Genomic DNA, 57,671 nt, shown 5'->3' with positions numbered 1-57,671 from the left:
CGCTCCTGTTCCAGCTGAACCCATTTGGCATGCGTGCCGGGCATCACACACAGCGCTACCGACTGCAGCGTTAGCGCACCCAGCAGCTGCGTCTCTTCACCGCGCATCACGTTGTAGTTATCATCACGTTCAACGCTCAGTCCCGGCACAATCCACGCTTTTTGCTCCACATGCGTCAGGTGAGCGTGCAGCGCATTCAGGCTGGCCGGACAGGGCAGATAGGGAACCGACAGCCAGCCGGCATTGCTGCCGACCATGCCGGCCATGATCACCGGTACCTCATCCACGGGCCAGCCAGCGGTGATGCTGGCAAAGACCTGCGCTGGTGTCTGTCCGCCGAGGCGCGTAATGCCGGCGGGGGAACGGCGTTGATCAACGCAGACGCCCTGCTGATAATGCCAGGCGCGTAAATTCGTTGAGCCCCAGTCAATAGCGATATAGCTGGTCACAAAATCTCTCTCAGTCGGGCCGTGGAGCTGGCAATCATCGCTTTTGCTGCACGTTCCGCAGCGTCACCATCCTGATGACGAATAGCGTCGTACAGCGCTTTATGTTCAGCTAATGTGCGCGGCATATTGCCGGCGTCCGCCATGTACGTCTGCGCAAATACCGCTTTCTGGAGCTGGCTTATCGCCACGTTAAGCTGCTGCAGCACCGGATTATGTACTGAGCCCATCACCGCTTCGTGATAGCGAATATCCGCGTCGTTAAACGCTTCGCGATCGAGATGGTTTGCCACCATATCGTTATAGGCCTGTTCGATAGCGGCCAGATCGGTTGAGGTCGCCCGCTCGGCTGACCAGCGCGCAATCTGCGGCTCAACCAGCACGCGTACTTCGTTCATGGCGGCAATCAGGCGCGGATCCTGATCGTGCGCCAGCGCCCACTGCAGTACATCGCTATCGAGATAATTCCACTGATTGCGCGGGGTCACGAACGCACCGCGGTAACGCTTCATCTCCATCAGGCGCTTTGCGATCAGCGCACGATAAACCTCGCGGATGATGTTGCGGGAGGTCCCGAACTGTTCGCACAGCTCTGCTTCTGCGGGCAGCGCCGCACCCGGCACATATTTACCGGCGACAATCTCTTCACCCAGCGTATGGATAATGCGCTCTGTTTTGCTCAGCTGTTGTTGTGTCATGGGAGTCCGGTATATGAAGGGCATCAGCCCGTCAGATTACTGTGTTCCTGGCTTGAAACCTAACGGCTGCCTGATCCATTGCGGACGATTGTAGTACTACATGTGCATCTCGTACTACAATTCAGATCACAAAACAGACAATCAATGCGGATTTTACCGATTAGCAGGCTCTGCCGGCTCGTTATGACGCGCACAGCGTTAGCTTTTAACCACGGCAATGAGGAAGCCTGAAAAGCGCGGCGGTTCTAAGAAGGAGGTTGTGCCGGTGCGGCAGGCCATACGACCTTCCACAACCGGCACAGAGATATCGCGGTGAGGGGGATTATCTGCGGGGATCCCGTAGCATGCCGGGAATCATATAAACGGGCTGAGGTTACAGCACCAGCTCTTCTATAGCGTGCGCTACGCCATCTTCCATATTGGTTTTAGTCACGAACTGAGCGATCTTTTTCACTGAGTCAATGGCGTTGCCCATCGCCACGCCGGTGCCGGCATACTCAATCATCGCCAGATCGTTCTCCTGATCGCCAATCGCCATCACTTCTGACTGCTGCAGGCCGAGTTTTTCCGCCAGCATCTTCACGCCATAGCCTTTGTTCACCAGCGGGTTGAGGATCTCCAGAAAATAAGGCGCGCTTTTCAGGACGGTGTAGCTCTCCTGCATGCGTGCTGGCAGCCCGGCGATCGCTTTATCCAGTAGCGCCGGCTTATCGATCATCATAATTTTCGGGAAGCGCGTCGCCGGATCCATCTCTTCAACCGCACGATAGCGCACCGGAATACCGGTCAGGCTGGCTTCATGGATGGTGTATTCGCTGATGTCTTTATTGGGGGTATAGAGGGACGATTTGTCGAACGCCTGAAAATGCACGCCGAGTTCGCGCGCCAGCTGCTCAAGATAGAGGTAATCATCAAAGCTCAGCGTTTTCTCAGCCACCACGTCACCGCTGTCGGCCTTGTGCGCCAGCGCGCCGTTATTGCTGATGCAGTACTGACCCGGCTGGCGCAGATCCAGCTCCATCAGATAGCGCTCAACGCCGACAAACGGGCGGCCGGTCGCCAGCACAATCGACACGCCCTTGTCGCGCGCGCGCCCAATCGCTGTTTTTACCGCCGGAGTGATTTCGTGCTGCGGATTGAGCAGCGTGCCGTCCATATCGATCGCAATCAGTTTTATCGCCATAACGTCCTCGGTTAATTCAGGGTCTGACTTTCATGCTAGCGCGATTCAGCTCGCATTGACCAGTTTATCGATGCAGCGGATCGCAGATGCGGTGGGCGGCAGATTCCGGATCGCTATGCTGACTATATGCAGGGGGCTGAATAGTTGACCATATAAGTGATTGCTTATAAATTTATATAAGCAATCACTTATAGGACGATTGCAGTATGTGGGAAATTATATTTTCCAGTCACTTTAAAGACTGGTTGCTATCACAGGAAATAAACCTGAAAAAGCGTCTTGCCGCAGCGCTTCTGAACCTTGAGCACTACGGGCCCCTGCTGCCCAGGCCTTATGCCGATACCGTTAACGGTTCCAGTTATCACAATATGAAGGAACTCAGAATTCAGTATGCAGGCCGGTCAATAAGAGTTTTCTATGCTTTTGATCCTGAGAGAAAAGCGATTGTACTCTGTGCTGGCAATAAGCGTGGAGATAAGCAGTTTTATCAGCGCATGATTGCCCTTGCAGACCAGATTTTCACCAACCACCTCGAACACACTGAGGACCGGAACACATGAGCGACCTGAAGAAATTTCTCGATACGACATTTTCTGCCGCTGAGAGAGTGGAAATTCAGCAGCAAGCTGATGAATTAATACTGGAAACCGGCCTGCAGCTATTAAGAGAAGAATTGCAGTTGTCGCAACGGAAAGTGGCTGAAGCCATGGGTGTGAAGCAGCCGCGGATCGCACAGATTGAGCAGGGCGGAGCCGATCAGCGGTTAATCACGATTAAACGTTATATCGAAGCGATGGGCGGCAGGCTGAGTCTGGTGATTGAGATGCCGGATGGTTCAGGAGAAAGGACGCTGCGGATATAAAAAACCCCTCCCGGGCGGGAGGGGTCAGAGCGTATCAGATATCGATATTCGCGGCTTTCAGCGCGTTCTCTTCGATAAAGGCGCGACGCGGCTCCACCGCATCGCCCATCAGCGTGGTAAAGAGCTGATCGGCGGCAATCGCATCCTTGATGGTAACGCGCAGCATACGGCGGCTATCCGGATCCATCGTGGTTTCCCACAGCTGCTCCGGGTTCATCTCGCCCAGCCCTTTATAGCGCTGAATAGAGAGACCACGACGCGACTCTTTCACCAGCCACTCAATCGCCTGCTCGAAGCTGGCAACCGGCTGACGACGTTCGCCGCGCTCAATGTAGGCGTCTTCTTCAATCAGGCCGCGCAGCTGCTCGCCCAGTGCACAGATTTTGCGATACTCCGGACCACCAATAAATTCGCTATCCAGCGGATAGTCGGTGTCCACGCCGTGGGTGCGCACACGCAGCACCGGCTCAGCCAGCTGCAGCTCACGGTTTTCGCGCACCTGTGCCACATAGGTGCTGCCGTGCGCTTCACGCTCATTGAGATACGCCACCAGCGTCTCCAGCCAGCTGCTGACGACAGCGGTATCTTCCAGCCCCGCCAGCGTGGGATGGTAAACCAGCGCGTTCAGCAATGCCGCCGGGAAGCGACGCTCCATGCGTTTGATCATCTTCTGCGTACTGTTGTACTCCGCCACCAGGCTCTCCAGCGGCTCGCCGCCCAGGGCAGGTGCGCTGGCGTTGGTATGCAGCGTAGCGCCATCCAGCGCGATGGCAATCTGGTACTGATCCATCGCGTCGGTGTCTTTAATGTACTGCTCCTGCTTGCCTTTTTTCACTTTGAACAGCGGAGGCTGCGCAATATAGACGTGGCCGCGCTCAATGATTTCCGGCATCTGACGGTAGAAGAAAGTCAGCAGCAGCGTGCGGATGTGTGAACCATCAACGTCCGCATCGGTCATGATAATGATGCTGTGATAGCGCAGTTTGTCCGGATTGTACTCATCGCGACCGATGCCGCAGCCCAGCGCGGTGATCAGCGTGGCGACCTCCTGCGAAGAGAGCATTTTATCGAAACGCGCTTTCTCTACGTTGAGGATTTTACCCTTCAGCGGCAGAATCGCCTGGTTTTTACGGTTACGTCCCTGCTTCGCCGATCCGCCTGCAGAGTCACCCTCCACCAGGTAGATTTCAGAGAGCGCCGGATCGCGCTCCTGACAGTCTGCCAGCTTGCCCGGCAGGCCGGCCAGATCCAGCGCGCCTTTACGGCGGGTCATCTCACGCGCACGGCGTGCTGCTTCGCGCGCGCGCGCCGCATCGATGATTTTGCCTACCACAATTTTTGCATCCGCCGGGTTTTCCAGCAGATATTCGCTCAGCAGTTCGTTCATCTGCTGCTCTACCGCTGATTTCACCTCGGAGGAGACCAGCTTATCTTTGGTCTGCGAGGAGAACTTCGGATCCGGCACTTTCACGGAAACCACGGCAATCAGGCCTTCACGCGCATCGTCACCGGTGGCGCTGACTTTGGCTTTTTTGCTGTAGCCCTCTTTATCCATATAGGCATTGAGCGTACGCGTCATCGCCGCACGGAAACCGGCGAGATGCGTCCCGCCGTCGCGCTGCGGAATGTTATTGGTAAAGCAGTAGATGTTTTCCTGGAAACCATCATTCCACTGCAGCGCCACTTCCACACCGATGCCATCTTTCTCAGTAGAGAAATAGAACACGTTAGGGTGAATCGGATTTTTGTTGCGGTTCAGATATTCCACAAACGCCCGGATGCCGCCTTCATAGTGGTAGTGATCGCTCTTGTCATCACGCTTATCCTGCAGGCGAATAGAGACGCCGGAGTTCAGGAACGACAGCTCACGCAGGCGCTTGGCAAGAATGTCATACTCAAAATCGGTGACGTTGGTAAAGGTCTCGTGGCTTGGCCAGAAGCGCACGCGCGTACCGGTTGTCTCTGTGTCGCCGGTAACCGCCAGCGGCGCCTGCGGCACGCCGTGCACGTAGGTCTGCTGATGCACTTTGCCGTCGCGACGAATGGTCAGCTCCAGCTTCTGCGACAGGGCATTGACCACGGAAACGCCAACGCCGTGCAGGCCGCCCGACACTTTGTAAGAGTTGTCATCAAACTTACCGCCGGCGTGCAGCACGGTCATTATCACTTCCGCCGCTGAGACACCCTCTTCCGGGTGAATACCGGTCGGAATACCGCGCCCGTCATCCTGCACCGACACGGAGTTATCCGCGTGGATAGTGACCACAATGTCACTGCAGTGTCCGGCGAGCGCTTCGTCGATGGCGTTATCCACGACCTCGAATACCATGTGATGCAGACCGGTGCCGTCATCCGTATCGCCGATATACATACCCGGGCGTTTGCGTACCGCATCAAGCCCTTTCAGGACTTTGATACTTGAGGAGTCATAAGAATTCGACATCAACGTTTCTCGCTCATTTAATCTTCAGGTTGAACCGCTATTTTACCCTGTTCCACGCGGAACATCTTGCCCTTTTCGTCGCTCATATCGATTACATGCTCTGTGCCAATAGCACTGACAAACACCTGAGCCTGCGTGGCTTTCAGCCGCTCAGCCAGCAGTCGCCGGCGCGTGTCATCCAGCTCGGAGGCGAAGTCATCAATCAGGTATAAACAGCGACGTCCGCTGCTGCGCGTCAGGTACTCACCCTGCGCTAAACGCAGGGCGCACATCAGCAGCTTCAGCTGTCCGCGTGAGAGTAAATCTTCTACCGGCGTCCCTTCAGCACGAATGCGGAAATCCGCTTTGTGCGGGCCGCTGGCGGTGTAGGTAAGCGCGCGATCGCGCTCAAAATTGCGCTCCAGCAGATCGCCATAGTCGCTCTCTTTATCCCAGCCGCGCTGGAAAGAGAACGACAGGACAAACTCAGGCAAAAACTGGCTGCAGGTCGCGGTAATCTCACTGGCGATGGCCGCGCTGTACTCCGCGCGCCAGGCGCTGATCTGCGCGGCCAGCGGCACCAGCTCCTGATCCCACGGACGAATCTGGCTGTAGCGTGAGGCCTGACGCAGCGCCGCGTTACGCTGCTTCAGCAGGCGACGCAGATTGCTCCAGGCGATAAAAAAACCGGGATAAGCATGAAAACAGCCCCAGTCGATATAGGCTCTGCGGTATTTGGGGCCGCCGTTGAGCAATGTAAACCCCTCAGGCGTAATCAGCTGCATCGGCAGCAGCTGCGCCAGCTCGGCCACTTTATGCCCGTCGCTGCCGTCAATCCGCACCTTGCTGTCGCCGGCACGGTTTTTGGTCAGCCCCACCGCCAGCGCGCGTTCACTGCCGCCATCAATACGCCCGTGCAGGACAAACGCCTCCTGCTCGTGACGGATCACCCGCCCCGCCTGCAGGCTGCGAAACGCCCGTCCGTGACCCAGCGTATAAATCGCCTCCAGCACGCTGGTTTTACCGCTGCCGTTGGCGCCGACAAGAAAGTTAAAGCCGGGTGCGAGGTCCAGGTCAGCCTGCTCAATATTACGAAAATCTTTAATCAGAAGGCGGGTTAAAGCCATGACGTGTTCCGGGGATCAACGTAGGGGAGCCATTAATGGCTCCCGAAGTGGTGCAAAAATCCGTCAGGTCGGCATAAATGCCGCCCCTACAATCTCATCGGCATGACGACGTAGGCCGCAGCAGGGCTCGCTACGTCTTCAATCTGTACGCTGGAAACAGAGTCGGTAAGCAGCAGACGGACGTTCTCGCACTTCAGCGCATTCAGCACATCCAGTACGTAGCTGACGTTAAAACCAATCTCCAGCTCGGTGCCGCTATAAGAGACATCGAGCATCTCTTCCGCCTCTTCCTGCTCCGGGTTGTTTGCCGTAATTTTCAGCTGATTTTCAGTAATGTAGATGCGTACGCCGCGGAATTTTTCATTGGACAAGATAGCCGCACGGGCAAACGCCTGCTTGAGCAGATCGCAGCCCGCCTCCAGCGCCTTGTCCGGATTTTTGGGCAGAACGCGCCGGTAGTCAGGAAAACGACCATCCACCAGCTTAGAGGTGAAGATGAAATCGCCTACGTGCGCCCGGATGTTGCTGCTGCCAATCTGCACGCGCAGCGGGTTCTCACCGCCGTCCAGCAGGCGCACCAGCTCAATGACGCCTTTACGCGGTACGATCACAGAATGGTTTGGCAGCGCCTGACCAATCGGCATGGCGCAGACCGCCAGACGATGACCGTCGGTTGCAACGGTACGCAGCTCTTCACCTTCGGTCTCAAACAGCATACCGTTAAGGTAGTAACGTACATCCTGATGCGCCATTGAGAACTGCGTGGCTTCAATCAGCCGCTTCAGCGTGGCCTGCGGCAGCGTAAATTCGACCTCGCTTTGCCAGTCATCCAGGTTGGGAAAATCGCTGGCAGGCAGCGTTGACAGTGAAAAACGACTGCGCCCGGAACGCACCAGCATGCGATCGCCTTCCAGCGTAACGCTGATTTCAGCACCTTCCGGCAGACCGCGGCAGATATCGAGGAATTTACGCGCCGGCACCGTGGTGGCGCCAGGCTCGTGGGCCTGATTCAGCGCCACGCGCGCGACCATTTCCATTTCCAGATCGGTTCCGGTCAGCAACAACGACCCTTCATTTACCTGTAGCAGCAAATTTCCGAGGATCGGCAGCGTCGGACGTCCGCCAAGCGGACCACTTACCTGTTGCAGGGGTTTCAGCAACTGCTCACGTTCAACAATAAATTTCATATGCGTCAGGAAGATAATGTTCGGATAAGGTTAGAGAAATCTTCTTTGATGTCGTGGCTCTCTTCACGCAGCTGCTCAATTTTCCGGCAGGCGTGCAGCACGGTGGTATGGTCCCGGCCACCAAACGCATCGCCAATTTCTGGCAGACTGTGGTTGGTCAGCTCTTTTGCCATCGCCATCGCCATTTGACGCGGTCGCGCCACAGAGCGCGACCGGCGTTTCGACAGCAAATCCGCCACTTTGATTTTGTAATATTCCGCTACGGTTTTCTGAATGTTGTCGATGGTAACCAGCTTCTCCTGCAGCGCCAGCAAATCGCGCAGCGCTTCACGCACGAAATCGATGGTAATGGCGCGTCCGGTAAAGTTGGCATTCGCGATCACGCGGTTCAGCGCCCCTTCAAGCTCACGCACGTTGGAACGCAGACGTTTGGCAATGAAGAAAGCGACTTCACCCGGCAGGCGGATATCGTTCTCATCTGCTTTTTTCATCAGAATGGCCACGCGCGTTTCCAGTTCAGGCGGCTCAATGGCTACGGTCAGACCCCAGCCAAAGCGTGACTTGAGACGATCTTCCACGCCGTTAATCTCTTTGGGATAACGGTCAGAAGTGAGAATGATCTGCTGATTGCCTTCCAGCAGCGCGTTGAAGGTGTGAAAAAACTCCTCCTGCGAGCGCTCTTTATTGGCAAAGAACTGAATATCATCGATCAGCAGCGCGTCCACGGAACGGTAGTAGCGTTTGAACTCTTCAATTGCATTGTTCTGCAGCGCTTTTACCATGTCCTGCACAAACCGCTCTGAGTGCATGTAGACCACTTTAGCGTTGGGTTTGCGGGCAATAATGCCATTGCCGACCGCATGCAGCAGGTGCGTTTTACCCAGACCCGTGCCGCCATAAAGGAACAGCGGGTTATAGGCGCCGCCGGGATTATCTGCCACCTGGCGTGCCGCCGCGCGCGCCAGCTGGTTTGATTTACCCTCAACAAAGTTGTCGAAGTTATGACGGTTGTTCACGTTCGAACGATAGGTCACATCCGCAGGTGCCGGTACGGAATCCCAGCTTGGACGCAGCAGCTGCGCCGGTGCGGGACGGGTTTCCACCGGTGCCGGCGCGCTGACGGTGCTGGCCAGAACCGGCTGTGCAGCAGCAACCTGCGCCACAGGACGCGTACCCACTTCAAATCGCAGCAACGGCACATTTGCACCGCAGAATTCGTTCAGCAGCGCATTAATACTGTTGAGGTATTTATCCCGAACCCAGTCGAGTACAAACCGATTTGGTGCATACAAGGCCAGCGTATTGTCGTTTAATTCAGCCTGCAGTGGACGGATCCACATGCTGAATTCGGTGGCAGGTAATTCATCCTGCAAACGGGCAAGACACTGTTGCCAAAGCGTAAGTGACACGGCGGACTCCACTCGTACAAAATCGATAAGAATTTCAGGCGCTAATAATAGAAACTGTCTTTTTTGACACAGGCGGTCAGAAAGCGCCTGCGACCGCTGTCTGCGGTAGTCATCCCCGGCGATCGCAGTGAGGATCGTCAGCGGAAGGGCGGATCATAGCGCAAAGCGCACCAGAGATCTTCCCTTTCTACACAGTTTTGATCCAATTTATCCACAGGGTGTAAAACCTTTGAACAGTTTATCCGTTCTGGCAAAAAAGCAAGCGAAGATCGCGCAGCAGACGCGAATTTTTCAGCCGCCGTCGCGTTTTTTTCCTGTGGATAGCGTGTGCGATCGCAAGAAGATCCTGGACGATCCTTGCGCTTTCCTTTACAGGCCGTATAATTCCCCACCCGGCATTGGCACGTGGTGCATTAATGCCCGGAATCGCGGTGTTTCCGGGTATTCAGGTCCCGCGACCAGCGAAGTAAATTGACTCCGGACTGTACAATTATTACAATCCCGCCTCTTTATTAAAGACACATTGAGGCGTCGGTCGCTTTACTGCCCCGAAAACGCGTCACCCAGTGAAATTTTTCAAGTTTAGGTAGAAATCGCCATGAAACGCACTTTTCAACCGTCCGTACTGAAGCGCAACCGTTCACACGGCTTCCGTGCTCGTATGGCAACCAAAAATGGTCGTCAGGTTCTGGCACGTCGTCGTGCTAAAGGCCGTTCTCGTCTGACCGTTTCTAAGTAATAAAAGCTAACCCTCGTGGTTCAGCTCGCATTTCCCAGGGAGTTACGTTTGTTAACTCCCGCTCATTTCACTTTCGTCTTCCAGCAACCTCTTCGGGCTGGCACGCCGCAAATCACCATCCTCGGCCGCCGCAATTCGCTGGGGCATCCCCGCATCGGTCTTACCGTCGCTAAAAAGCATGTAAAGCGCGCGCATGAACGCAACCGGATCAAGCGATTGACCCGGGAAAGTTTTCGTCTGCGTCAGCATGAACTGCCTGCGATGGATTTTGTTATTGTTGCGAAAAAGGGGATTGCTGACCTCGATAACCGGGCACTGATGGAAGCGTTGGAGAAACTATGGCGTCGTCACTGTCGCCTGGCTCGCGGCTCCTGATCGCACTGATACGCGTTTATCAACGCGCTATCAGCCCTCTGCTGGGACCTCATTGTCGGTTCCATCCCACCTGTTCGCAGTACGGGATTGAGGCCCTGCGCCGTTTCGGCGTGATAAAAGGCAGTTGGTTGACGATTAAACGCGTATTAAAATGCCACCCGCTAAACCCGGGTGGCGACGATCCTGTGCCGCCAAAAACCTTTGATACCAGAGAACATTAACGATGGATTCGCAACGCAATCTCTTTCTCATCGCTTTTCTGTTCGTGTCTTTTATGATCTGGCAAGCCTGGCAGACGGACCACGCTCCGCAGCCACAGCAGACCCAGACCACGCAGAACACAAGCAGCGCAGCGGGTGATGCCGCCACTTCCGGCGTGCCGGCCAGCGGTCAGGGCAAAACGATCACCGTTAAAACTGACGTCCTGTCACTCAATATCAACACGCGCGGTGGTGATATTGAACAGGCTCAGCTGCTGACCTACCCGGATAAACTCGGCTCCGACGCGCCATTCCAGCTGCTGGAAACCACGCCGGCATTTGTTTATCAGGCGCAGAGCGGCCTGACCGGTCGTAACGGCCCGGATAACCCGAACAATGGCGCGCGTCCACTCTATACTGCCGCACAGGATAGCTTCAATATGGCCGATGGCCAGACTGAGCTGCGTGTGCCGCTGAGCTGGACTGGCGAAAACGGTGTGGTTTATACCAAAACCTTCATCTTCAAGCGTGGCGAGTTCGCGGTTAACGTTGACTACAACATCAATAACACCTCACAGCAGCCGCTGGAAGTGGCGATGTTTGGCCAGCTGAAGCAGACCATCGACCTGCCCAAGCATCGCGACACGGGCAGCAACAACTTTGCGCTCCACACCTTCCGCGGTGCCGCCTACTCCACCAGCGAGGCGAAATATGAAAAATATAAGTTCGACACCATCGCTGATAACGAGAATCTGAGCACCACCACCAGCAACGGCTGGGTTGCGATGCTGCAGCAATATTTCGCCACGGCGTGGGTGCCGCGTACCCAGGGTAATAACACCCTGTATACCAGCAACCTCGGCAACGGCGTAGCGGCGATCGGCTATAAGTCAGCGCCGGTTACCGTTGGTGCAGGTGCACAGCAGACGCTGGGCGCAACGCTGTGGGTCGGCCCGGAAATTCAGGATAAGATGGCTGCGATTGCGCCGCACCTTGACCTGACTGTGGATTACGGCTGGCTGTGGTTTATCTCTCAGCCGCTGTTTAAACTGCTGAAGTTCCTGCACAGCTTTATCGGTAACTGGGGCTTCTCCATTATCGTCATCACCTTCATCGTGCGCGGCATCATGTACCCGCTGACCAAAGCGCAGTACACCTCGATGGCTAAGATGCGCATGCTGCAGCCGAAGATTCAGGCGATGCGTGAGCGTCTGGGCGATGACAAGCAGAAGCAGAGCCAGGAAATGATGGCGCTCTACAAAGCGGAGAAAGTGAATCCGCTGGGTGGCTGTCTGCCGCTGGTGATTCAGATGCCAATCTTCCTGGCACTCTACTACATGCTCTCCGGCTCGGTAGAACTGCGTCACGCACCGTTTGTACTGTGGATCCATGACCTCTCTGCACAGGACCCGTACTACATTCTGCCGGTGCTGATGGGTATCACCATGTTCTTCATCCAGAAGATGTCACCGACCACCGTGACCGATCCGATGCAGCAGAAGATCATGACCTACATGCCGGTAATCTTTACCGTCTTCTTCCTGTGGTTCCCGGCAGGTCTGGTGCTGTACTACATCGTCAGCAACCTGGTCACCATTCTCCAGCAGCAGCTGATTTACCGCGGCCTGGAAAAACGGGGCCTGCACAGCCGCGATAAGAAGAAAGCGTAACCTTCAGCCCGGCTGAGCAACAGGTATAATCAAGGGGCGGCATTTATGTCGCCCTGTTTTTTTTCTATTTTTCAGCCCGGCACAGCGCGGGCAAGAGGACGATCATGAGCCACAGCGATACTATCGTTGCGCAGGCAACCCCACCGGGCCGCGGCGGCGTCGGTATACTGCGTATCTCAGGCACCCGGGCAGCAGATGTTGCGCAGGCGCTGCTGGGTAAACTGCCAAAGCCGCGCTATGCCGATTATCTGCCCTTTACCGATGCAGATGGCAGCGTGCTGGATCAGGGCATTGCGCTGTGGTTTCCGGGTCCGAACTCCTTTACCGGCGAAGATGTGCTGGAGCTGCAGGGGCACGGCGGACCAGTTATACTGGACCTGCTGCTGAAACGTATTGTCGCCCTGCCCGGCCTGCGTATTGCGCAGCCAGGTGAGTTTTCTGAGCGCGCGTTTCTGAATGACAAGCTCGATCTGGCGCAGGCTGAGGCGATTGCCGATCTGATTGATGCCAGCTCGGAACAGGCGGCGCGCTCGGCAGTGAACTCGCTGCAGGGCGTGTTTTCACAGCGCGTAAATGCGCTGGTGGAGGCGCTGACCCACCTGCGCATCTATGTCGAGGCCGCTATCGATTTCCCGGATGAGGAGATCGACTTTCTTTCCGACGGTAAGATTGAAGCGCAGCTTAATGCGGTGATCGGCGACCTGAATGGCGTACGCGCCGAAGCGCGTCAGGGCAGCCTGCTGCGTGAGGGCATGAAGGTAGTGATTGCCGGACGCCCGAATGCAGGTAAGTCGAGCCTGCTGAATGCGCTGGCGGGACGCGAAGCGGCTATCGTCACCGACATTGCCGGCACCACGCGCGATGTCCTGCGCGAACATATCCATATTGATGGAATGCCGCTGCATATCATCGATACCGCCGGACTGCGCGAAGCCAGTGATGAAGTCGAGCGCATTGGCATCGAGCGCGCCTGGCAGGAGATTGAACAGGCCGATCGGGTGCTGTTTATGGTCGATGGCACCACAACGGACGCCACTGAAGCGGCGGCTATCTGGCCCGACTTTGTGGCGCGCTTACCGGCGGCGCTGCCCATTACCGTGGTGCGTAACAAAGCGGATATGACCGGTGAGACGCTGGGACTGAGTGAGATGAACGGTCATGCTCTGATCCGCCTGTCAGCCCGGACCGGCGACGGCGTGGAAACGCTGCGCGATCATCTGAAGCAGAGCATGGGCTTTGCCGGCAACATAGAAGGCGGATTCCTTGCGCGCCGCCGCCACTTGCAGGCGCTGGAGAGCGCCGCCACGCATCTGCAGCAGGGGAAAGCGCAGCTGCTGGGCGCGTGGGCGGGTGAGCTGCTTGCGGAAGAGCTGCGGCTGGCACAGCAGGCGCTGAGCGAAATTACCGGCGAGTTTACCTCTGACGATCTGCTGGGCCGTATCTTCTCCAGCTTCTGTATCGGGAAATAAGCGCGTACCGCTCTTTGCCAGTCAATCATACATCTTTGTTATTTGGCTCCCTTTCTCCTTTACAGTATAACGATAGAGGCTGCGTTAAGCGCAGCCTCTATTATTCATGCTAAAAATCGGGCCTGCACCGCAGCCTGAACAGGAGAGAAACATGAGTACACCGCTCGACAGCGCGGCGCTTGATGCGCTGTTTACTGACGCCCGCACCCACAGCCACTGGCAGGATAAGCCGGTTTCACAGGCGCTGCTGCAGGAGCTTTATACCCTGACGGCTCTGGGCCCGACCTCCGCTAACTGTTCACCAGGCCGCTTTGTATTTGTGACCTCCGCGGAGGGCAAAGCCCGGCTGAAACCTGCCCTCTCCTCAGGCAACGTGGATAAAACCATGTCGGCGCCGGTAACGGTGATTGTCGCGTGGGATCCGGAGTTTTTTGAGCAGCTGCCAAAACTGTTTCCGTTTGGTGACGCGCGCAACTGGTTTACCAGCAGCCCGGAGCTGACGAAAGAGACCGCGTTTCGTAACAGCAGCCTGCAGGCAGGCTACCTTATCCTCGCTGCGCGTTCGCTCGGTCTGGATGCCGGTCCGATGTCCGGCTTTGATCCCGCCAAAGTCAATGCCGCTTTCTTCAGCGAAAGCAAATGGCAGGTGAACATGCTGATCAATCTTGGCTACGGCGACGCAGGTAAACTGCATCCGCGCCTGACGCGACTCGGTTTTGATGAAGCCACCACCTTTGCCTGAAAGCTGGCAACCAGTCTGCGCTCTGCCGGTCGAGCCGGCAGAGTCTCTTTTCCGCCTTATCCCGCGCTGATTTTCAGTCTTATCTGAATTTATCGCTCTGCCGGGAAAGCCGGATGCAAACACCTAAGAAAATTCTTACAATGCCGCTGATGATTATTCGCCCATTTTCACGGAGCGACAGATGGCTGGTCATTTTGTGCGCTGGACAGGCACCACACCCCTGCCGGTAACGGTTTCACGCATCACTCAGGATGTACTGGATAACGCTGCCCGTCTGCCCGATCGGCGGCGCGCGCGTTTTCTTGCTGCCCGCGAACTGCTGGCGCAGCTGATGCTGCGGATCTACGGAATCGATCGGCTGCCACCGCTGAGCGTCAGCAGCAGCGGACGCCCCTGCTTTGCCGATCCGAACCTGCCTGACTTCAGCATCTCCTACACAGGCCATATCATTGGCGTACTGCTGGCGGAAGAAGGCGGACGTGCCGGACTGGATATGGAGATTGTCCGCGCGCACAGCCGGCAGACGCAGGAAGCGCTGATGCAGGAACTCTCCTCTGGTGAAAAGGCGTGGATCAATGCACAGCAGGATTTTATGGAGGCGGCCACGCAAATCTGGACGCTACGTCAGAGCGTGCTCAAGCTGACCGGTGAAGCGGATCGGGGCCTCTCTTCGCTGCGTCTGCATCCGGCATCAGGCCGGTTGCGCTCCACGCTATTTCCCGATATTCAGGCGGTCTGTGACGCCGAGCCGACGCTGGTCTGGTCATGCGCACTTTCACCCGGAACCGGGCATCTGCGACTTTGGGAGATTGACGCGCAGCAGCAGTGGGTTGCGCTGCGGGATATTGAAATGAATAAGCCAAACCTGGATCCACATACGCTGCGCCTGACCAGTCTGCCCGGCGAACGCATAGCCGGGCAGCAGGAGATGCGGCAGCTTTGAATCGGGTGGCCGCACAGGCCACCTGAAGCGTCAGTGCGCGTCGATAAACGCGATTTTCAGTGCAAACAGCAGCGCAACCACCACCACGCAGGGGCTGATTTCACGCCAGCGTCCGGTGCCCAGCTTCATCACGCAGTAGGCGATAAAGCCCAGCGCGATCCCTTCTGTAATTGAGAAACTAAACGGCATCATCGCCGCGGTGACAAAGGCCGGCACCGCTTCGGTGAGATCGTCCCAGCGTACGCGCGACAGCGATGCCGTCATCAGTACTCCGACATAGATCAGCGCGCCCGCCGCCGCATAGCCCGGCACCATCGCCGCCAGCGGCGACAGAAATATTGCCAGCAGGAACAGCAGCCCGGTGATGACCGCCATCAGCCCGGTGCGGCCACCAATGGCAACGCCTGACGAACTCTCAATATAGGCCGTCACCGATGACGTCCCCGCCAGCGCACCCGTGACGGAGCTGATGCTGTCCACATACAGCGCCTGCTTCATACGGGGAAAGGTGCCCTTTTCATCGGTCAGACCCGCTTTATCCGTTACGCCAATCAGCGTACCGGAGGAGTCAAACAGATTGACCAGCATAAAGGAGAAGATCACGCCTGCCATGCCGATATTGAATGCGCCTTTGATATCCACCGCGCCCGCCACCGCAGAGATTGACGGCGGTGGCGCAAAGAAACCGGTAAACCTGACATCTCCCAGCGCAAGCCCGATGCTGGTCGTGACCACAATTGAGACCAGCACCGCCGCGTGAATATTACGCGATGCCAGAATGGCAATAATGAAGAAGCCGAGCGCGCCCAGCAGAACACTGTGCGACGTCAGATCGCCGACGGCCACCAGCGTCTCCGCGTTTGGCACAATAATGCCGGCATTTTTCAGCCCCATCATTGCGATAAACAGGCCGATACCGGCGGTGATCCCGGTGCGCAGGCAGAGCGGTATATTAGCTATCATCCAGTAGCGCACGCGCAGCAGCGTCAGGATCAGCAGCCCCAGCGCGCCCCAGAAAATGGCGCCCATCCCTATCTGCCAGGAGTAACCCATTGCCCCCACCACCACAAACGCAAAAAAGGCGTTCAGGCCCATCGCAGGTGCCAGCGCAACCGGCAGATTCGCTATCAGCCCCATCAGAATGCTGCCAAAGGCGGCAATCAGACAGGTAGTGACAAACACCGCCTGGGTATCCATACCGGCAGCGCCGAGGATTTGCGGGTTAACAAAGACGATGTAAACCATCGTCAGAAAAGTGGTGAACCCGGCAATCACTTCGGTGCGTATCGTGGTTCCGTGTTCCTGCAGTTTAAATATGCGCTGCAGCAGGCCCTGAGTCTTCATTTTGCTGTTCCGCTGAAAAATTTATCGCCGCGTATCCTATAGGCTTTATTCCGGTAAAACACGGAATTTTCGCAACCGGTTGCCTGCTGCTGCCTGTGGCAATCCAGGCTAGAGTAAAAGCTGAAGCGTTATCAGAAGGATAGTGGGCGATGACAGTGGAGTGTGTGTTCTTTGATTGTGACGGCACGCTGGTTGACAGCGAAATGCTCTGCACGCAGGGCTATGTGAATACGTTTGCCCGCTACGGCATCACGCTGTCGCTGCAGCAGATGTTTGAGCGGTATAAAGGCGTAAAGCTTTACGACATTATTCGCGACATCAGCGAAGAGTATCATCAGGCGCTGCCGGTAGCAGAGGTGGAGCACGCCTATCGCATTGAAGTCGCGCGCCTGTTTGAGCAGGAGCTGCAGCCGATCGGCGGTGCGCCGGAGCTGGTGGCGCGGATCCGCGTTCCGGTGTGCGTGGTCTCTAACGGACCGGTAAAGAAAATGCAGCATTCGCTGGGTCTTACCGGCATGCTGCCGTGGTTTACCGATCGCCTGTACAGCGGTTATGACATTCAGGCATGGAAACCCGATCCGCAGCTGATGTTCCACGCCGCAGAGCAGATGCAGGTGCCGATTGAACGCTGCATTCTGGTGGATGATTCCGAAGCGGGCGTTCGCGCCGGCATTGCGGCAGGCATTCCGGTGTTTTACTACTGCGCCGATGCGCATAATCCCGCAATCGATCATCCGCTGGTAACGCGTTTTGATGACATGGCGCAGCTGCCTGCGCTGTGGCAGGCGCGCGGCTGGACGCTGCTATCAACCGGCGAGGTTCTGTAGGGGGCGCATTTATGCGCCCCGGGCGTAAGGCGGCAACATCGCCTGACGCCAGGGCGGCATGAATGCCGCCCCTACGGATGCCCCTGCAATATTCTGTAGGGGGCGCATTTATGCGCCCCTCGCATACGGCGGACGGCATCGCCTGATATCAGGGCGGCATGAATGCCGCCCCTACGGATGCCCCTGCAATGTTCTGTAGGAGGCGCATTTATGCGCCCCTGATATACGGCGGCGGCATCGGCTGACACCAGGGCGGCATGAATGCCGCCCCTACGAATGCCCTGCAATATTCTGTAGGGGGCGCATTTATGCGCCCCTGGTGTGCGGCGGACGGCATCGCCTGATATCAGGGCGGCATTAATGCCGCCCCTACGGATGCCCCTGCAATGTTCTGTAGGGGGCGCATTTATGCGCCCCTGATATACGGCGGCGGCATCGGCTGACATCAGGGCGGCATGAATGCCGCCCCTGCAATGCCCCTGGAGAAGTTCTGTAGGGGCGCATTTATGCGCCCCAGATATACGGCGGCGGCATCGCCTGATACCAGGGCGGCATTAATGCCGCCCCTACGGATGCCCTGCAATATTCTGTAGGGGGCGCATTTATGCGCCCCGGGCGTGACGATTGCGTCTGAGGCTGCCCTTGGCATGCGCGCAGGCTATCAGCCTATCGCGCCCAGCGAATCTTCATTGCTTTGCTTTTTAGGCAGCAGAAACAGCGTGGCGAAAATATCCAGCAGATAAATCAGCGCCAGCAGCGTAATAGCGGCGGTGAAGGAAATCTGCGTAGCCAGCGCGCCAATTACCAGCGGACCAAAACCGCCGACGCCGCGCCCGAGGTTAAACAGCACATTTTGCGCGGTAGCACGCGCCTGCGGCGGGAACGTATCGGAGATCAGCGCGCCATAGCCGCCAATCATGCCGTTAACAAACATGCCCATGATGGCGCCGGTAAACAGCATTACCGTCGGATCGCGCAGCTGCGCATAGACCACCACCATCACCACGGCACCGAACTGGTACAGCAGAAAGATTTTCCAGCGGGCGAAGCGATCGGCCAGTACGCCAAACAGCCAGATACCCAGGGTCATGCCCACTACCGTCACCGCGGTCCACAGCCCCGATTTTGTCAGGCTGAAACCAAAGCTGGAGGAGAGATAGCTCGGCATCCAGATCATCAGACCGTAATAGCCAAAGTTCTGTACCGAACAGAGGATAAAAATACCCAGGCTCGCTTTACGGGTGGCGTGGTCAGCAAACAGCAGCTTTATGCGGGCGGTAAACGAGAGGGCCGGTACGTTTTTCACCTCTCTTGTAAAGCTCTCCGGCTCACCCATACTGCGCCGCAGCACGAATGAGAGCAGTGCCGGCAGCATACCCACCAGAAACATGCCGCGCCAGCCAATCACGCTGAGCAGCGGCGGCGTAATAAAGGCGGCCAGCAGCACGCCGAGCTGCCAGCCGATGCCGACCCAGGCCGACGCCCGGTTGCGCTTCTCCTGCGGCCAGGCTTCGGCAATCAGCGCCATACCGATACCAAACTCGCCGCCCAGCCCCACCCCGGCCAGAGTCCGGTACGCCAGCAGATCCCAGTAGCCCTGCGCCACCGCGCACAGGCCGGTAAACAGTGAAAACATCAGTATCGTTACCGTCAGGATACGGATCCGGCCATAGCGATCGCTGAGATGACCAAACAGAATACCGCCGATCACTGCACCAATCAGCGTCCAGGTCACCAGCGAGCCCGCCTCTGACGGGTCAAGCATCAGTGACACGCTGATGGCCGGCAGCATAAAACCGAGGATCAGCAGATCAAATCCATCCATGGCGTAGCCGCTGATTGCGGCCAGCATCGCTTTAGCCGGCGTAACGGCTGGTTTAGCAGAGCGGGAAAGGGACATAAAAGAGCACCTGGCGAAAAAAAGTGCGCCAAGTATAAAGAGCGGGCGGCGGAGTGACCAATCAGAAATGGTAATGGCTGCCGCACAGGCAGCCGGAGGAGAGGGTCAGGTAGGGCGATTGCTGCCGTCGTCGCCGGAGAGCAGTTCATCCAGCCGGTCGCCGCCAACGTGACGGAAATCCTGCCCTTTAACAAAATAGAAGATAATTTCGCAGATATTCTGACAGCGATCGCCGATACGCTCGATCGCGCGCGCGCAGAACAGGGCGGTCAGCACGCTGGGGATCGTGCGCGGATCTTCCATCATGTAGGTCATCAGCTGGCGCACGATGCCTTCATACTCTTTATCCACTTTTTTATCTTCACGGTAGATAGTGATGGCAGCACTGAGATCCATGCGCGCAAACGCATCCAGCACGTCATGCAGCATCTGCACCGTGTGATGACCCAGCGATTCCAGGCTGACCAGCAGCGGCAGATGCTGCTGACCAAACTTCTCCAGCGCGGTGCGGCTGATTTTTTCCGCCACGTCACCAATACGCTCCAGTTCAGAGATCGCTTTGATAATGGCCATGACCAGTCGCAGGTCGCTGGCGGTAGGCTGACGCTTGGCGATAATACGCACGCACGCCTCATCAATCTCTACCTCCATCATATTGACCTTCTGGTCGCCTTCAATCACCCGGCGTGCCAGCTCCGCATCCTGATTATGCATGGCGGTAATGGCGTCGGTGAGCTGCTGCTCCACCATGCCGCCCATGATCATCACCTGCGTGCGAATATGCTCCAGCTCGGCATTAAACTGACCGGAGATATGTTTATTAAGATTTAAATTATCCATGAGTCTCTCCTGAATCAGCCGTAACGACCGGTGATGTAATCTTCAGTCTGCTTCTGCGCGGGTTTGGTAAACAGCGTATCGGTGTCGCTGAACTCAATCAGCTCGCCAAGATACATAAACGCCGTATGATCGGAGCAGCGGGCGGCCTGCTGCATGTTGTGCGTCACAATCACCACGGTGTAATCCTGCTTGAGCTCGGTGATCAGCTCCTCAATGCGGCCGGTGGAGATCGGGTCCAGCGCCGAGCAGGGCTCATCCAGCAGCAGCACTTCCGGCCGGATAGCGATACCGCGCGCGATGCAGAGACGCTGCTGCTGCCCGCCGGAAAGACTGTAACCGCTCTGATGAAGCTTGTCTTTGGTTTCGTTCCACAGCGCGGCTTTGGTCAGCGCCCACTGCACGCGCTCATCCATATCCGCGCGCGACAGCTTCTCAAACAGGCGCACGCCGAAGGCGATATTGTCGTAAATTGACATCGGAAACGGCGTTGGTTTCTGAAAGACCATGCCGACGCGCGCGCGCAGCAGGGCGATATCCTGGTGCGACGCGAGAATATTGTCGCCATCCAGCAGGATCTCACCTTCTGCGCGCTGCTCCGGGTAGAGTGAATACATTTTATTAAACGTGCGCAGCAGCGTGGATTTCCCGCAGCCCGACGGACCGATAAACGCGGTGACCTGATTGCGGGCAATATCCAGGTTGATATCTTTCAGCGCGTGGAACTTACCATAATGAAAGTTCAGATTACGCACCTGGATTTTACCGGCAGAAGGGGTTGCCATACTCATTGCTCATCTCTCTTATGCAGCGCCGCCAGAGCCGCGCCGGAAAATTAGTGTTTGCCTTTGGCGAAAATCATGCGGGCAACAATGTTCAGCAGCAGCACGCACAGCGTAATGATCAGCACGCCAGCCCACGCCAGGCTCTGCCATTCGGCAAACGGGCTCATAGCGAACTTGAAAATGGTGACCGGCAGGTTGGCCACCGGCTGCATCATGTCAGTGCTCCAGAACTGGTTAGAGAGCGCGGTAAACAGCAGCGGAGCGGTTTCACCTGCGATACGCGCAATCGCCAGCAGTACGCCGGTAATGATGCCGGAGACAGACGCTTTCAGCGTGATGGCTGAGATCATCTTCCACTTTGGTGTGCCCAGCGCGTATGCCGCTTCGCGCATGCTGTCCGGCACCAGCCGCAGCATATTCTCGGTGGTACGGATCACAATCGGGATCTGCAGTAGCGCCAGCGCCGCAACGCCTGCCCAGCCGGAGAAGTGCTGCATCTGTGATACCACAATGGTGTAGACAAATAGTCCGACCACGATAGAGGGCGCGGAGAGCAGAATGTCGTTAATAAAGCGGATCACCTCTGCCAGCCAGTTTTTACGGCCATACTCCGCCAGCCAGATCCCGGCCATAATGCCCAGCGGCGTCCCGAAAAAGGTGGACCAGAAAATCAGCAGGCCGCTGCCCGCCAGCGCATTTGCCAGTCCGCCGCCGGCGGTGTTGGGCGGCGGTGTTGATTCGGTAAACAGCGACCAGCTCAGCCCGTCGATACCTTTAGTCACCGTGGTGAACAGGATCCAGATCAGCCAGAAGAGGCCAAACGCCATGGTCAGCAGCGACAGCGTCAGGGCGATTTTATTTTTTGTACTGCGCCACGCCTGCATTTTGCGGCGCGACGCTTCCAGCTCAGTACGGCTCTGCATTTCAATTGCGGTCATGAACGGGCCCCTTCACTTTTTGCCAGCCGCAGGATCATCAGCTTCGAGATCGCCAGGACGATAAAGGTGATCACAAACAGGATCAGGCCCAGCTCCATCAGCGCAGCGACATGCACGCCCGATTCCGCTTCAGCAAACTCGTTAGCCAGCGCTGAGGTGATACTGTTGCCGGGCATAAACAGCGAAGCGCTGTCGAGCTGGTAGGTGTTACCGATAATAAAGGTCACCGCCATGGTCTCTCCCAGCGCCCGCCCCAGTCCCAGCATCACGCCGCCGATGACGCCGTTTTTGGTAAACGGCAGCACGATACGCCAGATCACCTCCCAGGTCGTGCAGCCGATGCCATACGCGGACTCTTTCATCATCACCGGCGTCTGTTCAAAGACGTCGCGCATTACCGAGGCGATATAAGGAATGATCATAATCGCCAGGATGACGCCTGCGGCCAGGATACCGATACCAAACGCCGGGCCAGAGAACAGCGTGCCGACGATGGGAATGTTAGCGAGGACGTTGCCAACCGGCGTCTGAAAATATTCGGCAAACAGCGGCGCGAAGATAAACAGGCCCCACATGCCATAAACAATGCTCGGGATGGCCGCCAGCAGTTCAATGGCGGTGCCCAGCGGACGACGCAGCCAGCCGGGTGCCAGCTCGGTCAGAAACAGTGCGATTCCGAAGCTTACCGGTACCGCGATGATTAATGCGATCAGTGAGGTCACCAGCGTGCCGTAAATCGGCACCAGAGCGCCAAACTCTTCGTTTGGTGCATCCCAGGTTTTGGTCCAGAGAAAGGCGAAGCCAAACTTCTGAATGCTGGGCCAGGAGGAGACGATCAGGGAGACAATAATGCCACCCAGCAGCAGCAGGACAATCAGCGCAGAGAGTTTAACCAGCGCGCCAAAAATCATGTCGCCTTGCTTACCCGGTGCTTTGAATGCCGGCTTGGTAGCAGCCATAAAATTCTCGGTTCTCAGAGGATATGCAGGGCGACCAGGCGGCCGCCCCCGGGATACTCAGCCAGTAGCCGAGCCTGACAATGGCTTACTGCCAGAGCGCTTTGCCGCTGCTGTCTTTGATATTCGCTTTCCATGCCGCACGGATCTGCGTCACCACGCTCTCCGGCAGCGCCGCGTAATCCAGCGCCGTGGCGGTTTTGCTGCCGCCTTTATAGGCCCAGTCAAAGAACTTCAGCACTTCCGCGCCCTTCTCCGCATTAGCCTGATCTTTGTAAATCAGGATAAAAGTGGTGGAGGCGATCGGCCACGCGTCGTCACCTTTCTGGAACGTCAGGTCCTGAGCAAACGAGCTGCTCCAGTCAGCGCCTTTGGCGGCGTTGGCAAAGCTGCTTTCACTCGGCGCCACCGGTTTGCCATCCGCATCCAGCAGTTTGGTGTAGGTCAGGTTGTTCTGTTTCGCGTAGGCGTATTCGACATAGCCAATTGAACCCGGCAGACGCTGCACGAAAGCGGCCACGCCATCGTTGCCTTTACCGCCAAGACCGGTTGGCCAGTTAACGGTGTTGCCTTTGCCTATTTTGCTTGCCCAGTCCGTGTTCACTTTGGTCAGATAGCTGGTAAACACAAAGGAGGTACCGGAGCCGTCGGCGCGGCGCACGACGTTGATATTGGTGTCAGGCAGTTTCAGGTTCGGGTTCAGCTTAGCGATCGCCGGATCGTTCCATTTTTTAATGGTGCCGAGATAGATGTCACCCACGGTTTTGCCATCGAGCGTCAGCTCGCCAGACTTCACACCCGGAATGTTCACGGCCAGCACCACGCCACCGATAACGGTCGGGAACTGGAACAGGCCATTTTTCTGCAGATCTTCCTCTTTCATCGGCGCATCAGAAGCACCGAAATCCACGGTTTTTGCGATGATCTGCTTTACGCCACCCGAAGAGCCGATTCCCTGATAGTTGATTTTGCTACCGGTGGCCTGCTGATACTCTGCTGCCCACTTGGCATAAACCGGGGCCGGGAAGGTCCCGCCAGCGCCGGTCAGATCGGTGGCGGCAAACGCAGAAACTGCGCTGACGGCGAAAGTGGCGGCGAGGATTCGGGCTACGGTGCTACGCATCAGTGTCATGTTCCCTCCGGGGGAGTATAAATCAGGCTTAACGCCGTTTTAGTTGGAGTCAGTGATTGCTGCTGGAGGGAAAATAGGACAGTTTGATGACAGTGAAATGTACGAAATATGACAGTTTTATGACGAAGATAAAAACCGGGCGGGCCCGTTGCAGGCCCGCCCGGCTTAGCGATTACTCAACGGTAACCGATTTTGCCAGGTTACGTGGCTGGTCCACGTCGGTGCCTTTGATCAGCGCCACATGATAAGAGAGCATCTGCAGCGGCACGGTGTAGAAGATAGGGGCAATCACGTCCTCGACATGCGGCAGTGAGATAATTTTCATCCCTTCACTGTCGCTGAAGCCCGCATCGCCATCGGCGAAGACATAGAGCAGGCCGCCGCGTGCGCGCACTTCTTCGATGTTGGATTTCAGCTTTTCCAGCAGCTCATTGTTAGGTGCGACCACGATCACCGGCATATCGGCATCGATCAGCGCCAGCGGGCCATGCTTCAGCTCACCGGCCGCGTAGGCTTCGGCATGAATATAGGAGATCTCTTTGAGCTTGAGCGCGCCTTCCATGGCGATCGGGTATTGATCCCCACGGCCAAGAAACAGCGCATGATGCTTGTCAGAGAAATCTTCTGCCAGGCTCTCGATGATCTTATCCTGCGCCAGCATCTGCTCAATACGGCTAGGCAGCGCCTGCAGCGCATGCACAATCTCATGCTCCGTTTCCGGCTTCATGCCGTGCAGACGACCCAGTTTTGCCACCAGCATCAGCAGTACCGTCAGCTGCGTGGTAAAGGCTTTGGTGGAAGCCACGCCAATTTCCGTGCCCGCTTTGGTCATCAGCGCCAGATCGGATTCGCGCACCAGCGAAGAGCCGGCGACGTTACAGATAGCCAGTGAGCCAAGATAACCCAGCTCTTTGGAGAGGCGCAGCGCCGCCAGCGTATCGGCGGTTTCACCCGACTGCGACAGGGTGATCAGCAGGCTGTTTTTGCGTACTGCGGATTTGCGGTAGCGGAATTCAGAGGCGATCTCAACGTCACACGGGATGTTTGCCAGTGATTCAAACCAGTAGCGCGATACCATACCGGAGTTGTAGGAGGTGCCGCAGGCGATGATCTGGATATGCTCTACTTTGCTCAGCAGCGACTCTGCATGCTCACCCAGTTCGCGCAGATCGACAATCCCGTCGTGGAAGCGGCCCGCCAGCGTATTTTTGATAGCGTTGGGCTGCTCGTAGATCTCTTTCTGCATATAGTGGCGATAGATACCTTTATCGCCCGCGTCATACTGCGCGTTTGATTCGATCTCCGCGCGCTGCACCTGATGGCCTTCGCGATCGATGATAGTGACTTCACGGCGGGTAACCTCGGCAATATCCCCCTCTTCCAGGTAGATAAAGCGGCGGGTAACCGGCAGCAGCGCCAGCTGATCGGATGCGATAAAGTTCTCGCCCACGCCACGGCCAATCACCAGCGGGCTGCCGGAGCGCGCGGCCACCAGCACCGACGGATCGCGGCTGTCCATGATGACCATGCCGTAAGCACCGCGCAGCTGAGGAATCACGCGCAGGATCACCTCACGCAGCGTGCCGCCCTGCTTCTGCTCCCAGTGCACCAGATGCGCCACCACTTCGGTGTCCGTCTCGGAGGCAAAATGGTAGCCACGTTCAATCATTTGCGCGCGCAGCGGCTCATGATTTTCGATAATGCCGTTATGCACCACGATGATCTGCTCTGAGACGTGCGGATGCGCATTTGCCTCTGAAGGTTCACCGTGCGTAGCCCAGCGGGTGTGGGCAATACCGGTACCGCCAATCAGCGGCTGCTGATCTGCGGCCTCCGCCAGATTAGCCACTTTGCCAACGCGACGCAGACGCGTCACGTGCCCCTGACGATCGACGACAGCCAGACCGGCTGAGTCATAACCGCGATACTCCAGACGACGCAGACCTTCCAGCAGGATCTCTGCAATGTCACGCTGCGCTACTGCTCCAACAATTCCACACATATTCGTTTCCTGACTTCATGGCTTTCGGCCATTGCGTTGTCATCTGACCTGATTTCCGGCTGCGCCGGTTCCCCGAGCCTTGTAGAGAGTGGGGATATCGTTATGGCACTGCTAAACGGGCCGATCTTTGCCGGTCCTTAAAATTTATTTTTTCTTCACCGGGCGCTGCCAGCCCGCTTTCTGCTGCTGTTCTTTGCGGTTGTAGACCAGATCGGCGGCGGTGACATCTTTCATTACCGTGGTACCGGCGGCGATAGTGGCGCCAGCCGCAACGGTGACCGGTGCCACCAGCTGCGTATCCGATCCCACAAATACGTTATCGCCAATGATGGTTTTAAATTTGTTAGCGCCATCGTAGTTGCAGGTAATGGTGCCGGCGCCGATGTTAACGCCCGCGCCGATTTCCGCATCACCCAGGTAGGAGAGATGACCCGCTTTGGAACCTTTGCCAAGCGTGGCCTTTTTCATTTCCACAAAATTGCCGACGTGCGCCTGTTCAGCCAGTTCGCTGCCGGGACGCAGCCGGGCAAACGGGCCGACCGTGCAGGCGGCGGCCAGCGTCGCATCTTCAATGACAGAATAAGGGCTGATCTCACAGTCATCGCCCAGAACGCTGTTTTTGATCACGCAGCCGGCGCCAATTTTTACCCGGTTGCCCAGCGTGACATCGCCTTCAATAATGACGCCGATATCAATTTCTACGTCGCGCCCGTGCGCCAGCGTACCGCGCAGGTCAAAACGCGCCGGATCGCGCAGCATCACGCCCGCCAGCAGCAGTTTTTCCGCCTGCTCCTGCTGAAAAGTGCGCTCCAGCGTAGCCAGCTGCAGACGATTATTTACGCCTTCCGTTTCACTGATACGCGCCGGATGAACGGTATTGATCACGCGGCCTTCCTGATGCGCCATCGCGATGATATCGGTGATATAGAACTCACCCTGGGCGTTGTTGTTATCGAGCTGTGCCAGCCAGCGCCGGAGATCGCCGCCGTTGGCTAGCAGAATACCGGTGTTGATCTCCTGAATAGCCAGCTGCTCAGCAGACGCATCTTTCTGCTCAACAATGCCGGTTACAGTCATGTTTTCGCGCACGATGCGGCCGTAGCCGGTGGGGTTATCCAGCACCACGGTCAGCAGCCCGATACCGCCTTCGGGCTTCGCCGCGCGCAGCTGCTGCAGCGTTGCCTGCGAGATAAGCGGCACATCGCCATACAGCATCAGAATATCTTCGTCATCGGCAAAGAAGGGCGCCGCCTGCTGCATGGCGTGCCCGGTACCGAGCTGTTCCGCCTGCAGCACCCAGTTCAGGGCGTTATGCGCCAGCTTCTGCTGCAGCAGTTCACCCCCGTGACCATAAACCAGGTGAACCTGTCGGGCCCCAAGCCCGGTGGCGGCATCTATAACATGCTGCACCATGGGTTTACCTGCCAGGGTGTGCAGAACTTTAGGCAGATCGGAATACATACGGGTGCCTTTGCCAGCGGCCAGGATCACCACACTCATCGCGCTTACAGACATAATTTTCCAGACTCAATTTAACTTTCGAAAGTGTAAGGTTTACCCCTGAGATTACTACATTTTTCTCATGGCGAAATTAGCGGAAGAGGATGAGCGGCGGAAAGTGGCCAGCACGGGTCGCCGGGGAAGGCATAAGATAAGGGCGTTGTGCCATTTTCGGGCGCCATAAATGGCACCCCTGTGGGGTGCTTGTGCGGTTTTGGACAGCGTATGTATTTATGCGCACCGGCATCTGATCGCCATAAATGGCTTCATACATGGCCATCCGTAGGGTGCGCATTTATGCGCACCGGCATCTGATTGCCATAAATGGTTTCATACATGGCCATTCACAGGGTGCGCACTTATGCGCACCGGCAGCAGGCAAAAAAAATGCCAGCCCCGGAGGGCTGGCATTTCATGACGCATAAAGCCTGATTACATCGCTTTTTTGGTCAGCTCGATAACACGCAGTTTCGCGATAGCTTTCGCCAGCTCTGCAGAGGCCTGAGCATAGTCCACGTCGCCGTGGCTGCTGTTCATGTGCTCTTCTGCTTTACGTTTCGCTTCCAGCGCGCGCGCTTCGTCAAGGTCTTCACCACGAATCGCGGTGTCGGCCAGAACGGTCGTGCTGCCCGGCTGTACTTCCAGCACGCCGCCGGAGAGGTAGATATACTCCTCGTCGCCGTGCTGCTTCACGATGCGAATCATGCCAGGCTTGATGGCGGTCAGCAGCGGGGCGTGGCCCGGGTGGATACCCAGCTCACCTTCGCTACCTGACACCTGGATACGCTGTACCAGACCGGAGAACATCTGCTGCTCCGCGCTGACCACGTCCAGATGATAAGTCATAGCCATACCATTCCTCCCGGGAAACCGTTATTACAGTTTCTTCGCTTTTTCTACAGCTTCTTCGATAGCGCCGACCATGTAGAACGCCTGCTCTGGCAGGTGGTCGAATTCGCCTTCCATGATGCCTTTGAAACCACGAATGGTATCTTTCAGCGTCACGTATTTGCCCGGAGAACCGGTGAAGACTTCAGCAACAAAGAATGGCTGAGACAGGAAGCGCTGGATCTTACGCGCACGTGCCACCAGCAGTTTATCTTCTTCAGACAGCTCGTCCATACCGAGGATGGCGATGATGTCTTTCAGCTCCTGGTAACGCTGCAGCAGTGACTGTACGCCACGTGCGACGTCATAGTGCTCCTGACCCACGATCAGTGGATCCAGCTGACGGCTGGTAGAATCCAGCGGGTCAACGGCCGGGTAGATACCCAGAGAGGCGATCTGACGGCTCAGCGTAACGGTTGAGTCTAAGTGAGCAAAGGTGGTTGCCGGAGACGGGTCAGTCAGGTCATCCGCAGGAACATAAACGGCCTGTACGGAGGTGATTGAACCGGTCTTAGTGGAGGTAATACGCTCCTGCAGCACACCCATCTCTTCAGCCAGCGTTGGCTGATAACCTACCGCAGATGGCATACGACCCAGCAGTGCAGATACTTCAGTACCTGCCAGGGTGTAACGGTAGATGTTGTCGATGAACAGCAGAACGTCACGGCCTTCATCACGGAATTTTTCCGCCATGGTCAGACCGGTCAGTGCTACGCGCAGACGGTTACCCGGCGGCTCGTTCATCTGGCCATACACCAGCGCTACTTTATCGATAACGTTGGAGTCAGTCATTTCGTGGTAGAAGTCGTTACCCTCACGAGTACGCTCACCCACACCAGCAAAGACCGAATAACCTGAGTGCTCAGCCGCGATGTTACGGATCAGCTCCATCATGTTTACGGTTTTACCTACGCCCGCACCACCGAACAGACCGACTTTACCGCCCTTAGCGAACGGACACATCAGGTCGATAACCTTGATACCGGTTTCCAGCAGTTCCTGCGAGTTTGACTGTTCTTCATAAGAAGGCGCGGCGCGGTGAATAGAGGAGACCTCTACTGCGCTGCCATCTTCTTCTGTCAGGTCGCCTTTCATGTCGATAGGCTCGCCCAGCACGTTCATGATACGGCCAAGGGTCGCTTTACCAACCGGAACCTGAATAGGTTTTTTCAGATCGATTACTTCCAGACCGCGCTTCAGGCCGTCAGAAGAACCCATGGCGATAGTACGTACTACGCCACCACCCAGCTGCTGCTGAACTTCCAGCACCAGACGAGTATCACCATTCTTAACCTCGAGAGCGCTGTATACCTGTGGTACCGCGTCCTGAGGGAATTCGACGTCAACTACGGCGCCGATAATCTGGACAATCTTTCCAGCTGCCATCTTGAATCCTCTACCTAATACGAGAATATCCGGCCGCGCTCGGGCGACAGGATATATGCCTGGTTAAACCGCGGAGGCTCCCGAGACGATCTCGGTAAGTTCCTGGGTGATGCTGGCCTGACGAGCTTTGTTGTAGACCAACTGCAGCTCTTTGATCAGGTTTCCGCCGTTATCGGTTGCGGCTTTCATCGCTACCATACGCGCGGCCTGCTCACTGGCCAGGTTTTCCACCACACCCTGATAAACCTGCGATTCGACATAACGACGCAGCAGCGTATCGAGCAGCGCCTTCGGATCGGGTTCGTACAGGTAATCCCAGGTCTTCGCCTTCATCTCTTCTTCACCTTCCGCTGGCGGTAACGGCAGCAGTTGGGTAATGGTCGGAGTCTGAGACATGGTGTTGTTAAACTTGTTGCTGACGATATACAGCTTGTCGATACGGCCTTCATCGTAGGCCTGCAGCATGACTTTTACCGGACCGATCAGATCGGACAGCGCAGGCTTATCGCCCATGCCGGTAACCTGAGCCACGACGTTGCCACCGACGGAGCCGAAGAATGAAACGCCTTTTGAACCGACAATCGCCAGATCGCTCTGAACGCCTTTGTCTGCCCAGCCTTTCATTTCAGCCAGCAATTTTTTGAACAGGTTAATGTTCAAACCACCACAAAGCCCGCGGTCAGTCGAAACGACCAGGTAGCCGACGCGCTTAACGTCGCGCTCATCCAGGTAAGGGTGCTTGTATTCCAGATTACCCAGTGCAAGGTGACCAATCACTTTGCGCATGGTATCTGCATACGGACGGCTGGCCGCCATGCGTTCCTGCGTTTTACGCATTTTGGAGGCGGCGACCATTTCCATCGCTTTGGTGATCTTCTGCGTGTTTTTTACGCTTCCGATCTTGGTACGTATTTCTTTTGCGCCGGCCATTAGCTTCTCCTCAAAGCCTTGCGGCCTGTCTTTTCAGACAAGCCGCCAGACATTACCAGGACTGGGTTGCTTTAAACGTTTCGAGCAGGCCTTTCAGCTTCGCTTCGATATCGTTGTTGTAGTTACCCGCCTGGTTGATTTCAGCCATCAGCTCAGCGTGTTCGCGATCGGCGTACGCCAGCAGAGCGGCTTCGAAGCTGCCGATTTTCGCCAGTTCAACGTCGTTCAGGAAGCCGCGCTCAGCAGCAAACAGCACCAGACCCTGCTGCGCAACGGACATTGGCGCATACTGTTTCTGTTTCAGCAGTTCGGTCACTTTCTGACCGTGGCTCAGCTGTTTACGCGTTGCATCATCCAGATCGGAAGCGAACTGAGAGAACGCTGCCAGTTCACGATACTGTGCCAGCGCGGTACGAATACCACCGGACAGTTTCTTGATGATCTTGGTCTGTGCAGCACCACCAACACGGGATACGGAGATACCCGGGTTAACGGCTGGACGGATACCGGAGTTGAACAGGTTCGACTCCAGGAAGATCTGACCATCAGTGATCGAGATAACGTTGGTCGGAACGAACGCAGAAACGTCACCAGCCTGGGTTTCAATGATTGGCAGCGCGGTCAGAGAACCGGTCTGGCCTTTCACAGCACCGTTGGTGAAACGCTCAACGTAGTCAGCGCTTACGCGTGATGCACGCTCCAGCAGACGAGAGTGGAGATAGAACACGTCGCCCGGGAATGCTTCACGGCCTGGTGGGCGGCGCAGCAGCAGAGAGATCTGACGGTAAGCGATAGCCTGCTTAGAGAGGTCATCGTAAACGATCAGCGCATCTTCACCGCGGTCGCGGAAGTATTCGCCCATGGCACAGCCAGCGTATGGAGACAGGTACTGCAGCGCAGCAGACTCCGATGCAGAAGCCACAACCACGATGGTGTTAGCCAGCGCGCCGTGCTCTTCCAGCTTGCGAACCACGTTAGAGATGGTTGACGCTTTCTGACCAATCGCAACGTAGACACACTTGATGCCTGAATCACGCTGGTTGATGATGGCGTCGATAGCCATTGCAGTCTTACCGGTCTGACGGTCACCGATGATCAGCTCACGCTGGCCACGGCCGATTGGAATCATCGCATCGACAGACTTGTAACCAGTCTGAACAGGCTGGTCAACAGACTGACGATCGATAACGCCGGGTGCAATCATTTCAACCGGCGAGAAGCCGTCGTTGTCGATTGCGCCTTTACCGTCGATAGGTGCACCCAGGGTGTTCACCACGCGACCCAGCAGGCCACGGCCAACCGGTACTTCCAGAATACGACCGGTGCACTTAACCTTCATGCCTTCGGCAAGGTCAGCGTACGGGCCCATAACGACCGCACCAACCGAGTCGCGCTCGAGGTTCAGTGCGATAGCGTAACGGTTGCCCGGCAGGGCAATCATTTCACCCTGCATAACATCGGCCAGGCCGTGTACGCGGATGATACCGTCACTTACAGAAACAATAGTACCTTCGTTGTGAGCTTCACTCACGACATTGAACTGAGCAATGCGCTGCTTGATCAGTTCGCTGATTTCGGTGGAATTCAGTTGCATATGCTCCAGTCCCCTTAAGACTGCAAGACGTCTGCCAGACGGTCAAGACGGCCGCGCACGCTGCCATCAATCACCAGGTCACCCGCACGGATAACCACACCTGCCAATACAGACTTATCAATTTTGCAATTCAGCTTAACTTTGCGTGACAGACGTTTTTCCATCGCGGTGCTGATTTTGGTCAGCTGGCTGTCACTCAGCGCACTGGCGGAGATCACATCAACTTCGGCTGTCGCTTCATAAGCGTCACGCAGTTGAATAAATTGCTCCAGTACGTCTGGAAGCGCTGTCAAACGTCCGTTCTCCGCCATTACCTTGATCAGGTTCTGAGCGTGTTCATCAAGTTGATCACCACAGACTGCATTGAAAGAGGCAGATAGCGCTTCAGGTGCTAAGGCACCGGAAAGTACTTCTGCCATCTGTTCGTTGCGAGCCACTTCTGCGGCAAACGCCAGCATGGTCTGCCAGCGTTCGATACTTTGATGCTCAACAGCAAAGTCAAAAGCTGCTTTGGCGTAGGGGCGAGCTACAGTAATCAGATCAGACATCAGCCCCTCCCTCCTTACAGTTCAGCGACCAGTTTATCAACGATGTCGCTGTTAGCAGCTTCATCCACGGAACGTTCGATGATTTTCTCGGCGCCAGCTAATGCCAGCAACGCGACCTGTTTACGCAGCTCTTCACGTGCACGTGAGCGCTCGGCTTCAATTTCTGCCTGCGCCTGAGTGACGATGCGGTTACGTTCAGTTTCAGCTTCAGTTTTGGCTTCGTCCAGAATCTGGGCACGGCGTTTGTTCGCCTGCTCGATAATGACCTGAGCTTCTTCCTTCGCTTTTTTCAGCTGGTCGGTCGCATTGGCCTGCGCGAGATCCAAATCTTTCTTCGCGCGTTCAGCAGAAGCAAGGCCTTCAGCAATTTCTTTCTGGCGCTTTTCGATGGCAGCCATGATCGGTGGCCATACGTACTTCATGCAGAACGCGACAAACAGGATGAACGCGATGGCCTGGCCGAGGATTGTTGCGTTAATGTTCACAGCACAATGCCTCTTATTAAGTTAACGTGCTCTGCCGCTATCATTGATAAACGGCAGAATCTGTTCCTCATCACACCAGGTGCCATGAGTGAACAATGGCTACAGGCTTTAGGCGACAGCAAACATCACGTAGAGACCCAGACCAACAGCGATCATCGGGATTGCATCCACCAGACCCATTACAACAAAGAACTGCGTACGCAGCAGAGGGATTAGATCCGGCTGACGCGCTGCGCCTTCCAGGAATTTACCTCCGAGGATGCCGATACCGATCGCAGCACCGATTGCCGCCAGACCCATCATCACAGCGGCAGCCATGTACAGCAGATCCATATTCAGGTTTTCCATGACAGTCTCCAGTTTGTTTCAGTTATGCTTAAGTTGTTGAGAAAAAAATCAATGTTCTTCAGATGCCATCGACAGATAGACAATCGTGAGGACCATGAAAATGAAAGCCTGCAGCGAAATAATCAGGATGTGGAAAATGGCCCATGGCACATTCAGCACCCACTGCGACCACCACGGCAGCAGACCGGCAATCAGGATAAAGATCAGCTCACCCGCATACATGTTGCCGAACAGTCGCAGACCGAGTGAAACCGGTTTTGACAGCAGGCTGACACCTTCAAGAATCAGGTTGATGGGGATGAAGATCGGGTGATTAAAAGGCTGCAGAGTCAGCTCTTTAGCAAAGCCGCCTACCCCTTTCATTTTGATGCTGTAGAACAGAATCAAAATAAATACGCCCAGCGCCATAGATAGCGTGATGTTCACGTCTGCTGACGGCACGACGCGCAGCGCCGGCAGGCCCAGATAGTGCTCACCGATAAACGGCAGCAAATCAATAGGCAGCAGATCCATGAAGTTCATCAGGAAGACCCAGACAAAAATTGTCAGAGCCAGCGGGGCGATAACTTTACTTTTACCGTGGTACATGTCGCGAACGTTGCTATCAACAAAGCCGACAACCAGCTCGATAGCCGCCTGCATTTTCCCTGGCACGCCGCTGGTGACGCTTTTCGCCACGCTGCGGAACAGCACAAGGAACAATACTCCCAGTGCAACAGAGAAAAACATGGAGTCCAGGTTTAACGTCCAGAATGTTGCTGGCGCGTCGTGTGCATTCACCAGCTCGAAAGTACGCAGGTCCATCTGAAGATGCGTCAGATGATGTCCTATGTATTCCTGCGGCGTTGAGATTTCTCCTGCGGCCATGATGCCTCTTACCCTTTGTTGTTAATTACAGCCGGTGCGACGATTTGCACCACCAGCACCGATAACCAGGTGATTGCGAGTGGCCAGAAGACCGCTCCGAACCCACCCAACGCCACAGCGAGAAAAATAACGGTGGCGAACACCTTAAGAACTTCACCCAGGGCGAAACTCCAGGCGACACGCCCTTTAGCCGGTGTTTGATCCTGCAGACGCCAGGCTAAAAACGTGAACAGTATGTTTGGCAGCCAGGCTGCCACACCACCCGCGATAGCAGAGGCGCCCCAGGTGACGTCTTTCAGAGCAAACAGCGCACCGATTACGACAAACGTCACCAGCTGGACAACCAGAACGGCTCGGGCTAATTTCACACTGTAAAGAGACACTGACATGACGCTTAACTCTCCTGCCCCGAACGGGGTATGTCGCGTGTCGTATAAGACTGCCTTTGCCGTTTTGAGTCAAGCAGCAAAAGCCGTGCAAATTATACGGGCCGCACCTGCGATTTCAATCGCTAAGTAGCGAAAAGGTGAACAATTATTTAAATTTCTTTCTGAAGGGCTATTTTTCCAAAGATTCATAACCCGGAGAGCCGTCAGCAACGTTGCCGTTTTCTGGCTCAAGCGAGATATAAAGCGTGCTGCAGATCACATAATAAACAACCAGACGCTGAAAAATTTATCAGAATGCATAATCCGCATTAATAATCAGGGTGTTTTAAACTTTTAAAATCATAGCCTTATAAATTTAAATCTGCTTCAGCTCACTCTTTTCCGATAAAAACATCCGGTTGACACTGCGGACAGAATTAAAATTGAAATAATAATATTACGCCCGCCGATTTATTGCCGTGTCATATTTCCCTGCGTGATAATCGAAAGCAGAAAACAGCCGTTATCATGTGACATTAGTGGCAATAAAATGTGAATTAATCGTTAAATGTAACAACGCTTTTCGGATAATTACGGCGAAGGATGTTAACGCCTTTCCCCTCCCCTGCCGAATAAACGCGTGTGTCACCATGCGTTCAACCGCTGTTTTTTTATTCAGCCCTGACGGTGGTGCGGCTGCCAGAAGCTGAATAAAACCCTGCTTTTTGCAGGCTTATTGCTGCGAAATCACCACAAGATGACGCTCGCCTTCCAGTTCCGGAACGCGTAAGGCTTCAATTTTTTCTACACTAAAGCCTGCTGGCAGCGAAGCGATCTCCTCATCCGGACGCACGCCTTTTAGGGCATAAAAGCGTCCATGCGTTCCGGGCAATGCGCGGCACCAGGTGAGCATATCTTCCAGTGAGGCAAATGCCCGGCTGATGACGCCATCAAACGGTGGATCTGCCGGGAACTCTTCAACCCGGCTCTGTACCGGAGTAATGTTAGTGAGTCCTAACTCATGCTGTACCTGGCGCAGAAAGCGAACCCGCTTACCCAGGCTGTCCAGCAGCGTAAAATGCGCCTGCGGACGGACAATGGCCAGAGGAATACCCGGCAGTCCTGGCCCGGTTCCCACATCAATAAAGCGTTCCCCCTGCAGATGCGGCTCTACCACCACGCTGTCGAGGATATGGCGTACCAGCATTTGCTGCGGATCGCGCACTGAGGTCAGGTTATACGCTTTATTCCACTTATGCAGCAGCTCCACATAGCCAACCAGCTGCTGTTTTTGTTGATCGGAGAGCGAAATATTTGCTGCGTCAAGCAGCCGGGAGAGTTTGTTAATCACAGCGAGGTTTCCGTTAACAGGGGCAGCCGAAGCTGCCCCGGTGGTCAGTCAGGCGCTTTTACGCAGCAGACCCTGTTTTTTGAGATAGATCAGCAGAATTGAGATCGCAGCTGGCGTGATGCCGGAAATACGCGATGCCTGACCAATAGAGGTCGGCTTATGGTCGTTGAGCTTGGCGATCACTTCATTTGACAGGCCATTGACCTGACGGTAATCGAGATCCACAGGCAGCAGCGTGTTCTCATTGCGCAGCTGGCGGTCTATCTCCTCCTGCTGACGCGCAATGTAACCCTCATATTTAACCTGAATTTCAACCTGCTCGGCTGCCTGTTCGTCAGGCAGTGCCGGACCATAGTCCGCCAGCGTCATCAGTCGGGCATAGGTCATCTCCGGACGACGCAGCAGATCCTCTGCGCTGGCTTCTTTCGTCAGCGGTGCGCTGATGATGCTGTTTACGTCGGTCACATTTTCTGACTTCGGATGCACCCACAGGCTGCGCAGACGCTGGCGCTCCTGCTCAATCGCTTCCAGCTTCTGGTTATAGCGCGCCCAGCGCGCATCATCCACCAGTCCCAGCTCGCGGCCCGTTTCAGTCAGACGCAGATCGGCATTATCTTCGCGCAGCATCAGACGATACTCAGCGCGGGAGGTAAACATGCGGTATGGCTCTTTGGTACCCAGCGTGCAGAGGTCGTCGACCAGCACGCCGAGATAAGCCTGATCGCGGCGCGGTGCCCAGCCCTCTTTGTCCGCAGACTGCCGTGCAGCGTTAAGGCCAGCCAGCAGACCCTGGGCTGCAGCTTCTTCATAACCGGTGGTGCCGTTGATCTGGCCGGCAAAAAAGAGACCGTGGATAAACTTGCTCTCCAGCGTGGGTTTCAGATCGCGCGGATCGAAGAAATCGTACTCGATAGCATAGCCCGGGCGCACAATGGTGGCGTTCTCCAGCCCTTTCATTGAACGGACAATCTGCATCTGTACATCAAAAGGCAGACTGGTTGAAATTCCGTTCGGGTAGATTTCATTGCTGGTCAGCCCTTCCGGCTCCAGAAAGATCTGGTGGGCGTTGCGATCGGCAAAGCGCATCACTTTATCTTCGATAGACGGGCAGTAACGCGGACCAATCCCCTCAATGACGCCCGCATACATCGGGCTGCGATCGAGATTATTACGGATCACATCATGCGTCTGTTCGTTGGTATAGGTGATCCAGCAGGGAACCTGCTGCGGATGCTGTGCCACGCTGCCCATGAACGAGAACACCGGCATCGGCGTATCACCGTGCTGTGGCGTCAGTACAGAGAAATCGATCGAACGCGCATCAATACGCGGTGGCGTACCGGTCTTGAGACGGTTGACGCGCAGCGGCAGCGCCCGCAGCCGTTTTGCCAGCGGGACAGAAGGCGGATCGCCGGCGCGTCCACCGCTGTAATTATCAAGACCGATATGAATTTTGCCATCGAGGAAGGTGCCAACGGTCAGCACCACGCTTTTAGCCCGGAATTTCAGCCCCATCTGCGTGACGGCACCTACCACCCGATCGTTTTCGACGATCAGATCGTCAACCGCCTGCTGGAAGATCATCAGGTTGGGCTGGTTCTCCAGCGCGGTGCGTACCGCCTGGCGGTACAGTACACGGTCTGCCTGAGCACGCGTAGCGCGCACCGCCGGACCTTTGCTGGCGTTTAGTATCCTAAACTGGATACCTGCCTGATCGATTGCCGTGGCCATCAGGCCGCCGAGGGAGTCCACTTCCTTTACCAGGTGTCCCTTCCCGATACCACCGATTGCCGGATTGCAGGACATCTGTCCCAGCGTGTCGATGTTATGCGTGAGTAACAGCGTCTGCTGACCCATTCGGGCGGCCGCCATAGCGGCTTCGGTACCCGCATGACCACCACCGATTACGATGACGTCAAAAGGATCTGGATAAAACATGAAGTGGGTCCTCGTTAAAGTTCAGACAGGGATCGTTGCCCTGGGCGGTGGATTCTACTGAAATTATGGTTCAGGCGAAAGCGGCGGATCCTGCGTGTTTATAGAAAGGATCTTTACTCTTTTATATGATCTTCTTGTTAGATCTCTTATTAGGATCGCCGGTTTCTGTGGATAACGTGGCAAACCCGTTATTTTACATTAGCCTGGGAAGGATCGTTTGTTGTGAAAGATCGGTGATCCTGATCCAGATAAGCTGGGATCAACTTTGCTGGTTATCCACAGATAAAAAAAGCATCAGCGGTTATTCCTGGGATAACTACCGGTTATACGCATGATTCAGGCTGGTTTATCCACAGGAGATCGGAAGGATCCGGAAGAAATACAGTGTAATCGTCTGGGGATCGTGACTATTTCCCGATCCCCTGCCGGTTACGATCCGTCAGATCTGCTCAATCCAGCCAGCGACCCAGGCTTCAGCGGCATCTTCCGGTATTTCATGCTCAAGCATGTCGATTTCCAGCCGTTCCCCGATGCGCGTTGCGCCCAGCGCGATCAGCTGAGCCTCCAGGGTTTTGATTGCGCCACAGAAAAGATCGTATTCACGGTTGCCGATGCCTGCTGCGCCAAAGCGCACGGCGGAAAGATCGGGCTTTTCAGTCTGCAGCGCCTCATAAAAGGGCAGCAGATTGTCCGGCAATTCACCGGCGCCGTGTGTGGACGTTACCACCAGCCAGATACCCGAATCAGGCACCTCATCAAGCGCCGGGCCGTGCAGTACGCTGGTTTTGAAGCCCGCATCCTGCAGCTTCTCTTCTAAATGTTCTGCGACATATTCGGCACTGCCAAGGGTACTGCCGGTGATTAAGGTAATATCAGCCATGATCGTCTCCCGCACTAAAGGCAGGCATTGTACGCTGTGATCAAGCCGTGATCCACCTGTGGAAAACAGGGTTAATAACAGAAAGCATCCGCCGACAAACCGGATGCTGCGCCGGATCCCTGCTGCATAACGTTATGCACAGGCTGGTGCGGTTCAGGGCTTGATGGTACGCATGATCGGGTTTTGCAGCGAGATCAGCGTCTCAGTGGACTGGATCTCATCAATAGTCTGGATCTTGTTGATCAGCACCTGCTGCAGCGCATCGATAGATCGGCACATGACCTTAATAAAGATGCTGTAGTGACCGGTGGTATACCAGGCTTCAACCACCTCATCCAGCGCCTCAAGCTTGCTGAGCGCTGCCGGATAGTCGCGTGCGCTCTTCAGAATGATGCCAATAAAGCAGCAAACATCGAATCCCAGCTGGCGTGGATCAATTTCCACGCGCGTACCGAGAATAATGCCGGCCTGACGCATTTTCTCAACGCGGACATGAATCGTGCCGGGGCTGACATTGAACTGCTTTGCCAGCTCTGCGTAAGCCGTGCGGGCGTTCTCCAGCAGCGCATTGAGTATGCCGCGGTCGAGATTATCCAGTTGCAGATGTTCTGCCATCATCCTTCCTCTTAAATTCGTCTTCGCTGAACAGAGGTGAATGTGCAGGAATTTAGCGGGGCAGGCAAGATGCAGACTGCGGGCATGCCGCAGTCTGCACGCTTTTAACGCTTACGCCAGAGCGTAAGCTGCGCCTGGGTGTGCTGAAACTTGCGTGCGGTTTCGCGGATCACGAAGGGAACATCCTGCGGCGGCGCGATTTCATCAAACTCGTCGCGCAGAAGCCGCTGCAGTGCCTGGCAGGTGGTCAGCGCTTCGCCGTTTTCGCGGATACCGCCCAGCCAGTTCTCTTTCGGCGTGAACTCCTCAAGCCAGGTGTAAGGTGAAGAGATCGCCAGCACGCCGCCCTGACGGATCATCGGTGCGATATCCTGCAGGAAACGCTTTGGCTGACGCAGACGATCGATCAGATTCGCGGCCAGCACCAGATCGTACCGATCCGGCTGCGGCTTCAGGTTGCAGGCGTCACCCTGAACGAATTGAATCCGCTCCGCCTGCTGCCGGTCAGTGCCGATCTCCTTCAGGCGCACCTGGCGATACGCCACCAGCTCGCCCTCCTCCGGTACCACGTAGCGGAAATCCTCACCGGAGGTGAGCTGCAACGCCACGTCGATAAAGCGTGCGGAGTAGTCCATGCCGGTAACGGCAGCAAAGTGACGCGCCAGAGCAAAGCTGGCGCGACCGGTGGCACAGCCGATATCCAGCGCATGCCCGCGCTGATGGCAGTGCGGCAGCACCAGCTCAATCAGTTTTTCGGCATAATTTTCCACGCCGTAGTAGCCAGGCCCGTACTGGAAATCGAGATACTGCGACACCATGCCGTCGGTTTCATACGGGTTAAGCTGCATACTCTCCTGATGCGCCGACACCACGTAACGGAAGCCGGCATGCTGGAAAAAGTGGCGGCGAAACGCGTAGCGCGACGATTTTAACGCCTCATTACCGGTTGAGATCCAGCTGCCGCCTTTGATGATGGCATGCTTGCCGTCAAAGGTAGGCGTGGAAAAATCGTCATACAGCGGATGGACGCGAAAGCCTTCAAAGCCATTGATGGGCGTGGTGGTCCACTGCCAGACGTTCCCCACCAGATCAAAGAACGCGCCCTGGGAAAAATGATCCACCGGACAGGAGGAGGCCCAGTACGCGAGGTTGATATTACCGGGCGCCTGCTCCCAGTCTGGCTGATCGCCGCTGACCTGTTCGCGCAGCAGCATATATTCCGCCTCACACGGCAGCTGAATTGTCTTACCGCTTTTGTCTGCCAGCCAGCGGCAGAAGGCGGCCGCTTCCAGCTGATTAACTTCAGCCGGCCAGTCCCACGGCATCGGGACTTCCTGCGTCATCAGGCGCAGACGCAGCGCGTCAGGTTGGGCGATATCACCGACCCAGAAGGCAGGCATCTGCGCCCCGGCAAACGTGCGCCAGCCCTCTCCCTCTTCATCCCACCAGCGCGCCGTCTGATAGCCACCGGCCGCGACAAACTGATAAAACTCCGCGTTGCTGACCAGCATTTTGCTGGCCTGAAAGGGTCCGAGTTCGGTTTTCTGATGGCCATACTCATTGTCCCAGCCATAAGTCTCATCCGTTTTCCCCTGCAGCACCGATCCACCCGCCAGCGCAATCAGACTGTTTTCCGGCACCGCGGCGCGATCGTGGCGCGCCAGCGGGCAGGCAGGCCAGGCGGGCTGCGGCTGCACCCACTCCAGCGGCAGCTGGCGGATCAGCACGCTGGAGGTTTCCAGATGGATGCGCTCATGCTCAATGCCCATCAGAATCACCCAGGCCGGACTCTCCCAGCCGATCGGCAGCTCAAGCGGCATCGTACGGATAAAATCAGTCACCAGCGCTTTCACTTTGCCGCGGTAGTCGCGCACTTCTGCCACACCGGGCCAGTCGTAGTGGGCGTCATTAAGATCGTCCCAGCTCATCTCATCCACACCAATCGCCATCATCGCCTCAATGCGCGCGTCAACACGCCGATCGAGATAGCGTCCCGCCATCAGCTTGTTGATATAGAAAGATGCGGTATGGCCAAAATAGAAAATCAGCGGATGGCGCAGCGAAATCGCTTTATTAAACCAGGCACGCTCATCGCTCAGGCAGTCGAACAGGCTTTCATACAGCGTCCAGGTCTGGGTGAAATAGGCGAGCAGTTCGGCACGTTTCTCTTCAGCGGTGCCACCGGAAAGGCGCAGGGTGCGGGTCGGAGCAGGCAGCTGGCAGGGCAGATCGGCAATTGTCACAGTGAACTCCATAAAGCTGAATAAACACAGCGGGTCATTCACTATAGCAAACAGGCGTGTCTGTCAGATGAATCAGCGCGTCCAGCGGCGCAGCAGGCGGCTTTTCAGCCCGGTATCGAAGCGCCAGATATGATCGAAGATACGCAGAATGCCGGGTTTGCCGTGCGCGGACATCGCCACGGCGTGAAACCGCTGCTGCTGCATCCGCTGTCGCTGCTTTATGGTCTTAATCAGCTCTTCCGGCAGGCGCTGGGCGATAAAGTCCGATACGATCACCGCATCCGCTTCCTGCCACTGGCTGCCTTCCATGCGCTGCACCACGGCACTCAGGCAGGCCGTCAGATCGGTACCGCCGCGAAAACGCTGGCTGAGGAAACGAATCGCCTGTTCAATGCCGTTATCGGCGGTCAGCTCATAGCCGACCACTTCATGGGCAAACAGCATAATGTAGCAGCGACGCCGATCTGCCAGGGCAATTTTCAGCAGCGCGAGGCAAAAGGCCTTGGCGCAGCGTTCATTAAAACCGCCCATGGAGCCGGACGTATCCACACAGACAATAAACGGACCGCGCGGTTCTGTTTCATGCTGCTGATGGCTCACCGGCCGCAGCGCGGTTTTTTCATGCCAGGCATCACCCTGCAGGCGATAGGTCAGCAGGCGTTTTTCTACCAGGCGCCGGTAAAACTCCAGCTCCAGTTCGCTGATACTGAGCGCGGCCAGTTCCGGCGGCAGCAGGCGCAGCACATCATCGCTCTGATGAATGCCGCTGACCTCTTCCGGCACGTTATCTGGCTCATGCACCAGCTGATGAAACGCTTCCAGCGGCGCATCGCGTGACGGCACCGATTTGGCTTCGCGGCTGCGGCCTAACTGCTGGGCCAGCTGCATCAGCTCCGGCTGCTGCGCCAGAAACTCACCATATTGCACAATCAGTGTGTAGTCGCCTGGCTGCAGCGAGGCTTTACTGAGATCCCACAGCCGGCCGGCGGCAGCCTCATCTTCATCGCTCAGCACCGGCGCCAGCTGGCCGCTCAGTGCCATACGCTGCTGCAGTTCCGCCAGCAGCCGTTCACGCTGCGCCTCCAGTAACGTTTCATTCAGCGTCAGCGTCTGCAGCGTCAGGCTCAGTCGCCAGCGCTGCAGGAACAGCCGGTGCTGCGCGTTGCTCAGTTCCGGGCCTTCATTACGCTGCAGCAGCGTCCCGGCTTCGGTGAGAAAAGGAGAGGGCAGCTTCTGCAGCTGCTCAAGGAGGTGCGGCAGCTGAGCGCTGAAATCACGGCTGCTGAGCAGCTGTAACTGCTCAAACAGCTGAAACTCCTGCGCCAGCACGGCGGGCACCGGCGTCGCTCTCATCTGCCCGGCGATTTCAGCGCGCCAGCGCGGCAGATCGCGCAGCATCGCCTGCTTCATGCGGGGAAATTTTTCGAAAAACAGCGTCAGCTGCGGTGTGGCCAGCAGCGCCAGAAGCAGCTCATCAATCAGCTCCGTTTCACCAATTGAGAGCAGCGTGCTGAGCGTCTCCAGCGAGATCATTTCCGCGCCTGTTTCAGCTGCTCTGCCACATCCTGCAGGCTGGTCTCAATGCGTGCCAGCCAGTCATCGCTGATAAACAGACAGCGCTGATGCTGGCTGAACAGCGCCCGCTGCGCCCGCAGGCGGGCCTCAAGCGCATCATATTCATCAACGATTTCCGGCGGTAGCGCCTGCAGGCTCGCCGCTCCGGGCAGCGTCAGGCGCGCAGACTGCAGGCTGACATCGCGTAACGTCAGGCAGTGATGGGTATCGACCACCAGATCGAGTGACTGTGCAAAGCCGATGCCGTTCAGCTTGCCGCGTATATCTCCGCCTTTCAGCAGCCACTGTACCAGGGCCTCACGGCTTACCACTATATGGCTGACCTGCATATCGTGCAGCGTCAGCGGCTGCTGCAGCATCAGGGTCAGCTGTTCGCCGGCAACCGACTCCGGCAGCTCATAATGTGGCTTACGGCTGAACATGCCGCTGTGTTTCTCCAGCGTCAGCGCCTGCGCCACGCTCTGCTGCTGCTGCAGCTGCAGACGCTGCGCATTGATCTGCTGCAGCCGGTGCAGCATCGCCTGCTGCTGCCAGGCGTGCTGCGTCATCAGCGCATCCATTTCCCGGTCCAGCAGCGTCATCGAAGCGATGTCGTGCCAGAGGCAATCTTTCAGCAGAACCAGATCGATAGGCGCAATCGCCGTGCGCCCGCTGTAAAAGGCGCTGGCCTGCAGCAGATGAATCGCTTTTTTCCAGCGGCGGTCAGAGATGTAGGGCGCATCCGGCAGGTTTTCCAGCTGCTGACGCAGCTGATAGATAAGCTCAAACACATCGTCAGGCAGCTTTACCTGACTGATGCCCTTTTGCCACTGCAGATACTCTTCATCGCTGATGCAGAGCGACTCCGCAACCGGATTGACGTTCTCATCCTGCTGGTGGGTCAGCATGCTGCGAAAATTTTGCTTCTCATGTACGTTATCGAGCCACAGGCGGATCAGCATGCGGTCATAGAGTGCTTCAAGGCCGCTGTCAGCTTCCGGCAGCTCGTTTGAAGCGGTCACCAGCAGACGCATCGGGATCGCCTCTTCGCAGTCGCCGTTCCGGAAGCGGCGTTCGTTAATGGCGGTCAGCAGCGTGTTCAGAATGGCCGGACCCGCTTTCCAGATCTCATCCAGAAAGACAATCTCCGCATCCGGCAGATAGCCTCTGGTCAGACGCTGATAGCGGCCCTCATCTTTCAGTGCCTGAATCGACAGCGGGCCAAACACCTCTTCCGGCGTGGAGAAACGGGTCATCAGATATTCAAACGCGCGGGCGTGCTGGAAAGCATATTTAAGGCGACGGGCGATCAGGCTTTTGGCAATGCCGGGCGGGCCGAGCAGAAAAACGCTTTCGCCGCTTAACGCTGCCAGCAGGCAGAGGCGAATGGCATGGTGCCGTTCATACAGCCCTTTTTCCAGCGCATTACTCAGTCGGGAAATTCTTTCTGCCAACAGATGGGGTTGAGCCATAATCACATCATTGTCCTTCTGAACCTGGTGCCGTTACGGTCTGGCGAGCGCAATACTCTACTGTTTATCATGCTTGAATGCGTTGATAGCCGTCAGCTTTTTTGTTTCAGAAGGTTGTGGCAGCACAACGTGCGGTTTTTAGCCCGTTTTCTGCAGGATTTTCGGCGAAAAAGCAGATTACGCTGCGTATTATCATCAGCGCTGTCTGTTGGTTTCTGCCAATTATGTGCATACTGTGCGCTTTTTGATGGCCTGAGTCGCAACGGCTCCAACACAAGACACCCTATGAGCTCGGATAAGAAACAGTCTCTTAGCGCCGTCACGCTGGCTGCAATCGGCGTGGTCTATGGCGACATTGGCACCAGCCCGCTGTATACCTTACGTGAATGCCTTTCCGGCCAGTTCGGCTTTGGCGTTGAACGCGAAGCGGTATTCGGCTTTTTGTCGCTGATCTTCTGGCTGCTGATTCTGGTGGTTTCGCTGAAATATATCAGCTACGTCATGCGCGCGGACAATGCGGGTGAAGGCGGAATTCTGACGCTGATGTCGCTCGCGGGTCGCCACACCGGCGCGCGTGCCACAGCCGTTCTGGTGATCATGGGGCTGATTGGCGGCAGCTTCTTTTATGGTGAGGTGGTGATCACCCCGGCCGTATCGGTGCTCTCAGCGATTGAGGGACTGGAGATCGCCGCGCCCGGTCTCGACACCTGGATCGTCCCGCTGGCGATTGCCGTGCTGACGCTGCTGTTTATGATCCAGAAACAGGGCACCGGTATCGTAGGCAAGCTGTTTGCGCCGGTTATGCTGGTATGGTTTCTGGTGCTGGCCGTGCTGGGCGCGCGCAGCATCCTGAATAACCCTGATGTACTGCACGCGATGAATCCTTACTGGGCGCTGCACTTCTTCGTTCAGTACAAGTCGGTCTCCTTTTTTGCACTGGGTGCGGTGGTGCTGGCGATCACCGGCGTCGAAGCGCTCTATGCGGACATGGGGCACTTCGGCAAATTTCCGATCCGTCTGGCGTGGTTTGTGGTGGTGCTGCCTTCGCTGGTGCTGAACTATTTTGGCCAGGGTGCGCTGCTGCTGGCGCATCCGGAAGCGATAAAGAACCCGTTTTTCCTGCTGGCACCGGACTGGATGCTGATCCCGATGCTGCTGCTCGCCACGCTGGCGACGGTTATCGCCTCACAGGCGGTGATCTCCGGCGTCTTTTCCCTGACGCGTCAGGCGGTGCGGCTCGGTTATCTGCCGCCGATGCGCATTGTTCACACCTCTGAAGAGGAGTCAGGACAGATCTACATTCCGGTCATTAACTGGCTGCTCTACGCCGCGGTGGTGATTGTGATTGTTGGTTTTGAGCACTCCAGTAATCTGGCGGCGGCCTACGGCATTGCCGTGACCGGCACCATGGTGCTGACGGCGATCCTCTGTGCCACGGTGGCGATTCAGAACTGGCACTGGAACCGCTATCTGGTCATGCTGATGCTGGCCGCGATGCTCTGCATTGATGTGTCGCTGTTCTCCGCTAATCTGATTAAAGTCTTCTCCGGCGGCTGGCTGCCGCTGACGCTGGCGCTGATGATGTTCATCATCATGACGACCTGGAAAAGTGAGCGCTTTCGTCTGCTGCGCCGCATGCATGAGCACGGCAATTCGCTCGATGCGATGATCGCTTCACTGGAGAAATCACCGCCGGTACGTGTACCGGGTACGGCGGTATATATGTCGCGTGCGCTGAACGTGATCCCCTTCGCGATGCTGCATAACCTCAAGCACAACAAGGTGCTGCATGAGCGCGTGGTGCTGCTGACGCTGCGTACGGAAGATTCACCTTATGTGCATAACGTACGCCGGGTCACCATTGAACAGCTGTCGCCTACGTTCTGGCGTGTGGTGGCGAGCTACGGCTGGCGCGAGACGCCAAATGTGGAGGAGATTTTTCACCGTTGCGGTCTGGAGGGGCTTAACTGCCGGATGATGGAGACCTCATTCTTTATGTCGCATGAATCGCTGATCATCGGTAAGCGGCCCTGGTATCTGCGCCTGCGCGGCAAACTGTTCCTGACGCTGCAGCGTAATGCGCTGCGCGCGCCGGATCAGTTTGAAATCCCGCCTAACCGTGTTATCGAGCTGGGTACGCAGGTCGAGATTTAGCGCCGCTGCGTTGCCGGATTAGCGTGATGCGCAGCCCCTGCGGCACGGCGTGACTGAAGTGCAGCTGCAGGTCGTGCAGCTGCGCAATATTTTTCACAATCGACAGCCCCAGGCCGCTGCCGCTCTGGACCTGGCCGGGCGGGCGCCAGAAGCGTTCGCCGAGCCGCGCCAGCTGCTCGTCCGATACGCCCGCACCATTATCTTCAACCACTATGCTGTCCGTCTCCAGCCGCAGCGCTATCCGGCTCTGTGCCGGCGCATAGCGCAGCGCATTATCCAGCAGATTACGTATCATCAGGCCCAGCAGCAGCGGATGACCGTTCATCACCGGCGCGGCATCGCTGGTCAGTGTGATTTCTGTCTGCTGCGCTGCGGCCTGCGGCAGATGTTCAGCGACCAGCGCCTGCAGCAGCGGGAGCAGCGCGACCGGCTGAAACTCACTGCGCAGATCGTCCGCTTCAACGCGCGACAGCGTCAGCAGCTGATCCACCAGCCGGGTCGCACGGATGATACCGCTATCGAGCTGCTGCAGCGCCCGCCGTCGCACCTGCTCATCATCTTCGGCCAGCTGGATCACCTCACTTTGCACGCGCAGGGCAGCCAGCGGGCTGCGCAGTTCATGGGCGGCATCGGAGGTGAAGCGACGCTCGCGCTGTACCAGCTGCGCCGTGCGTCCGAAGAGATCGTTGAGCGCCGTTACCAGCGGCTGTACCTCACGCGGCAGATGCGTAACCGGCAGCGTGGTCGCGTCATCCGGCGCACGCTGCTGCAGCCGGTGCGCCAGCTGCTTCAGCGGCCGCAGTTCATACCACACCAGCAAGAGCAGCAGCAGCAGCATAAACGGCATCGCGACAAGCCACGGCAGCAGGGTGGCGGACGCCAGATCGCGCGTCATATCATCCCGGTACTCCTGCTCCTGCCCCACTACCACGCGATACTGTTTATCAGGTGACGTCAGCCAGAGCAGACGCCAGCGCTCATCGTCGTCACGCAGCTGCCCGTCGCGAAAGCCGTCGCGTCGCGTATCAAACGATAACCCGCGCCCGTTCTCGCCGTCGCTGAGCAGCGGCGTACCGTCGGTGCGGAACACCGCAAATGCCAGGGCGTCATCATCCTGATCGCCGCGGTGATGGCGTAAAAGGGTTTTGGTTCGGGGTAATACAGCCTGATGCAGGCTGGTGGGATCGAGCGCCAGCAGCCGTTTGGCAAACAGCATCTGCTGGGTATCAAACAGTTCATTAACCGTGTCGCGCGTCTGCTGCCACGCGCTCCAGCCGGCGCTGGCTCCGCACAGCAGGATCAGGAGCACAAAACCTGTTGCCAGGCGTACAAACAGGCTCATTCTGCCGCTCCCAGCGTATAGCCAATACCGTGCACGGTGCGGATAAACTGACTGCCCAGCTTTTTGCGCAGATGATGAATATGTACCTCAACCGCGTTGCTGGAGACATCGTCGTCCCAGCTGTAGAGCTTCTCTTCAAGCTGGCTGCGCGTCAGCACCTGCGCCGGATGACGCAGAAACAGCTCCAGCAGCGCCAGTTCCCGGCTTTTTAATTCAAGCGGTTCGCCATTCAGCAGGACGCTGTGGCTGGCTGGCTGCATCACAACATTGCCGTGCCGCAGCTCCGGCTGCAGCTGACCATGCCGGCGACGGATCAGCGCCTGCAGGCGCGCAGCCACTTCGGTAAGGGCGAACGGTTTGCAGAGATAGTCATCGGCGCCCAGCTGTAAACCCTGTACGCGCTGGTCGAGCGCGTCGCGTGCGGTCAGGATCAGCACCGGAATATCCGCGCCTGCAGCGCGCCACTGGCGCAGGATCTCCAGCCCGTCGCGTTCCGGCAGCGACAGATCCAGCACCACCGCATCCCAGGGCGCCGCGCCCAGCGCCTGATAGCCCGCTTCGCCGGATATAAACCAGTCGACGCTGAATCCCAGTTTCGTCAGGCCAGCCTTTAGCCCGTCACCAATCAGCGTGTCATCTTCGATCAACAAAATGCGCATTGTGCTCTCCCCCGGCTACAGGCGAGTTATACGAAGCCAGCCGGGCCTTGTACAGCGCAGCAGCGCAATTTTCAGCTATTTTTCATGCAACGGCAAAAAACAGCGCTCCTTAAGATCCTGTTAAGAACTCTCTGGTCTACTGCTGATATTCCACCTGTTCACAGAAATGAGGTAACTAATGAAAACACGTATCGCGTTACTGACCCTGATTGCCCTGGCCACCGCACCGGTACTTGCTGCGCCGCAGGGCGGCTTTATGGATCCCGCTGCGCCAGCCGCACAAAGTAACAAAGCGGGCGGTTTTAAAGCGGGCGAAGCCAGCGTCGTGACGGTAAAACAGGCTGAAGAGATGAAAGATGACAGCTGGATCACCGTGCGCGGGACGCTGGAAAAGCAGACTGGCGATGAAGATTATCTGTTCCGCGACAGCAGCGGCACGATGAAAGTGGAAATTGACCACAAGCGCTGGAACGGCGTGACCATTACGCCAAAAGATCGCGTCGAACTGACGGGCGAGCTGGATAAAGATTTTAACGCCACTGAGCTTGACGTAAAACAGGTTCGCAAGCTGCCATAACTCTGCTGTGAAGCCACTGCCTGAGTGGCTTCATTCATTCTGGTGGGGGCCATATCATTATGCTCTCCGCCACTCAGCACTCCCTTACCCAAATTTTCCCGGCTGACAGCGAAACGTTTCGATGACGATCACACTTCCGTGATGGTGTCATTGCGTTACTATGCTGCTTTTATACACTGCTCCATAGCGAAACGTTTCGCTGTGGAGTGGATGAAATGAAAAAAGGTCGCCTGTTACACGCTGAACTCTCTCATGTGATTGCCCGCCTCGGGCATACCGATACGCTGACTATTGCGGACGCGGGTCTGCCTGTTCCGCACGGCCCTCTGCGTATTGACCTGGCGTTAACGCCCGGTACGCCCCGATTTTTACAGGTTGTGGAGGTAGTTACACAGGAGATGCAGGTAGAAAGCGCCCTGATTGCGGAGGAGATAAAAGAACACAATCCGCAGCTTCACAGCCAGCTGCTCGCCGTGCTCGAAGCGTTGCAACAGCACCAGGGGAATAGCATCACCGTCCGTTACATCAGTCATGAACAGTTCAAACAACAGACGCAGCGCAGTCAGGCGGTCATTCGCAGCGGAGAGTGTTCTCCGTATGCGAATGTCATCCTGAGCGCCGGCGTCACCTTCTGAGGCCGCTATGCAACCATTACTGCAACTTAAGGGAATCGAAAAGTCGTTTCCTGGCGTAAAGGCGCTGAATGGTGCCTCGCTGGCGGTCTATCCGGGGCGTGTTATGGCGCTGGTGGGCGAAAACGGGGCCGGTAAATCCACCATGATGAAGGTGCTGACCGGCATCTATACCATGGACGCCGGCTCGCTGCAGTGGCTGGGCGAACCTGTGGCCTTCTCCGGCCCTAAAGCGTCGCAGGAGGCAGGCATCGGCATTATTCATCAGGAACTTAATCTGATCCCGCAGCTGAGCGTGGCGGAGAATATTTTCCTCGGCCGGGAGTTTGTAAACCGGTTTGGTCGTATTGACTGGAAAAAGATGCATCGCGAGGCAGAGGCGCTGCTTAAGCGCCTCAACCTGCGTTTCAGCAGCCACAAACTGGTGGGCGATCTCTCAATTGGCGACCAGCAGATGGTAGAGATTGCCAAAGTACTCAGTTTTGAATCGCGCGTCATCATCATGGATGAGCCGACGGATGCGCTAACGGATACCGAAACGCTGTCGCTGTTTCACGTTATCAATGAACTGAAAGCGCAGGGGTGCGGCATCGTCTATATCTCGCACCGTATGAAAGAAATTTTTGAGATCTGCGATGACGTAACCGTCTTCCGTGACGGGCAGTTTATTGCCGAACGCGCCGTCAGCGATCTGAGCGAAGAGCAGCTGATTGAGATGATGGTGGGACGCAAGCTGGAAGATCAGTATCCCCATCTCGATCAATCGCCCGGTGAAATCCGCCTGCAGGTTGAAAAGCTCTGTGGCTCAGGTGTGGAGGATGTCAGCTTTACCCTGCGCAAAGGCGAAATTCTGGGGATTTCAGGGCTGATGGGAGCCGGGCGAACTGAACTGATGAAAGTGCTGTATGGCGCCCTGCCGCGTCGCAGCGGCAGCGTCACGCTCAATGGCCGTACTGTGACCGTACGTTCGCCGCAGGAGGGGCTCGCCAGCGGTATCGTGTATATCTCTGAAGATCGTAAGCGCGACGGACTGGTGCTCGGAATGTCGGTAAAAGAGAACATGTCGCTGACGGCGCTGCGCTATTTCAGCCACGCCGGCGGTAACCTGAAACATGCGGAAGAGCAGCTGGCGGTAGGCGATTTTATCCGCCTGTTCAATGTAAAGACGCCCTCAATGATGCAGCCAATTGGCCTGCTCTCCGGCGGTAATCAGCAAAAGGTGGCGATTGCCCGCGGCCTGATGACCCGTCCGGACGTGCTGATCCTGGATGAACCCACGCGCGGTGTCGATGTGGGTGCCAAAAAAGAGATTTATCAGTTAATTAATCAGTTCAAAGCGGAAGGGCTGAGCATCATCCTGGTGTCATCGGAAATGCCGGAAGTACTGGGCATGAGCGATCGCATTCTGGTGATGCATGAAGGCCATATCAGTGGCGAATTTTCCCGCGAGCAGGCTACCCAGGAATCCCTGATGGCGGCGGCGGTCGGTAAGCAACACAGCGAGGATTTAGTCGTATGAGTACCCACACCCTACCTGCCAGCCGCCGCTGGTTCAGCAAAAGCTGGCTGCTGGAGCAGAAGTCACTGATTGCGCTGATTGTGCTGATCGCCGTGGTCGCCAGCCAGAGCCCGAACTTCTTTACGCTGGCCAACATGTTCAACATTCTGCAGCAGACCTCGGTCAACGCCATTATGGCGGTGGGGATGACGCTGGTGATCCTGACGTCAGGCATCGACCTGTCGGTGGGATCGCTGCTGGCGCTTACCGGTGCGGTTGCCGCGTCTATTGTCGGCATTGAGGTCAATGCGCTGGTTGCCGTTGCCGCTTCCCTGGCGCTGGGCGCGTTTATTGGCGGGATCACCGGCGTGATAGTTGCGCGCGGCAGGGTGCAGGCGTTTATCGCCACGCTGGTAATGATGCTGCTGCTGCGCGGCGTCACGATGGTTTACACCGACGGGAGTCCGGTGAATACCGGCTTCAGTGAAAATGCCGATCTGTTTGGCTGGTTCGGTATCGGTCGTCCGCTGGGGATCCCGACGCCGGTATGGTTGATGGCGCTGGTGTTTGCGCTGGCGTGGTACATGCTGCACCACACCCGTCTGGGCCGCTATATCTATGCGCTGGGCGGTAATGAGGCCGCTACCCGGCTGTCAGGCATCAGCGTTAACCGCGTCAAAATTACCGTTTATGCACTGAGCGGCCTGCTGGCGGCGCTGGCGGGCACGATTGAAGTCGCCCGCCTCTCATCAGCACAGCCTACGGCTGGCACCGGTTATGAGCTGGATGCGATTGCTGCGGTGGTACTGGGCGGCACCAGCCTGGCAGGTGGTAAAGGCCGTATTATGGGTACGCTGATTGGCGCGCTGATTCTGGGCTTCCTGAATAATGGCCTGAACCTGATGGGCGTATCTTCCTACTACCAGATGATTGTTAAAGCCGTCGTGATTTTACTGGCGGTGCTGGTAGATAACAAAAGCAGTAAATAACTCTGACCCTCACACAGGATCCTGTAAATGAAAAAATTAACTGCACTGGCCGTCATTCTTGGCGCCACCCTGAGTGCCGGCGCGATGGCTAAGGATACGATTGCGCTGGTGGTTTCTACCCTCAATAACCCCTTCTTTGTCTCGCTTAAAGATGGCGCTCAGAAAGAAGCGGACAAGCTTGGCTACAACCTGGTGGTGCTGGACTCCCAGAACAACCCGGCAAAAGAGCTGGCTAACGTGCAGGATCTGACCGTTCGCGGCACTAAGCTGCTGCTGATCAATCCGACAGATTCCGACGCTGTTGGCAACGCCGTAAAAATGGCTAACCAGGCAAATATCCCGGTGATCACGCTGGACCGTATGGCAGCACAGGGCAAGGTAGTGAGCCACGTCGCCTCTGACAACCGCTTTGGCGGTAAAATGGCGGGTGATTTTATTGCGAAAAAAGTGGGTGACGGCGCAAAAATCATTGAGCTGCAGGGCATCGCCGGCACATCAGCCGCGCGCGAGCGCGGTGAAGGCTTTAAACAGGCCGCTGACGCACACAAATTTGCTATTCTTGCCAGCCAGCCGGCTGACTTCGATCGTACTAAAGGGCTGAACGTGATGCAGAACCTGCTGCAGGCGCATCCGGATGTGCAGGCGGTCTTTGCACAAAACGATGAGATGGCGCTGGGTGCGCTGCGTGCGCTGCAGACGGCCGGTAAAACCGATGTGCTGGTGGTCGGATTTGATGGTACGGCTGACGGTGTGAAAGCGGTAGAGTCCGGTAAACTGACCGCAACCGTGGCGCAGATGCCGGACAAGATTGGTATGATTGGCGTGGATACCGCAGACAAAGTGCTGAAAGGTGAAAAAGTGCAGGCGATCAACCCGGTTGACCTGAAACTCGTCACTAAATAAAACCAAAGAAAAGCGTGGCCTCGCGTCACCCTCAGGGTGACGCAACTTCCTGGATCTCTCCCTATGAGTAAATGCGCAAAACTGGCGGTAATGGGCAGCATCAACGCCGATCATATCCTGAACCTGAGTCACTTCCCGCGCCCCGGTGAAACCGTTATCGGTAAGGCGTATCAGATTGCGTTTGGCGGTAAAGGCGCTAATCAGGCGGTGGCAGCCGGACGCGCGGGTGCTGACATCGCTTTTATCGCCTGTGTAGGCGGCGATGACACGGGCGAACGCATCTGTGAGCAGCTGCAGCGCGACAATGTTGATATCGCGCCGGTTGAAGCCATCCCGTCAGAGGCAACCGGCGTGGCGATGATCTTCGTCAACGGTGAAGGTGAAAACAACATCGGCATTTATGCCGGCGCAAACGCCGCGCTGACGCCAGACTATGTGCAGCGTCATCAGCAGGTGATCGCTGACGCTGAGGCGCTGCTGATGCAGCTGGAATCCCCGCTGGAAAGCGTGCTGACGGCAGCGCAGCTTGCGCGACAGCACGGCACGCAGGTGATCCTCAATCCGGCGCCTGCGACGAGGCTGACAGATGAACTGCTGGCACAGATTGACATTATTACGCCTAACGAAACCGAAGCGGAGATCCTGACCGGGATTGCCGTTACCAGTGACGCTGAGGCCGCACAGGCAGCGCAGGTGCTGCATGCCAAAGGGATCCACACCGTGCTGATTACGCTGGGGCGGCGCGGCGTATGGCTGAGCGAACAGGGTAACGGCGAGCGCATTCCCGGTTTTAACGTACAGGCCGTTGACACCATTGCCGCAGGTGACACTTTCAACGGTGCTTTTATTACCGCGCGGCTGGAAGGCATGGCGATGCATGATGCGGTACGGTTTGCGCATGCGGCAGCGGCGATTGCCGTTACGCGGCCCGGTGCCCAGCCAGCTGTACCGTGGCGCCGAGAGATCGACGCTTTCCTGCAGCAACAGGGATAAGCGCTTGGCTACCATGAAAGATGTTGCCCGTCAGGCGGGCGTCTCAACCTCTACCGTTTCGCATGTGATCAATAACAATCGCTTTGTCAGCGAGCAGGTGCGCGAAAAGGTTGAACAGGCGATCCGTGAGCTGAACTATGCCCCTTCGGCGCTGGCGCGCAGCCTGAAGATCAGGCAGACGCGTACTATCGGTATGTTACTGACGGCCAGCAGCAACCCTTTCTATGCTGAGGTCGTGCGCGGCGTGGAAAACAGCTGTTACGAACGCGGCTATAGCCTGATCCTGTGCAATACCGAAGGGGATGAGGAGCGCATGAATCGTAGCCTGGAAACGCTGATGCAAAAGCGCGTGGATGGCCTGCTGCTAATGTGCACGGAGACGCATCTGCCTTCGGCTGAGATCCTGAATCGTTATCCCTCGGTGCCGATGGTGATGATGGACTGGGCACCGTTCGAAGGACGGGGCGATATCATTCAGGATAATGCCTTACTGGGCGGCGAAATGGCGACCCGCCATCTGATTGAACGAGGCTACCGGCGTATTGCCTGTATTGCGGGACCGCAGGACAAAACGCCGGCGCGGCTTCGCCTTGAAGGCTTTCATAAAGCGATGGCGGCGCACGGTTTAACGGTACCTGATGGTTATGTGGTTGATGGCGACTTTGAGTTCCAGGGCGGATTCAATGCTATGACGCAGCTGCTGGCGCTGGAGCCGGTACCGGAGGCTGTGTTTACCAGCAACGATGCGATGGCCGTTGGCGTCTATCACGCGTTGTATCAGGCGGGCCTGCAGGTACCGCAGGATATTGCGGTTATGGGATATGACAACATCGAACTGGCCCGCTATCTGACACCGCCGCTGACCACGGTACATCAGCCAAAAGATGAGCTGGGCGAGCTGGCGATCGATACATTGATTCACCGCATGGGCGCCCCCGACGCCAGCCAGCAAACGCTGGTGCTGACGCCGGAGCTGGTGGAACGCGGTTCTGTTTAAGCGGTTTTCTTTTTCTTTTCCCGATTGGCAATCAGGTTACGCCCGTCGCCCGGCCGCAGTAACAGAAACGCGGCGGCAGAAAGCACAGTGATTGCGCCCATTGTCAGAAACGTAGCGTGGAACTGCTGCACGGTCGTACTTTCAAAATCCTGGTAAAAGCGCAGCACCGCCGCGCTGACCGCGACACCAAAGCTGATAGAGACCTGCTGCGTTACCGCCAGTACGCTATTGCCGCCGCTGGCGTTGTCATCATTCAGATCGGCCAGTGTAATCGTGTTCATCGCGGTGAACTGCGTTGACATCGCCATGCCCAGCATAAACAGTGCTGTAAGCAGCATAACCGCGCCCTCACCCGGCGACTGCAGCGAGAAGCTGGCGATCAGGATACCGATAATGATGGTAATGCCCACCAGGGTGCGGCGATAGCCAAAGCGGCGCAGCACCTGCGTCACCGTCGATTTAGCCAGCAGCGAGCCTACCGCTGTAGGCCCCATCATGCAGCCTGCAATAATGGCCGGATAGCCAAAGCCCACCTGCAGCATCAGCGGCATCAGAAAGGGGATACAGCCGGTTCCGAGACGCGCTGCAATATTGCCGAGGATACCGACAGAAAAGGTACGGGTGCGGAACATCGGCAGACCAATCAGCGGTGCGGGATGGCGCCGCGCATGCATTATATAAAGAAGCAGTAGTACAAAGCCGCCAGACAGCACCAGTAACGCCTGCCATGACGCAACAATGCGCTCGCCGAAAAGCTCAATGCCCACTGAGATCAGCACCAGCCCCAGGCCGAAGAGAAGAAAGCCAAAAAAATCGAAGCGGCGCTTGGGCGTGGTGAAATCCGGCATATATTTACGCGCGTAAAAAATACCGGCAATACCAATGGGAATATTGATCAGGAAAATCCAGTGCCAGCTAGCGTAGGTAACCAGCAGGCCTCCCAGCATCGGTCCGAGGATAGGCCCGACCAGACCCGGCATTGTCACAAAGTTAAGCACCGGCAGCAGTTCACTGCGCGGATAGGCACGCAGCAAAGCCAGACGCGCCACCGGCATCATCATAGCACCGCCCACACCCTGCACAATGCGTGACACCACCAGAATAGACAGCGAACCCGACAGAGCACAGGCCAGCGATCCCAGCGTAAACAGTGAAACGGCAATGATAAAAATACGGCGCGTGCCAAATCGATCGGCCAGCCAGCCGCTGACGGGTATCAGCATTGCGACAGTCAGGGTATAGCTGATAACGGCGGATTGCATAGCAAGGGGGGAGCGTTCAAGGCTGGTGGCAATGGCCGGCAGCGCTGTATTTAGAATGGTTGCGTCGAGTGCCTGCATAAAAAACGCCATTGCGGCTATCCACGGCAAGCCAGCCATACTGCGCGCAGAACGAATCATCGAAAATCCTTCTATTAGTGGTGCTGGCAAACAGCATTATCAGAAAAGAATAGCATTGCAGTTACAGGCGATGACGTTGATTTGTGCCTCTTACGAGGCCATTTTGGCCATTAATTGGCCATATAATGCCTGTTTTTAACGCTTTCGCTCAAAAAAGAGACGCTCAGCTATTTTTTTGCAATAAACACTTGTCACCCGGCGAGAACTCCCTATAATGCGCCACCACTGAGACGGCAAAGCGGCAACGCAGACGAACTCAGCAGGGCGTGAAGCGATTCACCCCGCCGGAGAAAACGCTGAAAAAAGTGGTTGACTCCGGAAGAGGAAAGCGTAATATACGCCACCTCGCAGCAGACGCTTAAGGCGC

The 57,671-nt window shown here is 56.5% G+C and carries 53 protein-coding genes (1 of these 53 running past the window's edge); 18 read left to right on the top strand and 35 right to left on the bottom strand.

Annotated features, from left to right (window positions below):
* From AC2CF9_RS11960 to yidA, 3 genes are all read right to left on the bottom strand, one after another.
* Window positions 1–449, bottom strand: the 5' portion of a protein-coding gene (locus AC2CF9_RS11960) for a 2-dehydro-3-deoxygalactonokinase (RefSeq protein ID WP_484557112.1). It extends 430 nt beyond the left edge of the window; only the first 449 of its 879 coding nucleotides appear in the window; its start codon is at window positions 447–449; its stop codon lies beyond the left edge, outside the window.
* Entirely contained in the window at window positions 446–1,144 is a 699-nt protein-coding gene (locus tag AC2CF9_RS11955) for a FadR/GntR family transcriptional regulator (protein ID WP_094111680.1), read from the bottom strand. The genes AC2CF9_RS11960 and AC2CF9_RS11955 overlap by 4 nt, the downstream gene beginning before the upstream one ends.
* A 373-nt stretch (window positions 1,145–1,517) precedes the next feature.
* Window positions 1,518–2,327 carry a sugar-phosphatase gene (yidA, locus tag AC2CF9_RS11950; protein WP_484557111.1) on the bottom strand — a complete coding sequence of 270 codons (810 nt, stop codon included), beginning with the start codon at window positions 2,325–2,327 and terminating at the stop codon, window positions 1,518–1,520.
* 206 nt (window positions 2,328–2,533) lie between these two features.
* On the opposite strand from yidA, the gene AC2CF9_RS11945 reads away from it, so the two are divergent.
* Together AC2CF9_RS11945 and AC2CF9_RS11940 are read left to right on the top strand one after the other, a co-directional pair.
* A complete protein-coding gene (locus AC2CF9_RS11945; protein WP_484557110.1) occupies window positions 2,534–2,887 on the top strand; it encodes a type II toxin-antitoxin system RelE/ParE family toxin in 354 nt (117 codons plus the stop codon).
* Window positions 2,884–3,189, top strand: a complete 306-nt coding sequence (locus tag AC2CF9_RS11940; RefSeq protein ID WP_150017802.1) for a helix-turn-helix domain-containing protein — start codon at window positions 2,884–2,886, stop codon at window positions 3,187–3,189. Before AC2CF9_RS11945 ends, AC2CF9_RS11940 begins: the two co-directional genes overlap by 4 nt.
* A 34-nt stretch (window positions 3,190–3,223) precedes the next feature.
* Here AC2CF9_RS11940 and gyrB read toward each other — a convergent pair whose 3' ends face one another.
* The 4 genes from gyrB to dnaA form a co-directional block, all read right to left on the bottom strand.
* Window positions 3,224–5,632 carry a DNA topoisomerase (ATP-hydrolyzing) subunit B gene (gene gyrB, locus AC2CF9_RS11935; protein ID WP_484557109.1) on the bottom strand — a complete coding sequence of 803 codons (2,409 nt, stop codon included), beginning with the start codon at window positions 5,630–5,632 and terminating at the stop codon, window positions 3,224–3,226.
* Between the two features lie 17 nt (window positions 5,633–5,649).
* Window positions 5,650–6,738: a DNA replication/repair protein RecF gene (gene recF / locus AC2CF9_RS11930; protein WP_484557108.1), complete on the bottom strand. Its 1,089-nt coding sequence runs from the start codon at window positions 6,736–6,738 to the stop codon at window positions 5,650–5,652.
* Between the two features lie 86 nt (window positions 6,739–6,824).
* Entirely contained in the window at window positions 6,825–7,925 is a 1,101-nt protein-coding gene (dnaN, locus tag AC2CF9_RS11925) for a DNA polymerase III subunit beta (protein ID WP_039381494.1), read from the bottom strand.
* 5 nt (window positions 7,926–7,930) lie between these two features.
* Window positions 7,931–9,334, bottom strand: a complete 1,404-nt coding sequence (gene dnaA / locus AC2CF9_RS11920; protein WP_150017798.1) for a chromosomal replication initiator protein DnaA — start codon at window positions 9,332–9,334, stop codon at window positions 7,931–7,933.
* A gap of 598 nt (window positions 9,335–9,932) precedes the next feature.
* Here dnaA and rpmH point away from each other — a divergent pair.
* The 7 genes from rpmH to AC2CF9_RS11885 all read left to right on the top strand — a co-directional run bounded on the left by rpmH (window position 9,933) and on the right by AC2CF9_RS11885 (window position 15,472).
* Window positions 9,933–10,073 (top strand): 50S ribosomal protein L34, encoded by a 141-nt coding sequence (gene rpmH / locus AC2CF9_RS11915; protein WP_003849659.1) that lies wholly within the window; start codon window positions 9,933–9,935, stop codon window positions 10,071–10,073.
* Between the two features lie 15 nt (window positions 10,074–10,088).
* The gene (gene rnpA / locus AC2CF9_RS11910) at window positions 10,089–10,448 is read left to right on the top strand and encodes a ribonuclease P protein component (protein ID WP_071668251.1); all 360 of its coding nucleotides are present in this window, start codon (window positions 10,089–10,091) and stop codon (window positions 10,446–10,448) included.
* The gene (gene yidD, locus AC2CF9_RS11905; RefSeq protein WP_071668252.1) at window positions 10,412–10,669 is read left to right on the top strand and encodes a membrane protein insertion efficiency factor YidD; all 258 of its coding nucleotides are present in this window, start codon (window positions 10,412–10,414) and stop codon (window positions 10,667–10,669) included. Before rnpA ends, yidD begins: the two co-directional genes overlap by 37 nt.
* Window positions 10,670–10,671: 2 nt before the next feature.
* Window positions 10,672–12,318, top strand: coding sequence for a membrane protein insertase YidC (yidC, locus tag AC2CF9_RS11900; RefSeq protein WP_150017796.1), 1,647 nt, complete (start codon window positions 10,672–10,674; stop codon window positions 12,316–12,318).
* A 104-nt stretch (window positions 12,319–12,422) separates the two neighbouring features.
* On the top strand, window positions 12,423–13,787 hold the full coding sequence (mnmE, locus tag AC2CF9_RS11895) for a tRNA uridine-5-carboxymethylaminomethyl(34) synthesis GTPase MnmE (RefSeq protein ID WP_145339782.1): 1,365 nt from the start codon (window positions 12,423–12,425) through the stop codon (window positions 13,785–13,787).
* A gap of 151 nt (window positions 13,788–13,938) precedes the next feature.
* On the top strand, window positions 13,939–14,529 hold the full coding sequence (locus tag AC2CF9_RS11890) for a malonic semialdehyde reductase (protein WP_145339781.1): 591 nt from the start codon (window positions 13,939–13,941) through the stop codon (window positions 14,527–14,529).
* Between the two features lie 181 nt (window positions 14,530–14,710).
* Window positions 14,711–15,472: a 4'-phosphopantetheinyl transferase family protein gene (locus AC2CF9_RS11885; protein ID WP_484557107.1), complete on the top strand. Its 762-nt coding sequence runs from the start codon at window positions 14,711–14,713 to the stop codon at window positions 15,470–15,472.
* Window positions 15,473–15,502: 30 nt separating this feature from the next.
* Here AC2CF9_RS11885 and AC2CF9_RS11880 read toward each other — a convergent pair whose 3' ends face one another.
* Complete coding sequence (locus AC2CF9_RS11880) at window positions 15,503–16,816, bottom strand: NCS2 family permease (protein ID WP_484557106.1); 1,314 nt, start codon at window positions 16,814–16,816, stop codon at window positions 15,503–15,505.
* Window positions 16,817–16,965: 149 nt separating this feature from the next.
* Between AC2CF9_RS11880 and yieH the strand changes: the two genes are divergently transcribed.
* Window positions 16,966–17,643, top strand: coding sequence for a 6-phosphogluconate phosphatase (gene yieH / locus AC2CF9_RS11875; RefSeq protein ID WP_150017792.1), 678 nt, complete (start codon window positions 16,966–16,968; stop codon window positions 17,641–17,643).
* Between the two features lie 661 nt (window positions 17,644–18,304).
* On the opposite strand, the gene AC2CF9_RS11870 is transcribed toward yieH, so the two are convergent.
* The 24 genes from AC2CF9_RS11870 to ravA all read right to left on the bottom strand — a co-directional run bounded on the left by AC2CF9_RS11870 (window position 18,305) and on the right by ravA (window position 45,160).
* A complete protein-coding gene (locus tag AC2CF9_RS11870; protein ID WP_150017790.1) occupies window positions 18,305–19,543 on the bottom strand; it encodes an MFS transporter in 1,239 nt (412 codons plus the stop codon).
* A gap of 105 nt (window positions 19,544–19,648) precedes the next feature.
* Window positions 19,649–20,383, bottom strand: a complete 735-nt coding sequence (gene phoU / locus AC2CF9_RS11865) for a phosphate signaling complex protein PhoU (RefSeq protein ID WP_071668257.1) — start codon at window positions 20,381–20,383, stop codon at window positions 19,649–19,651.
* A gap of 14 nt (window positions 20,384–20,397) precedes the next feature.
* On the bottom strand, window positions 20,398–21,171 hold the full coding sequence (gene pstB / locus AC2CF9_RS11860; protein WP_039381453.1) for a phosphate ABC transporter ATP-binding protein PstB: 774 nt from the start codon (window positions 21,169–21,171) through the stop codon (window positions 20,398–20,400).
* Window positions 21,172–21,215: 44 nt separating this feature from the next.
* The gene (gene pstA, locus AC2CF9_RS11855; protein WP_039381450.1) at window positions 21,216–22,103 is read right to left on the bottom strand and encodes a phosphate ABC transporter permease PstA; all 888 of its coding nucleotides are present in this window, start codon (window positions 22,101–22,103) and stop codon (window positions 21,216–21,218) included.
* Entirely contained in the window at window positions 22,100–23,062 is a 963-nt protein-coding gene (gene pstC, locus AC2CF9_RS11850) for a phosphate ABC transporter permease PstC (RefSeq protein ID WP_039381448.1), read from the bottom strand. The genes pstA and pstC overlap by 4 nt, the downstream gene beginning before the upstream one ends.
* An 85-nt stretch (window positions 23,063–23,147) precedes the next feature.
* Window positions 23,148–24,191 carry a phosphate ABC transporter substrate-binding protein PstS gene (gene pstS, locus AC2CF9_RS11845; RefSeq protein ID WP_039381445.1) on the bottom strand — a complete coding sequence of 348 codons (1,044 nt, stop codon included), beginning with the start codon at window positions 24,189–24,191 and terminating at the stop codon, window positions 23,148–23,150.
* A 172-nt stretch (window positions 24,192–24,363) separates the two neighbouring features.
* Window positions 24,364–26,193 carry a glutamine--fructose-6-phosphate transaminase (isomerizing) gene (gene glmS, locus AC2CF9_RS11840; protein ID WP_150017786.1) on the bottom strand — a complete coding sequence of 610 codons (1,830 nt, stop codon included), beginning with the start codon at window positions 26,191–26,193 and terminating at the stop codon, window positions 24,364–24,366.
* A 144-nt stretch (window positions 26,194–26,337) separates the two neighbouring features.
* Entirely contained in the window at window positions 26,338–27,708 is a 1,371-nt protein-coding gene (glmU, locus tag AC2CF9_RS11835) for a bifunctional UDP-N-acetylglucosamine diphosphorylase/glucosamine-1-phosphate N-acetyltransferase GlmU (RefSeq protein WP_484557105.1), read from the bottom strand.
* A 417-nt stretch (window positions 27,709–28,125) separates the two neighbouring features.
* Window positions 28,126–28,545, bottom strand: a complete 420-nt coding sequence (locus tag AC2CF9_RS11830) for a F0F1 ATP synthase subunit epsilon (RefSeq protein WP_039381436.1) — start codon at window positions 28,543–28,545, stop codon at window positions 28,126–28,128.
* 24 nt (window positions 28,546–28,569) lie between these two features.
* The gene (gene atpD / locus AC2CF9_RS11825; RefSeq protein WP_039381434.1) at window positions 28,570–29,967 is read right to left on the bottom strand and encodes a F0F1 ATP synthase subunit beta; all 1,398 of its coding nucleotides are present in this window, start codon (window positions 29,965–29,967) and stop codon (window positions 28,570–28,572) included.
* A 63-nt stretch (window positions 29,968–30,030) separates the two neighbouring features.
* Window positions 30,031–30,897 carry a F0F1 ATP synthase subunit gamma gene (gene atpG, locus AC2CF9_RS11820; RefSeq protein ID WP_039381430.1) on the bottom strand — a complete coding sequence of 289 codons (867 nt, stop codon included), beginning with the start codon at window positions 30,895–30,897 and terminating at the stop codon, window positions 30,031–30,033.
* Between the two features lie 52 nt (window positions 30,898–30,949).
* The gene (gene atpA, locus AC2CF9_RS11815; RefSeq protein ID WP_039381427.1) at window positions 30,950–32,491 is read right to left on the bottom strand and encodes a F0F1 ATP synthase subunit alpha; all 1,542 of its coding nucleotides are present in this window, start codon (window positions 32,489–32,491) and stop codon (window positions 30,950–30,952) included.
* Between the two features lie 14 nt (window positions 32,492–32,505).
* Window positions 32,506–33,039 (bottom strand): F0F1 ATP synthase subunit delta, encoded by a 534-nt coding sequence (gene atpH / locus AC2CF9_RS11810; RefSeq protein WP_039381423.1) that lies wholly within the window; start codon window positions 33,037–33,039, stop codon window positions 32,506–32,508.
* A 14-nt stretch (window positions 33,040–33,053) separates the two neighbouring features.
* The gene (atpF, locus tag AC2CF9_RS11805; protein ID WP_039381418.1) at window positions 33,054–33,524 is read right to left on the bottom strand and encodes a F0F1 ATP synthase subunit B; all 471 of its coding nucleotides are present in this window, start codon (window positions 33,522–33,524) and stop codon (window positions 33,054–33,056) included.
* 108 nt (window positions 33,525–33,632) lie between these two features.
* Entirely contained in the window at window positions 33,633–33,872 is a 240-nt protein-coding gene (atpE, locus tag AC2CF9_RS11800; RefSeq protein WP_003849523.1) for a F0F1 ATP synthase subunit C, read from the bottom strand.
* 48 nt (window positions 33,873–33,920) lie between these two features.
* On the bottom strand, window positions 33,921–34,739 hold the full coding sequence (gene atpB, locus AC2CF9_RS11795; protein WP_039381416.1) for a F0F1 ATP synthase subunit A: 819 nt from the start codon (window positions 34,737–34,739) through the stop codon (window positions 33,921–33,923).
* Window positions 34,740–34,747: 8 nt separating this feature from the next.
* Complete coding sequence (atpI, locus tag AC2CF9_RS11790) at window positions 34,748–35,128, bottom strand: F0F1 ATP synthase subunit I (RefSeq protein WP_039381414.1); 381 nt, start codon at window positions 35,126–35,128, stop codon at window positions 34,748–34,750.
* A 712-nt stretch (window positions 35,129–35,840) separates the two neighbouring features.
* Window positions 35,841–36,458, bottom strand: coding sequence for a 16S rRNA (guanine(527)-N(7))-methyltransferase RsmG (rsmG, locus tag AC2CF9_RS11785; RefSeq protein ID WP_065647899.1), 618 nt, complete (start codon window positions 36,456–36,458; stop codon window positions 35,841–35,843).
* A gap of 48 nt (window positions 36,459–36,506) precedes the next feature.
* Complete coding sequence (gene mnmG / locus AC2CF9_RS11780) at window positions 36,507–38,396, bottom strand: tRNA uridine-5-carboxymethylaminomethyl(34) synthesis enzyme MnmG (RefSeq protein WP_484557104.1); 1,890 nt, start codon at window positions 38,394–38,396, stop codon at window positions 36,507–36,509.
* A 439-nt stretch (window positions 38,397–38,835) separates the two neighbouring features.
* Complete coding sequence (mioC, locus tag AC2CF9_RS11775; protein WP_039381406.1) at window positions 38,836–39,276, bottom strand: FMN-binding protein MioC; 441 nt, start codon at window positions 39,274–39,276, stop codon at window positions 38,836–38,838.
* Window positions 39,277–39,429: 153 nt separating this feature from the next.
* The gene (asnC, locus tag AC2CF9_RS11770) at window positions 39,430–39,891 is read right to left on the bottom strand and encodes a transcriptional regulator AsnC (RefSeq protein WP_039381403.1); all 462 of its coding nucleotides are present in this window, start codon (window positions 39,889–39,891) and stop codon (window positions 39,430–39,432) included.
* 104 nt (window positions 39,892–39,995) lie between these two features.
* On the bottom strand, window positions 39,996–42,134 hold the full coding sequence (gene ovoA, locus AC2CF9_RS11765) for a 5-histidylcysteine sulfoxide synthase (RefSeq protein ID WP_484557103.1): 2,139 nt from the start codon (window positions 42,132–42,134) through the stop codon (window positions 39,996–39,998).
* Between the two features lie 72 nt (window positions 42,135–42,206).
* Window positions 42,207–43,667: an ATPase RavA stimulator ViaA gene (gene viaA, locus AC2CF9_RS11760; RefSeq protein WP_150017778.1), complete on the bottom strand. Its 1,461-nt coding sequence runs from the start codon at window positions 43,665–43,667 to the stop codon at window positions 42,207–42,209.
* Complete coding sequence (gene ravA, locus AC2CF9_RS11755; RefSeq protein WP_150017776.1) at window positions 43,664–45,160, bottom strand: ATPase RavA; 1,497 nt, start codon at window positions 45,158–45,160, stop codon at window positions 43,664–43,666. Before ravA ends, viaA begins: the two co-directional genes overlap by 4 nt.
* Window positions 45,161–45,445: 285 nt before the next feature.
* Between ravA and kup the strand changes: the two genes are divergently transcribed.
* A complete protein-coding gene (gene kup, locus AC2CF9_RS11750) occupies window positions 45,446–47,314 on the top strand; it encodes a low affinity potassium transporter Kup (protein WP_150017774.1) in 1,869 nt (622 codons plus the stop codon).
* Here the strand turns inward: kup and qseC are convergent.
* Both qseC and qseB read right to left on the bottom strand, forming a co-directional pair.
* Window positions 47,283–48,656 carry a quorum sensing histidine kinase QseC gene (gene qseC, locus AC2CF9_RS11745; protein WP_484557102.1) on the bottom strand — a complete coding sequence of 458 codons (1,374 nt, stop codon included), beginning with the start codon at window positions 48,654–48,656 and terminating at the stop codon, window positions 47,283–47,285. The genes kup and qseC overlap by 32 nt on opposite strands.
* Entirely contained in the window at window positions 48,653–49,315 is a 663-nt protein-coding gene (gene qseB, locus AC2CF9_RS11740) for a quorum sensing response regulator transcription factor QseB (RefSeq protein ID WP_150017771.1), read from the bottom strand. Before qseB ends, qseC begins: the two co-directional genes overlap by 4 nt.
* Before the next feature lie 178 nt (window positions 49,316–49,493).
* Between qseB and AC2CF9_RS11735 the strand changes: the two genes are divergently transcribed.
* The 7 genes from AC2CF9_RS11735 (at window position 49,494) to rbsR (ending at window position 55,904) form a co-directional block, all read left to right on the top strand.
* Window positions 49,494–49,892: a YgiW/YdeI family stress tolerance OB fold protein gene (locus AC2CF9_RS11735; protein WP_150017769.1), complete on the top strand. Its 399-nt coding sequence runs from the start codon at window positions 49,494–49,496 to the stop codon at window positions 49,890–49,892.
* A 215-nt stretch (window positions 49,893–50,107) separates the two neighbouring features.
* Window positions 50,108–50,527, top strand: a complete 420-nt coding sequence (gene rbsD, locus AC2CF9_RS11730) for a D-ribose pyranase (protein WP_150017767.1) — start codon at window positions 50,108–50,110, stop codon at window positions 50,525–50,527.
* A 7-nt stretch (window positions 50,528–50,534) separates the two neighbouring features.
* Window positions 50,535–52,043: a ribose ABC transporter ATP-binding protein RbsA gene (gene rbsA / locus AC2CF9_RS11725; protein WP_484557101.1), complete on the top strand. Its 1,509-nt coding sequence runs from the start codon at window positions 50,535–50,537 to the stop codon at window positions 52,041–52,043.
* Window positions 52,040–53,011 (top strand): ribose ABC transporter permease, encoded by a 972-nt coding sequence (gene rbsC, locus AC2CF9_RS11720; RefSeq protein ID WP_484557100.1) that lies wholly within the window; start codon window positions 52,040–52,042, stop codon window positions 53,009–53,011. Before rbsA ends, rbsC begins: the two co-directional genes overlap by 4 nt.
* A 27-nt stretch (window positions 53,012–53,038) precedes the next feature.
* Entirely contained in the window at window positions 53,039–53,914 is an 876-nt protein-coding gene (gene rbsB / locus AC2CF9_RS11715) for a ribose ABC transporter substrate-binding protein RbsB (protein ID WP_039381376.1), read from the top strand.
* 63 nt (window positions 53,915–53,977) lie between these two features.
* Entirely contained in the window at window positions 53,978–54,907 is a 930-nt protein-coding gene (gene rbsK / locus AC2CF9_RS11710) for a ribokinase (protein WP_484557099.1), read from the top strand.
* Between the two features lie 13 nt (window positions 54,908–54,920).
* A complete protein-coding gene (gene rbsR / locus AC2CF9_RS11705; RefSeq protein ID WP_039381369.1) occupies window positions 54,921–55,904 on the top strand; it encodes a ribose operon transcriptional repressor RbsR in 984 nt (327 codons plus the stop codon).
* Here the strand turns inward: rbsR and mdtD are convergent.
* Window positions 55,901–57,304: a multidrug transporter subunit MdtD gene (mdtD, locus tag AC2CF9_RS11700; RefSeq protein WP_484557098.1), complete on the bottom strand. Its 1,404-nt coding sequence runs from the start codon at window positions 57,302–57,304 to the stop codon at window positions 55,901–55,903. The genes rbsR and mdtD overlap by 4 nt on opposite strands.
* Window positions 57,305–57,671: the final 367 nt, after the last annotated feature.

It is taken from the genome of Pantoea sp. SYBGC1, assembly GCF_057197005.1.
The sequence above is the reverse complement of the archived record's forward strand: the minus strand, read 5'-3'. Positions and strand labels throughout refer to the sequence as shown.

Bases quoted from the DNA above. Each gene is read 5' to 3' on its own strand.
- AC2CF9_RS11955 (WP_094111680.1), bottom strand. From the start codon at position 1,144: ATGACACAACAACAGCTGAGCAAAACAGAGCGCATTATCCATACGCTG.
- yidA (WP_484557111.1), bottom strand. From the start codon at position 2,327: ATGGCGATAAAACTGATTGCGATCGATATGGACGGCACGCTGCTCAAT.
- AC2CF9_RS11945 (WP_484557110.1), top strand. From the start codon at position 2,534: ATGTGGGAAATTATATTTTCCAGTCACTTTAAAGACTGGTTGCTATCA.
- AC2CF9_RS11940 (WP_150017802.1), top strand. From the start codon at position 2,884: ATGAGCGACCTGAAGAAATTTCTCGATACGACATTTTCTGCCGCTGAG.
- gyrB (WP_484557109.1), bottom strand. From the start codon at position 5,632: ATGTCGAATTCTTATGACTCCTCAAGTATCAAAGTCCTGAAAGGGCTT.
- recF (WP_484557108.1), bottom strand. From the start codon at position 6,738: ATGGCTTTAACCCGCCTTCTGATTAAAGATTTTCGTAATATTGAGCAG.
- dnaN (WP_039381494.1), bottom strand. From the start codon at position 7,925: ATGAAATTTATTGTTGAACGTGAGCAGTTGCTGAAACCCCTGCAACAG.
- rpmH (WP_003849659.1), top strand. From the start codon at position 9,933: ATGAAACGCACTTTTCAACCGTCCGTACTGAAGCGCAACCGTTCACAC.
- yidD (WP_071668252.1), top strand. From the start codon at position 10,412: ATGGCGTCGTCACTGTCGCCTGGCTCGCGGCTCCTGATCGCACTGATA.
- yidC (WP_150017796.1), top strand. From the start codon at position 10,672: ATGGATTCGCAACGCAATCTCTTTCTCATCGCTTTTCTGTTCGTGTCT.
- mnmE (WP_145339782.1), top strand. From the start codon at position 12,423: ATGAGCCACAGCGATACTATCGTTGCGCAGGCAACCCCACCGGGCCGC.
- AC2CF9_RS11890 (WP_145339781.1), top strand. From the start codon at position 13,939: ATGAGTACACCGCTCGACAGCGCGGCGCTTGATGCGCTGTTTACTGAC.
- AC2CF9_RS11885 (WP_484557107.1), top strand. From the start codon at position 14,711: ATGGCTGGTCATTTTGTGCGCTGGACAGGCACCACACCCCTGCCGGTA.
- AC2CF9_RS11880 (WP_484557106.1), bottom strand. From the start codon at position 16,816: ATGAAGACTCAGGGCCTGCTGCAGCGCATATTTAAACTGCAGGAACAC.
- yieH (WP_150017792.1), top strand. From the start codon at position 16,966: ATGACAGTGGAGTGTGTGTTCTTTGATTGTGACGGCACGCTGGTTGAC.
- AC2CF9_RS11870 (WP_150017790.1), bottom strand. From the start codon at position 19,543: ATGTCCCTTTCCCGCTCTGCTAAACCAGCCGTTACGCCGGCTAAAGCG.
- phoU (WP_071668257.1), bottom strand. From the start codon at position 20,383: ATGGATAATTTAAATCTTAATAAACATATCTCCGGTCAGTTTAATGCC.
- pstB (WP_039381453.1), bottom strand. From the start codon at position 21,171: ATGAGTATGGCAACCCCTTCTGCCGGTAAAATCCAGGTGCGTAATCTG.
- pstA (WP_039381450.1), bottom strand. From the start codon at position 22,103: ATGACCGCAATTGAAATGCAGAGCCGTACTGAGCTGGAAGCGTCGCGC.
- pstC (WP_039381448.1), bottom strand. From the start codon at position 23,062: ATGGCTGCTACCAAGCCGGCATTCAAAGCACCGGGTAAGCAAGGCGAC.
- pstS (WP_039381445.1), bottom strand. From the start codon at position 24,191: ATGACACTGATGCGTAGCACCGTAGCCCGAATCCTCGCCGCCACTTTC.
- glmS (WP_150017786.1), bottom strand. From the start codon at position 26,193: ATGTGTGGAATTGTTGGAGCAGTAGCGCAGCGTGACATTGCAGAGATC.
- glmU (WP_484557105.1), bottom strand. From the start codon at position 27,708: ATGTCTGTAAGCGCGATGAGTGTGGTGATCCTGGCCGCTGGCAAAGGC.
- AC2CF9_RS11830 (WP_039381436.1), bottom strand. From the start codon at position 28,545: ATGGCTATGACTTATCATCTGGACGTGGTCAGCGCGGAGCAGCAGATG.
- atpD (WP_039381434.1), bottom strand. From the start codon at position 29,967: ATGGCAGCTGGAAAGATTGTCCAGATTATCGGCGCCGTAGTTGACGTC.
- atpG (WP_039381430.1), bottom strand. From the start codon at position 30,897: ATGGCCGGCGCAAAAGAAATACGTACCAAGATCGGAAGCGTAAAAAAC.
- atpA (WP_039381427.1), bottom strand. From the start codon at position 32,491: ATGCAACTGAATTCCACCGAAATCAGCGAACTGATCAAGCAGCGCATT.
- atpH (WP_039381423.1), bottom strand. From the start codon at position 33,039: ATGTCTGATCTGATTACTGTAGCTCGCCCCTACGCCAAAGCAGCTTTT.
- atpE (WP_003849523.1), bottom strand. From the start codon at position 33,872: ATGGAAAACCTGAATATGGATCTGCTGTACATGGCTGCCGCTGTGATG.
- atpB (WP_039381416.1), bottom strand. From the start codon at position 34,739: ATGGCCGCAGGAGAAATCTCAACGCCGCAGGAATACATAGGACATCAT.
- atpI (WP_039381414.1), bottom strand. From the start codon at position 35,128: ATGTCAGTGTCTCTTTACAGTGTGAAATTAGCCCGAGCCGTTCTGGTT.
- mnmG (WP_484557104.1), bottom strand. From the start codon at position 38,396: ATGTTTTATCCAGATCCTTTTGACGTCATCGTAATCGGTGGTGGTCAT.
- mioC (WP_039381406.1), bottom strand. From the start codon at position 39,276: ATGGCTGATATTACCTTAATCACCGGCAGTACCCTTGGCAGTGCCGAA.
- asnC (WP_039381403.1), bottom strand. From the start codon at position 39,891: ATGGCAGAACATCTGCAACTGGATAATCTCGACCGCGGCATACTCAAT.
- viaA (WP_150017778.1), bottom strand. From the start codon at position 43,667: ATGATCTCGCTGGAGACGCTCAGCACGCTGCTCTCAATTGGTGAAACG.
- ravA (WP_150017776.1), bottom strand. From the start codon at position 45,160: ATGGCTCAACCCCATCTGTTGGCAGAAAGAATTTCCCGACTGAGTAAT.
- kup (WP_150017774.1), top strand. From the start codon at position 45,446: ATGAGCTCGGATAAGAAACAGTCTCTTAGCGCCGTCACGCTGGCTGCA.
- qseC (WP_484557102.1), bottom strand. From the start codon at position 48,656: ATGAGCCTGTTTGTACGCCTGGCAACAGGTTTTGTGCTCCTGATCCTG.
- qseB (WP_150017771.1), bottom strand. From the start codon at position 49,315: ATGCGCATTTTGTTGATCGAAGATGACACGCTGATTGGTGACGGGCTA.
- AC2CF9_RS11735 (WP_150017769.1), top strand. From the start codon at position 49,494: ATGAAAACACGTATCGCGTTACTGACCCTGATTGCCCTGGCCACCGCA.
- rbsD (WP_150017767.1), top strand. From the start codon at position 50,108: ATGAAAAAAGGTCGCCTGTTACACGCTGAACTCTCTCATGTGATTGCC.
- rbsA (WP_484557101.1), top strand. From the start codon at position 50,535: ATGCAACCATTACTGCAACTTAAGGGAATCGAAAAGTCGTTTCCTGGC.
- rbsC (WP_484557100.1), top strand. From the start codon at position 52,040: ATGAGTACCCACACCCTACCTGCCAGCCGCCGCTGGTTCAGCAAAAGC.
- rbsB (WP_039381376.1), top strand. From the start codon at position 53,039: ATGAAAAAATTAACTGCACTGGCCGTCATTCTTGGCGCCACCCTGAGT.
- rbsK (WP_484557099.1), top strand. From the start codon at position 53,978: ATGAGTAAATGCGCAAAACTGGCGGTAATGGGCAGCATCAACGCCGAT.
- rbsR (WP_039381369.1), top strand. From the start codon at position 54,921: ATGAAAGATGTTGCCCGTCAGGCGGGCGTCTCAACCTCTACCGTTTCG.
- mdtD (WP_484557098.1), bottom strand. From the start codon at position 57,304: ATGATTCGTTCTGCGCGCAGTATGGCTGGCTTGCCGTGGATAGCCGCA.